The following is a 54,164-nucleotide window of genomic DNA, read 5'->3' on the forward strand; positions in this document are numbered from 1 at the left end:
GGATCGGTGAAGTTGACCTGTCGGCCGCCAGTCACGGCGCCTTGTGTGCCGGTGCCGGTCAGGCTGCTGGCCGGCAGGCCGGCGCCGGTGACCGCGAAGGAGTAGAACTGCGCCTCGAGATACTCGAGATTGAGCGCAAAGTTGAGGATGTCGGCATCCGACACCGTCTGCGCAAACGCCTTGGAGCTAAAGGCCGCGGCGGCAAGGCCTGCGCCTGCCACAGCGTAGGCGCCGAAGTTCTGCACGAACGCGCGCCGATCCTCCCGCCGCTTCGCTCGGGTTTCGAGAACATCGAGCATCAACTCTTGGTCGGCCATCGTCGCCTCCGCATTATGGTGTCGGGGAATGGAAGCTGAATGTCCTGATTTCTAACCACATTGCCAAGGCCAACAATTGTACGGTACGCCACCGTACGTCCGAACGAGTGACTCCGCTGGCTGTCCGATTTGTTGGTCCAGTTCAGTGCGGGTAAGCTTTATTCTTGACGGGCCTGTCTTGGGGAGCTGTCCTTGCTGAAGCGGATCGAACGCGATTGGGTGCGTCCACGCTTAACAAGCATGAACCCGGATTTCCTGGGTCAACTCGCACCCGTCGATCGCGCCACGATCGAGCCTCATCTGGAATCTGTCTTCGTTCTACGGGGGGAACCGCTTTTCAGAGCTGCCGATGCCGGTGAGCATATCTACTTTCCGCGCGGTCCGCTGATCTCCGTCGAGCAGATCAATCGGGTCGAGGTTGCGCTGATCGGTAGCGAAGGACTGGTCGGCTGGCCTGCGCTGGTTGGCTGCAAGTATTCACCTTACCATGCCATTGTCCGCGCGCGCGACGGCATCGTGCTCAAGATCGGAACCAGCGCCCTTGTTGCGATCGCCTCCGCTACGCCATCGCTGGCCTTGGTCCTTAGCCGCTTTGTGAACGTCATCAGCGTGCAGATGGCGGAGACTATCGGCGCCTATGCGTTTCATCGCATCGACATGCGCATCGCGCGCTGGCTGCTGCTTCGGCACGACCGACTGAATGGCGACGACATCTCGGTGAACCACGATGAGATTGCCGACAATCTCGGTACCCGACGGGCCAGCATCACCGACTGCCTCCACGTCATCGAAGGGAACGGTCTGGTTCGCTGTCGTCGGGGGCGGATCACGATACGCGATCGTGCCGGCTTGGAAGCGCTGGCGACAGGTTGCTACGGCGCCGCTGAGTCGTTCTATCGAGAAATCAGCGTTGCTTCCGATGAGACCGCCGCCTTCGTTCGGTGCTAATCCGGCAGGCGCGGAGAACCCAGGCAGCGCCGACGCAAGAACATTAGCAACGCGCTGAGTCAGTCGAAGGATGCTGTCTAGAGAACAGGGCGGCTCCAGCGGAACCGCCCTCTTCTCTGCTTTGCTCGGGAAGGTCCGAATCCGAGAGCGCTATCCGCGCTCGGGGGCCGGTTCCGGCGGTGGCGGCGGCGGCGGCGGAAGCGGGCAGGTATCCGTCGCCAGGATTACCGAACCGTCCGGGCAGGTCTGGGTCTGCGGCGGCGGTGGCGGCGCTTCGACCGGCGGCGGCGGTGGCGGGGGCGGTGGTGCCGGCGGCGCGCCGAAGTTGAAGATCAGACTGGCCAGCAGCGAGTGGCTGCGGAACTTCTGCTCGTAATTGGCGAACAAGTCCGCATTGGTCGTCTGGTTGACGATCGTCGGGTTGGCCGGATCGAGCACGAAGCGATTGGCATTGCCGAGCAAGCTGACGGCGGTGTCGTCCGCCAGGCTGAGCTTGCGGGTGCGGAAGTGGCGGTACTTGAGGCCGAAATCGATGTTGCTGGTGAGCGCATAGCGCGCGCCGGCGATAAGCTGGCCTGCCCAGGCACCTTCCTTCTGACCGGCGAACTTCGCGCGGGCACGGCCAAGGCCGCCACCGGCATAGAAGGACAAGCCGTCCTCGTCGCCAAAGTCTAGCAGGCCGTTGACCATCGCGGACAAAATGCGGACCCGGCCGTCGAGCGTGAAGTCGGTTGCGACCAGCGGCGCCAGGCCCGGGGCTCCCGGATCAGGGGCAACGGACGGACGGTTCAGGGCAACGTTGAGCGCGTCAACGAAACCTCCGTCGATCTCGAAGTCGTTGAGCTTGGCCCGCTTGAAACCGAGCTCGCCCTCAAGCCGGAACGCGCCAAAATCATACCCGATTATTGCATCCGCGTCGATGCCGCGCCGATAATCGATGCCGAGCGCGTTGTTGAAGCTGGTGTCGCCGGGGCCGGCGGGCGCAGCTGGTGTGGCCGGGGTCTGAGTGGTGGTGAAGTCGACGTCGATGTCGGCATCCTGGTCCTTGGGAAGGAGAATGCCGCCTTCAATACCGAAATAGGGCTGACCGTCGCGGGCGGCAGCGGGCGACGCCACCGCCATTGCTGCAGTGGCCGTAAGTAACAATTTTCGCATGATGCCTCCTGTACGAGGTGCAACCCCCGGGTTCGCATACAGTAGCCGGACTGTGGTGGATACCGGCAGTTTGACGCGGCTCCCGCGTACTGTGGCGCTGCGGACACATCTGGTTGATCGAAGCGGTTGCGCGCGCTTCCTCTGCGGACCTTCGTTGCGCACTGCCACCCCCTCGACGAACGCGCAGCCTCCCTTTACCCGTTCCCTGCATATGGAGGAGACGTGATGGACCGGCGTTCGTTCATGGCAAGTGGAAGCGCTGCGGCGCTCGCTGCGACCCTGCCCTCCTGCACCACCCCGCCGGCACCCGGTGCCGCCGCCGCGCCGACGGGCGACAGCGCGGACGCCCGGCTTCGCGCCATGCTCGACCGCATCTTCTACGGCCGGCTCGAGGATAATCCGGAAGGTGCCACCGGTCTCGGCCTGGACGTCGGCGAACGCGCCCACCTGCGCGGACGGCTGGACGATTACAGCAGCGCGGGCCGGGCCAAGGACCTCGGCCGAGCCCGGGCGGACCTGGCCCAGCTGCACACGGTCGACCGCACCCGGCTGTCCCCCGCCGCCGCGCTCGACCTTGAGGTGGTCGAATACGACCTCACCCGCACGCTGGAGGGCGCGCGCATCCCCTACGGCTCCGCGGGCGGCCGCTACTCGCCCTACGTCATCAGCCAGCTGACCGGCCCCTATCGCGGCATCCCCGATTTCCTCGACACCACCCACCCGGTCAAGAACGCGGCGGACGCCGACGCCTACCTGTCGCGCCTCGCGCAGTTCGATACCGCGCTCGACGCCAGCTTGGCGCGGCAGCGGGAGGACGCGGCGCGCGGCGTATTCGCGCCCGACTACGTCCTCGACACGACGTTGCGGCAGCTGCGCTCCCTGCGCGACCAGCCCGCGGCCCAGACCCTGCTGGTGACCTCGCTTGCCCGCCGCGCGCGGGAGGCGGGCCTTGGCGACGCTTATGCCAGCCGGGCCGAGCGGATCGTCGCCGCAGAAGTATTCCCCGCGCTCGACCGGCAGATCGCCCTGGTGACCGAGCTGCGCGGCCGCGCCACGCACGATGCAGGCGTGTGGCGTCTGCCGGAGGGGGAGGCCTATTACGCCGGCGCACTGGAGGCCGCGACCACCACGAGCATGGGCGCGGAAGAGATCCACCAGCTCGGTCTCAGCCAAGTGGCGGAGCTGGAAGCACGGCTGGACCCGATCCTCCGGGCCCACGGCCTGACCCGGGGCAGCGCGGGCCAGCGGCTGGCCGAGCTCAACAAGGACCCGGCCCAGCTCTACCCCAACACCGACGAAGGCCGCGCCGCGCTGCTGGCCCACCTCAACCGCCAGATCGCGGAGATCACCCCCAAGCTGCCGCAGGCTTTCGCGACCCTCCCCAAGGCAGAGGTCGAGGTCCGGCGCGTACCCCCGCTGATCCAGGCGGGCGCGCCCGGCGGCTATTACGACAGCGCTCCGCTCGACGGTTCCAGGCCCGGTATCTACTACATCAACCTGCGCGACACCTTCGACCGGCCGAAGTTCGGCCTCGCCACCCTCACCTACCACGAAGCGGTGCCCGGCCATCACCTGCAGATCAGCCTGGCCCAGGAATCCGAGGAGATCCCGCTGATCCGGCGGCTGGGCGGCTATTCCGCCTACTCGGAAGGCTGGGCGCTCTACTCCGAACAGCTCGCCGACGAGCTCGGCATGTACGAAGGCGATCCGCTCGGCCGGGCGGGCATGCTGCAGAGCTTCCTGTTCCGCGCGACCCGGCTGGTGGTCGACACCGGCCTTCATGCCAAGCGCTGGTCGCGCGAGCAGGCCACCGACTATTTCATCCGTACCACGGGCATCGCCCGCGGCCGCAGCCAGGGCGAGATCGACCGCTACACCGTGTGGCCCGGCCAGGCGACCAGCTACAAGGTCGGGCACATCGTCTGGGACCGGCTGCGCAGCGAGTCCAAGGCGAAGCTCGGTCCCCGCTTCGACCTGCGCGACTTTCACCAGGTGCTGCTGCAGGGCGCGGTGCCGCTCACCGTGCTGGAGCGGCTGGTCGAGCGGCGCACCGCCGAACGGCTCCGCGGCTAACGATGAAAAGGACACCCACGTTGAAGCAGCTTTTGCCCCTGTCCGCCTTCCTCCTCGCGACCGCCTGCGCCGCCGTGCCGCCCGGAGCGCCGCCGGCCCCCGCACCCGCGGCGCCAGTGCAGGCTCCGCCCGTCGACCCGGCCGCCGAGGACCGGCGCTTCACCGCCTTCCTCGATGCCGCCTTTGAGGCGCAGGCGGCGCGCAGCCCGCAATTCCTCACCTCGCTCGGCCGCAAGGAGCAGTACGACCGGCTCGACATCTATACCGACGAATACCGGCAGCAGGGGCTCGCCCTCGCCCAGTCGCAGCTGCAGCAGCTCCGCGCGCAGTTCGATCCCGCCCGCCTGAGCCCCACCGGACGCCTCAGCTATCGCATGTTCGAGGAGGAGATCGAGCAGGACGTCGAGAACTTCCGCTGGCGCTGGCACGGCTTCCCGGCGAGCACCAACGGCAGCCCGCTGGGCGCTGTCCCGGTGTTCCTGATCAATCAGCACCGGGTCGCCACCGTCGCCGACGCGGAAGCCTACATCGCGCGCCTGCGCGAGGTCGAGCGGGTCATGGGCGAGATTTCGGCAAACATGCGCCGCCAGGTCGAGCTCGGCATCGTGCCCCCGCGCTTCAACTTCGCACCCGTCCGCGCCGATGCCCGGCGCGTGCTGGCAGGTGCGCCCTTCTCCGGCGGCAAGGAAACGCCGCTGTTTGCCGACTTCAAGACCAAGGTCGAGAAGCTCAGCGTTCCGCAAGCCGAGAAGAACCGCCTGGTCGCGCAAGCCCGCGAGGCGCTGACCGGCCCCTTCCAGCGCGGCTACCGGACGTTCCTCGACACCTGGGACCTCCTTGAGGCGAAGGCCAGCGCCAGCAACGGTGCATGGAGCCTGCCGCAGGGTGAGGCCTACTATGCCAACCGCCTGAGCAACTCGACGACTACCGAACTCACCGCCGACCAGATCCATCAGACCGGCGTCACCCAGGTCGCGCGCCTCCACCGCGAGATGGAGCGGATCAAGCAGCAGGTCGGCTTCACCGGCACGCTGCAGCAGTTCTTCGCGCACATCAACCAAGGCCGGCAGTACAAATACCCGAACACCGCCGCGGGCCGCGAGCAGTACCTCGCCGACGGCCGCCGCTTCATCGCCCAGGTCATGGCCAAGGCGCCGCAATGGTTCCGCCGGCTGCCCAAGGCGCCGCTGGAGGTCCGCGCGGTCGAGCAGTGGCGGCAGGATACCGCCGCCGTCGCCTTCTACAACCGCCCGTCTGAGGACGGCTCGCGGCCCGGCATCTACTACGTCAACCTTGCCGACATGAACCAGGTGCTGAAGCCCCAGACCGAGGCGATCAGCTACCATGAGGGCGCGCCCGGCCACCACTTCCAGATCGCGCTGGCGCAGGAGCTGCCGGGCGTGCCGAAGTTCCGCCGCTTCGGTGGCTACGGCGTCTATTCGGAAGGCTGGGGCCTGTACGCGGAAGGGCTGGGCAAGGAGATGGGCTTCTACCCCGAACCGATCTCCGATTTCGGCATGTTGTCGACCCAGCTGTGGCGAGCGGTGCGGCTGGTGGTCGACACCGGCATCCACAGCAAGCGCTGGACCCGCGAACAGGCGATCCGCTACTTCCGCGAGAACGCCCTGCTGTCCGAACGCGACGCGACCAAGGAAGTCGAGCGCTACTTCAACAACCCCGGCCAGGCGACCAGCTACATGATCGGGCAGCTCAAGATTTTGGAGCTGCGCGACCGCGCCCGCCAGGCGCTCGGAGATCGCTTCGACATTCGCGACTTCCACGCGGTGGTGCTGGAGAACGGCGCGGTGCCGCTGGACGTGCTGGAAGAGCTGGTGAACGGCTACATCGCGGAGCGGCAGCGGGCCTGAACCCCCGCTCCCGCACGCGCCAACAGAAACCTGCCGCCTCGGACGCGGCGCACCCTGGGGCTGTCTATAACAGCTGAAACGGCAGCGGCTGCGCTGTTCGCTTCACCCGCGTGACGCCACGCGCCCGAGGAGATGAGGATGATGTCGTCCGAGGTCCGGTCCGACGTGCCGGTCGCGTTACCGGCGCAATGCGGCACCGCCGCCGCCGGAGGCCTGCGCGAAGCCTTGCTGCGCGCCGGCGGTGCCGGAGCGGTGCGCGTCGACGCCTCCGCCGTGGCCAGCCTCGGCCAGGCCGTGCTCCAGTTGCTGCTGGCAGCCCGCCGCACCGCCGAGGCCGGCGGCCTGCCCTTCGACATCGGCTCGCCCAGCACCGCCCTCAGCGACACGCTCGCACGCTGCGGCCTGACCAACACGCTTGCTTCGCTGCCCGCCCGGAGCGTCGCGGCATGAGCAAGCTCATCCTCACCGTCGATGATTCCCCGAGCATGCGGATGCTGCTCAAGGCCTCGCTTTCGGCCAAGGGCTTCGCGGTCGAGACCGCCGAAGACGGGGTGCAGGGGCTCGAACGGCTGGGCCAGCTCAACCCCGACCTCCTCATCACCGACATCAACATGCCCCAGATGGACGGGTTCGAGCTGATCGCGCAGGTCCGCGCTCGAAGCGCCTACGGCGGACTCCCCATCCTGGTGCTGTCGACCGAGTTCTCGGCCGAGAAGAAAGCCCGCGCTCGCGAGGCCGGTGCTACCGGTTGGATCACCGCGCAGGTGCAGCTCTCGCTCCGCGACCATGGCGTGCCGCCCTACCGGCTGGAGCTGGAAGTGACCGAAAGCGCGGTCATGGCCAATGCGCAACGCGCGCTGCGGCACCTGCAGATCCTCGACGACGCCGGCGTCAGGGTGGCGATCGACGATTTCGGGACCGGCTACAGCAGCCTGTCCTATCTGCAGCTCGCTGCCCGCGAAGATGGTCAAGATCGACCAGTCGTTCGTCCGCCGGCTGGCCGGGGAAGAGCGCGCCCGGACGCTGGTGTGCTCCATGGTCAGCTTGTCGCACGATCTCGGCTACCGGGTCGTCGCCGAAGGGGTGGAAACCGCCGATGCGCTGCAGCTGCTCGGCGCGATGGGCTGCGACGAGGCGCAGGGTCATTATCTGGCGCGCCCGATGGAGCTGAACGCCTTTGAGCGCTGGCTCGGCGCGTCTCCGTTTGCCATGGACCGCGGGATCGCCGCCGCCTGATCGCTGAGCGCCCGCTAAAGCCCCTTTTCTCCCCGCTCCGCCCGGCGCATGAGACGCTTGATTCAGCGTCTCAGCCGATGGAGCCCAAGTCCCATGATTCGCCCCGCTTTTCTGCTCGCCGCCACTGCCCTGCTGGCCGTCCCCGCCGCCGCGCAGCAACAGCCCGCATTCAGCACCCAGCGCCTGTCCCAGCATGTGCAAACGCTCGGTTCCGACGCCTATGAAGGCCGCGGCGTGGGCGTGCCGGCCGAGGGCCGCACCGTGCAGTACCTCATCCGTGAGTTCGGCCGCGCCGGCCTGCAGCCCGGCGGCGACCTCCAGAACGGCCGTCGCGGCTGGACCCAGCGCGTGCCGCTGCTGCAGTCGGACTGGCAGGGCACGCCCACCCTGGCGATGAACGTCAATGGCCAGCAGCTGCCGCTCACCCAGGGGCAGGAGATCGCCGCTCGCGCGCCGACCAACGGCCAGAGCGCGCTCAACCTCCAGAACCTGCCGCTGGTGTTCGTCGGCTACGGGGTCAAGGCGCCCGAGCGGAACTGGGACGACTTTAAGGGCCAGGACCTCCGCGGCAAGATCATGGTCGTGCTGGTCAACGATCCCGACTTCGAAGGCCCGCTCGCCGATCCCCAGAACGGCGACTTCGGCGGCAAGGCGATGACCTACTATGGCCGCTGGACCTACAAGTATGAGGAGGGAGCGCGGCAGGGCGCAGCCGGCGTGCTGGTGATCCACGAAACCGCGCCCGCCTCCTACGGCTGGGCGACCGTCAAGAACTCCAACACCAACACCATGTTCGACATCGTCCGGCAGAACCCGGCGGCCGAGCACCCGCCGCTCGAAGCGTGGATCCAGCAGGATCTCGCCGGGCGCATCTTCGCCGCGTCGGGCACCAGCCTGGAGCAGATGAAGGCCGCCGCCCGCCGCCGCGACTTCCGGCCGGTGCCGCTCAAGGCGACGCTGACCGCACAGGGCCAGGCCCGCACTCAGGTCATCAACTCCAGCAACGTCGTCGGCATCCTGCCCGGCAAGTCGCGGCCGGACGAGACGGTGATCTATACCGGCCATTGGGACCACCTCGGCATCGGCCAGCCGGACGCGAACGGCGACCGCATCTACAACGGCGCGCTCGATAACGCGTCGGGCATCAGCCACATGATCGAGCAGGCCCGCGCCTTCGCCCGCGGCCCGCGGCCCGACCGCTCCGTCGTGTTCCTGGCGGTCACCGCCGAGGAGAAGGGCCTGCTCGGCTCCGAATATTACGCGGCCAACCCGCTGTACCCGGTCGAGAAGACCGCGGGCGTCCTCAATACCGACTCCATGGGCGTGTTCGGCCGGGCCAACGATTTCTCCATTTCCGGCACCGCGCGGCTGGAGCTGCTCGACATGCTGGTGGAGGAAGGTCGCCGGCTCGGCCGCAAGTTCACGCCCGACCCCAATCCGCAGAGCGGCGGCTTCTACCGCTCCGACCATTTCTCGATGGCCAAGGTCGGGGTTCCGGCCATCTCCTTCCGCTCGGGTCAGGACTTGGTCAGCGGCGGCGTGACCCGGGGCGAGGCGATCGCCCGCGAGTACACTGAGAAACGCTACCACCAGCCCGACGACGAGTATCTGCCGAGCTGGAACTTCGAGGGGATCGCGGCGGATGCGACCTTGCTCCACGCCGTCGGCCGGCGGCTGGCGAACAGCACCGCCTGGCCGAACTGGAGCGCCGACAGCGAGTTCCGCGCCGCGCGCGATGCCAGCGCGGCCGTTCGCGGCGGCGGCGCTCAGCCGGCCGGCGCGGCGCCCGCCCCCGCCGAGCCCGTCCCAACGCCCGCCGACGTCGCTGGAGAGCGTGGTTGACGGAAGCGCTTAGCGCGGCACTCCCCGACGACCTCGACCGCAAGGCCGAGAGCTGATGAAGCAGGTCTGCCGGAAAGAGCTGAAGGTCGCTACCGCCGAAAGCTGCACCGGCGGCTTGCTCGCTTCACTGCTGACCGACATCGACGGCGCGGGCCATGGCTTCGACCGCGGCTTCGTGACTTATTATGACGCCACGGCCAAGCAGGACCTGCTGGGCCTTACGCCCGAGATGACCGGGCGCACCAGGCGGTGACCGGCGCGGTTGCCCGGGCGATGGCCGAAGGCGCGCTCCAGAACAGCCGGGCCGATATCGCGCTGTCGGTCACCGGGTTCGCGGGCCCCGCGGGCGAACAGGAGGAGGAAGGCCTGTGCCACTTCGCCTGCGCCCGCCGCGGCCGGCCGATCAGGCTGCGGGAGGGAGCACTTCGGAGCGCTCGGCCGCGGCCCCATCCGCATCAAGGCGATTGGCGTGCTGCTGGAGATGCTTGAGGAAGCCGTCGAACAGGTGTAGGTTCTTGCTTTGTTCTCACAGGGGAGACGATCATGGCCGACCTCATCTTCTACACGATCCCATGTCGCGCGGGCAGACGGTCCGCTGGATGCTGGAAGAGATCGGCCAGCCGTACGAGACGGAAATCCTGGATTACGGCACCAGCATGAAGGCCGAGCCCTATCTGGCGATCAATCCGATGGGCAAGGTTCCGGCGCTCCGGCACAACGGCAAGGTCGTCACGGAAGTCGCGGCCATCTGCCTTTATCTCGCGGACGCGTTCCCGGAAGCCGGCCTCGCCGCCCGACCCGCGGGACCGGGCCGACTATTACCGCTGGGTGTTCTTCACCGCCGGCCCGGTAGAGGCGGCCTTCACCACCAAGTCCATGGGAGTCGAGGTTCCGCCCGAGCGCCAGGCGATGGCCGGCTTCGGCAGCTACGAAACGGCGATCGACACGCTGGAGAAGGGCCTCACCGGCCGCCAGTTCATCGCCGGCGACCGCTTCACTGCCGCCGACCTGTTTGTGGGCGCGATGGTCAACTTCATGCTGACCTTCAACCTGCTGGAGCCGCGGCCGGTATTCACCGACTACGCCGCGCGCATGACCGATCGCGACGCCCACCGCCGCGCTCAGGAGATTGACGGCAAGCTGATCGCCGAAGCACAAGCGAAGCAATCAGGCTGAGGAGAAGCGGAGCGATGGACGAGCAGCTCAAGCGCGAGGCCATCGCGCTCTACGACCGCTTTACCCACGAAGGCCTGGAGCGGCGCGACTTCATGGCCCGCATGGTGGTGATCGCCGGCAGCGCGGCGGCCGCCGAAGCGCTGATCGGGGCCATCGCCGCCAGCCCGGCCGCCGCCGCGGTGGTGCCCGCCGACGATCGCCGGCTGCGCACCGCGACCCTCACCCCCTATCCGCGCTATTCGGCCTACGCCGCGGTCCCGCGCGCCGTTCCCGGCCGCCTGCCCGCCGTAATGGTCATTCACGAGAACCGCGGGCTCAACGAGCATATCCGCGACGTGACCCGCCGAGTGGCGCTGGCGGGCTATTTCGCCCTAGCGCCCGACTTCCTGTCCCCCGCCGGCGGCACGCCCGCCAACGAGGACCAGGCTCGCGAGCTGATCGGCAAGCTGGACCTCGCTGCTGCCGTCGCTGCCGGCGCAGGCATGATCGACAGCCTAAAGCGTCGCAGCAACAGCAACGGGCACGCTGGCGCGGTCGGCTTCTGCTGGGGCGGCGCCTTCGTCAATCGGCTGGCGCTCGCCGCCGGCAACCGCCTCGACGCGGGCGTGGTCTATTACGGCACCGCGCCCGACCCGGCCGAAGCGGCCAAGGTGCAGACGCCGCTGCTCATCCACCATGCCGGCCTCGACGAGCGGGTCGCCCAAACCCTCCTCCCCTGGGCTGCAGCGCTGCGAACGGCGAATAAGCCGGTGACGCTTTATACCTACAAAGGCGCCAATCACGCCTTCAACAATGACACTTCCGCCGAACGCTACAGCAAGCCAGCCGCCGACCTCGCCTGGCAGCGCACCCTCGCCTTCTTCCGCGAGCAGTTGCGGTGAGCGGGTCGTTGCGCAAGGCCCTCCAGCTCACCTCGCTGCTCGCCGCGTCGTTGGCCCTCGGCGGCTGCGTCGCCAGCCTCGCCGCCAGCGCTCTGGGCGCGGCGGCGCGCAGCGGGCAGAAGCCCTACCAGCATAGCGAAGCGCTCCAGCTTGCGGCGACCCAGGCCTGCCGCGCCCATGCCGCGCAGCACGGCGAGGTCCACATCATCGACTGGGAGCAGCGCGGTTCCGGCAAGGTCGTGGTCTACGGCACCGCCACCAACGGAGCGAACCGCCGCTCGTTCGAATGCACCTACACCAACAAGGTGGTCGGCTTTCGCTTGCGCGCGATCGGGGGTTAGTCCGCTTTCGACGCATCGCGGACACTAGCGGTTAGTCCGCTTTCGACCGTTGCGGACATTACGTTTGCCCTTAGACTGAGATAAGCCTGCTGAACGAGACGAGTTGCCGATCATGATTGCAGCGCGCGCATTCATCATTCTCTTTGGCTGTGTGTCCTGCGCGCCGACATCGTCTCTATATTCTCTCCCGCAGCCGCTTGATGCAATCCTCGACGCTCCTGATCCGCTTGCTGAAGGGCTTGTGAGCGTAACGGGCAAGATATACCCAGCGGCACGCAATTCGATCCTTCTGGGTAGGAAGAGCTATGTACTCGAAGGCGATGACGAAATCCCGCCGCCAACTGAGTGCATTCACCTGCTGGCATCGCAAGATCAATATGAACGCCTCCGCGGTAATGCTGGAAACCTCGTCACGGTTTATGGAGAACTCCGACTCATTGACCAGTCCCCCGATCCGGTGCCATCCTCATGCAAATCGCCGTCCAAGGCAGAAGAACTCACCCCTACTGCCAATACTCCCGCGCAGCGCTTCCCGTCATCGTGCTGCGAAACTGGTCGGTACCTAAGCTGATGTTGCTCAAATAAGCCGCCGATGACACATTTGGACGCAGTCAGGCGCGAGGGGTGGCGGGAGCATTGGTTGGGCAGCATCCAAGAGTTTGCGGACTTGAGAGCTTAGCGTGAGAGTTGGCTAAACCCGCAGAATACCAATCCGCACTTTTCGTTCGTCGAGTTGATGTGCACCTACTTCGATGGTTTAGGATTCTCAGACGAAGGCTACTCTCGATTTCAGGCCGAAGGCCTTTTGAACGCCGAGGAAGCGGCTGTTGTCGCTCGGTTCCATGATTTAGCGGACGCCTACGTCAGTCCTACGGACGATTATGACCATGCCGCTATCCGGAGCGACCCCAAGTGGGGAGCGGTGGTTGAGTCCGCTTGCGCCGCTCAGAAAGCTCTATTGCTCCTCCTTTCTGATGAAAGAGAGCGGGATGCTTTGTTGATGCGTAGCGGCCACACATGGGAGGCGATGCGGCGTAACTAAGTGTCCGCTTTCCCACCCTCAGCGAACCTTTACCGCAGCTTGGCGATCTTCAGCCCGTCCGCTTTTGCCCGTAGCTTGATCGACTCCTCGCTCCGCGTCAGCGCTTTGGCCAGTGCCTTCAGCGCCACGCCCTTGCCTGCCAGCGTGTGCAGCTTGGCGATCTCCTCGGGGGTCCATGGCTGCTTGTGCCGCTCAAAGCGCTCCGCCATCCCCTTGTCTCCCTGCTTCCGCGTGGCGGCGACCGGCCGGCGCGCCGTGGCCTAAAGCTTGCGGATCGTCCCTTCGGACGTGGCCACGCGGATGCCGAACTTCTTCACCGTTGTCCGGCTGTGCGCGATCCGCCCTCCGGGCTGGGGCGTCAGCCATTGATCGACGTCCAGCCCGCCCTTGATCCTAAAGCGGAACTGGTACTTGCCGTCCACCTCCCGCACCGTGACCGGCCCGGCGGCGTCCGACATGGTGCCGGCGAAGCGGCCGTCCGCGACCCGCTTGATCCGCCACCGCCGTTCCAAGGGCGGCTTGCCGTCCTCCTGAACGTGCTGAACGAGCGCGAGGGAGCCGTCGGGGAGAATCTGCCCGCGGCCCAGCGTGCGCGAGCGATAAGGCTTCTTGGCGACGACCTTGATGGTGCTCACCATCTCGGTGCGCCCTTCGAAGAAGCCGAGCGGCTCCGTCCCGCCGCCCTCGCGCGCCGATGCCGCCGGCGCGACGGCCGCCAGCAGTGCGGCGGAGGTCAGGAAAGCACGGCCGGTCAACGGCTTAGGAAGAGCGAGCATGGGGTCATAACGCAGCAATGCGCAAAGCTTTCCGCGCGCCCGGAGCTCCGCTCGCGGCTGTCCCACGCCGGTCCACCGCCCCGTGCATGAAGAAAGGGCCCGGCGGTCGCCCGCCGAGCCCTCTCGTACTTCGCGGTCGCCGATCGACAGCACGCATGAAGCGTGCCGCCGAGCGGCTCAGCTCCGTTACTCGCGGTTGCCCATGAAGTTCAGCAGGAAGGTGAACATGTTGATGAAGTCGAGATAGAGGTTCAGCGCCCCCATGATCACGACCTTGCCCATCATGTCCGTGCCGGCCACGTAGGCGTACATGCTCTTGATCTTCTGCGTGTCGTAGGCGGTCAGGCCCGCGAACAGTAGCACGCCGATCGCGCTGATCGCCAGCTGCATCGCGGTGGACTGCAGGAAGATGTTGATGACCATCGCCACCAGCAGGCCGACCACGCCCATGATCAGGAAGGTGCCCATGCCGGACAGGTCCTTCTTGGTCGTGTAGCCCCACAGCGACAGGCCCAGGAAGGCGGCCGCCACCGCGAAGAAGGTCTGCGCGATGCTCGCCCCGGTGAACACCAGGAAGATCGACGACATCGACAGGCCCATTACGAAGGCGAAGGCCCAGAACAGCCCCTGCAGCGCCCCGGTCGACAGCCGGTTCATGCCGAAGCTCATCACCATCACAAACGCCAAGGGTGCGAACATGATGACCCAGCGCAGCGGGGTCGACAGCACCTGCTCGGCCATGCCGCTCGACGCGAACAGCAGGGCGACGATGCCGGTCAGCAGCACGCCGGAGGCCATGTAGTTGTAAACGGACAGCATGTAGGACCGCAGGCCCGCGTCGCGGGCGGCGCGCGGAACACCGACCGACGGTGCGGCGGTCGGCGCAGCGGTCGTGCGCGGGTCAGACCAGTTCTGCATTTCTAACTCCTTGCCGACGAGCCAACGCGCCCGTCACAAAGACATATATCGTCGGGAGCCCGATTAGTTTCAAGTAAAACCGGACGCGAAACGACCTACTTTCAAGTAAGTAGATGCTCGGCGGCCGACGGCTCGGCAGAAACCGTTTGCGCGGCCCGTTTGGCGCCTTTAACCAACAACGCTTCGAGGGGCCGGGGGGGCAGGTGATGGTGGCGTATTTCACGGGGGCTTTGCCGCACTTTTTCGCCTATTTCGCGTCGGCCCTGGCGCTCGCGGCGGGATTTATGCTGCTGTACGTGTTCGTCACCCCGCACCGCGAGTTCGCGCTGATCCGCGAAGGCAACAGCGCCGCCGCCCTGCAGCTGACCGGCACCTTTCTCGGCTTCGCGATTCCTGTCGCGGTGGTGATCGGCCATTCGGTCAGCATTCCGGACATGCTGCTGTGGGGCGCGGTCGCCGCGCTGGTGCAGCTGGCGGTGTTCGCCCTCATTGCCCGGCTGCTGTTCAAGGGCATTTCGGACCGGATCACCCAGCGCTGCGCCGCGTCGGGTATCTTCGTCGGCGGCATGGGTCTGGGCGTGGGCGTGCTCCAGGCCGCCTGCATGGTCCCCTGAGCGGAGCGTCCGGCCCCATGCGCAAGCCTCTTCCGATCACGGGCGCGGTCGCCGCGGCGCTGCTCGCCCTGCCCGGCTGCTCCACCCGCAACGAGTGGGACGACGACTATGTCGCGACCGGCGACACCGCGGTGTGCGTCGACCGAGACGGCCGCCGCATCGACGACGATCATTGCGATCGCCGCCGCGGCGGAGCCAGCTTCTTCTTCCTGCGGACTGGCGCCCCAATCCCCTACTATGGCGACTCGGTCCGCAATCCCCGCTACGCCCGCTACGGCTCCTACAACGGGACTTGGGGCACCAGCTATGCCCGGGCGCCTCGCGCCACCCAGATGAGTCGTTCGGCCGCCGTGTCGCGCGGCGGGCTCGGCGCGACCGGGCGGGGCTTCGGCGGCCGCGGCGGCTGATGCAGCGTCGGACGATCGCTCCGCGGCCCGGCTGGCAGCGGATCGTCGAAGAACAGGGCCTCATCTGGCACACCGGCGACGACGGTCAGCCCTATTGGGACGAGAGCGGCTGCTACGTCTTCACCCTGGCCGAGATCGAGCAGCTCGAGGCCGCGACCGAAGCGGTCTACGATCTGTTCCTCAAGGCCGGCGACCGCATCGTCAAGGACGCGGCCCTCCTGTCCTCCCTCGGCATCCCCGACTTCTGCCACGCCGCCATCCGCAGCGAATGGAAGGGCGACCGCCCAGCGCTCGACTATGGCCGCTTCGACTTCGGCTGGGACGGCACAGGTGAGCCCAAGCTGTTCGAGTTCAACTGCGACACCCCCACCGCCATGCTGGAGGCCGGCGCGATCCAGTGGGATTGGAAGGAGCAGTGCTTTCCGCAAGCCGACCAGTTCACCAGTCTCCACGACAAGCTGGTCGAACGCTGGCGCTTCATGGCGCCCGACTTGAGCGGGCGGATCTGGTTCGCCCATGCCGACGACGCCAGCGGCGAGGACACGCTCACCACCACCTACATGCGCGACCTCGCCGAGCAGGCCGGACTCGAGACGCGCGGCCTGCTGATCGACGAGATCGGCCTCGACGCCGCCGGCCGTATCGTCGACGGCCAGGACCATCTGATCACCGCCATCTTCAAGCTTTACCCGTGGGAATGGATCGTCGCCGAGGAGTTCGGCCCGGCGATCGTCCGCAACCTGCCGACCACCCTGTGGATCGAGCCCATCTGGAAGATGCTGTGGAGCAACAAGGCGGTGCTGGCGCTGCTCCACGACATGTTCCCGCGCCACCCGAACCTGCTCCCCGCCTCCCTGGAGCCGGGCAAGGTCGGCCCAAGCTACGTCGCCAAGCCGATCCTCGCCCGCGAAGGCGCCAACATCGAGCTGGTCCGCGACGGACAGGTGCTGGCCCAGTCGGAAGGCGGTTACCAGGCGGTGCCCCGCGTCTACCAGCAGCTCTATCCGCTGCGCGACTTCGGCCGCGGCTATCCCGTGCTCGGCTCGTGGGTCGTCGGCGGGGAAGCGGCGGGCCTCGGCATCCGCGAGGACGGGCTGATCACCGGCAACCGCGCCCGCTTCGTTCCGCACATCATCGAAGGCTGACCCATGAAGAAGCTGCAGGCTGCCACCGACACGCTCAAGGAGCTGGCGCTGATCTACTTCGCCATCCTTCTTGCCGCGTCCGTCCTGTTCATGGTGCTGGAAGCGCGGACCTTCGCCGAAAGCTTCTACTGGGCCGCGACCACCGCCACCTCGACCGGCTACGGCGACGTGACTCCCAAGACCGTGGCTGGCCAGCTCCTTGCCGCCGTGCTGATGCACATCTCAATCTTCGGCATCGCGCCGCTGATCATCGTCCGGCTGATCGACCGGCTGAACGAGAACCGCGACGCCTTCACCCACGAGGAACAGGTCCACATCCTGGAGGGCATCGCCCGCATCGAGCAGCGGCTACAGCGGCTGGAGGACGGCAGCGAGCGTGGGCCCGAGGCCCCGCCCGCTTATGCCAGGATCGATCCCTGAGGTCCGCGACCTCCGAGGCCCGGTCCCTCAGGCGGGTGCCGCCAGGTTCGCTCCTCCCGCCAGAACGGTGTCGATCTCGGCGGCGCTCTGCGGCATGCCGTAGAACCACCCTTGCAAGAATTCGCACCCGGCCATGGCCAGGATGGCGGCGTGGTGCTCGGTCTCTACCCCCTCGGCCAGGATCGGGATCTTGAGCGCGCTGCCCAGCGCCACCACCGCCAGCGCGACGTCCGCCGCTTCCGGGCTGCTGACCACCGGCTCGACGAACGAGCGGTCGAGCTTGACCTTGTCGAACTCGAACCGGCGGAGATAGCCGACGCTGGCATAGCCGGTGCCGAAATCGTCCAGCGCGACCTTGATGCCGTGGCGGCGGAGGTCGCGGATCACCTCCTCCGCGGCATCGGGACGGCGCAGCAGGTAGGTTTCGGTGATCTCGAACTCGAGCCGCTCGGGCGGAAAGCCGCACTCGTCGAGCGTCCGCAGCACGTCATGGACCAGCATGCGGTCCCAGAACTGAGCCGGGGACAGGTTCACCGACAACAGGAACGGCCAGTCGCGCGCCCGCAGGCAGGCCTCCCGCAGGACAAAGCGCCCGAGTTCGACGATCGCGCCGCTATCCTCGGCGATGGGGATGAACAAGTCCGGTGAGATGGCGCCGCGGGTCGGGTGGCTCCATCGCGCCAGCGCTTCCACGCCGCTGATCTGGCCGCTGCGCGAGCGCACGATCGGCTGGAACGCCACAGAAATCTCGCCCGCCGCGATCGCCCGGCGGAGATCGCTTTCCAGCTCCCGCCGCTCGCGCCGGCCGTCATTGAGGGTTGGCGAGTAGAGGCACCAATTGTCGCGGCCGCGCGACTTAGCCGCGTACATCGCCACATCGGCGCGGCGAACCACGTCCGCATACTCCAGGCCGGCGCCTCCGGCGATCCCGACGCTGGCTCCGACCAGGATCGGCTCGGCCTGGAACTCGTGCGGCTCCCGCACCGCCTCGATGATCGCGGTGGCGGCCGCCTGATGGTCCATCGCCTCACCCCCATGTTCCCAGGCCACGAAGAACTCGTCTCCGCCGGGGCGGGCCAGATAAGCGTGGGGCGGCAGGGCGCGACGCAGCCGCTCGCTGGTCCGCCGCAGCAGCAGGTCGCCGGTGGCATGGCCGAAGCTGTCGTTGACTTCCTTGAAGCCGTCGAGGTCGATCACCAGCACGCTGTAGACCGCGTCCCGCCCGGCCAGCTTGACCAACCGCTCGTTGAAAGCTCGCCGGTTAGGCAGTCCGGTCAGCGCATCGTGCCGGGCCAGGTGCTGCGCCTTGGCCTCGCTCGCCTGGAGCTCGCGCAGGTCGGTCGAGGCGTTGCGCAGGACGATCGTTCCAAGTCCAAGAAGTACCAGCACGAACCCAGCGAGGATCGGCATGCTGCCGTGTCGCAGCTCTGTCCCAGGGGTGGTCGGCGCCCAGGCATAATAGCCGATGGTCGAACCTGCGTAGGTCCGGACCGGCACAGCTGCCTCGGCTGGATCGGGTCGGCGAATGAGGCGGAGCGCTGCGATCTGGGCGGCCTGTTTGGTGTTCAGCGCCAGCTGCTCGTCCACTTCCTTGGCGACGACCATGTAGCGGCGCGGCGCGCCGCGAGGCAGGGCGCTGCCCGGGCTCCGCAGGATGCGGTGAACCGCGAACAGCAGCGGGCCGTGCGCACCGACCGACAGGCCACCGACCGAAATCTCCTTGCCCGCCGTCTGCGCTGCGGCCGTGCTCAGTGCCTGCCGGTAGTCGCGCCCCAGGTGCCGGTCCGCGGCATCGCCTGTCCGCCTGCCGTGGACTGCGGCGTAGATGGTGCGCCCCTGCTCATCGACGATGAAGTTGGCCTCGTATCCATTGGCCTCATGCAGATAGAGGCCGAACTGCTCGTCCAGCCAGCCGGCGTCGAAGCCGGTGACCGCATGCGCGGCCGCGTCGTCCCACCGGGCATATTCCCGCAGAACCTTCTGCAACCCGTCGATCTGGCCGGCCAGGGCCAGGGCGACCACCCGCTCCTCACGGTGGCGCTCCCGCGCGTCCTGCTGGTGGGTCATCGCGTACAGACCGGCGATGAGCGCCGTACTTGCGCTCAGCAGGATAAGGGTGATCGGGACCAGGAACCGCTTATAGAAACTCACCTGACGCCCCGCCGCACCCGCACTTGCCCTCGAGCCCTAGACCCGACAAAGTTGACGGATTATAACCTTTCGGTTCGCTCCGGACGGTTAACCGTTCGACGACCCGACCTCCCATGCACCGCCTGTTCCTCGCCATCCGCCCGCCCGAGCCCGTCCGCGACCTGCTCCTCGACCTGATGGGCGGCACCGAAGGCATGCGCTGGCAGGATGAGGAGCAGCTCCACTGCACCCTGCGTTTCGTCGGCGAAGTCGACGGCGACGTCGCCGAGGACCTAGCGAGCGCGCTCAGCGCCATCCGCTTCGAAGCGTTCGGGATCCGGGTGCAGGGCGTCGGCCGCTTCGAGCAGCGCCGCGGCGGCGCGCTCTGGGCCGGGCTCGCGCCGCGCGAACCGCTAGCCGCGCTTGCCGCCAAGATCGACCGCACCTGCGTGGCCGCCGGCCTCGAACCCGAGCGCCGGGCCTACCACCCGCACGTCACCCTCGCCCGCTGGAAGTGCGGCGCCGCCCCGGTTCAGCCCTTCCTCGAACGCCACGCGAACCTCGCATCCGAACCGTGGCAGGTCGCCCGCTTCACCCTCTACGAAAGCCACCTCGGCCGCAGCGGCGCGCACCACGAAGCGGTCGCCGACTATGGCTGCGGCGGTCTGCCCTAATAGACTCGCCAGGTCAGGCGGGTGATGAAGGGTGCCTCGACAGCCTTCCCGCTTGCGTCCAGGGCAGGCTCGAACCGGGCTCGCTGTACCAGGATCGCGCAAGTTGTCGCGTCCAGCGCCTGGTGTCGGGCCGATCTGAGGACGCGGCAATCCCTTGCCCGTCCGTCCAGACCGATTGTAGCCATGATTTCGGAGGTACCGCCGGCGCCATCCGGGAGGGCCGCAGAGGGGTAGTCTTCGTCCGTGACGTAGGCCGTCGCCTTCTTGTGGGGCATGGCATAACGCGTGAGCCGGGCCGTGCTTGCCAGGAAGCCCCACTCCTTCAGCAGACCTTCCATGCAGTCCTGCAGGGCGCCCCGCACTGGATGGAGGGCGGGAAGATCCATTGCAGCAACCAGCTTTGAGCTTCGGATGCCCAGGCGTCCCGTGGCCCACAGCCTTTGCAATTCTTCACCTTGCAAGCCTGCCCGCCAGACCCGCTGCTTGCTGGCGGTAAGGCCGGTCGGGTTCATGCCCTTGGCTTCAATCGCGGCGCGCCCGGTCTCGATCCGAGCGCGCGAGCGCCAGCCGCGGATCATCGGTCAGCACCCACAGCTCACCCGAGTCATTGGCAGGCGTAGGAGCGAGTACCACTGTGAGCGACTGACCGTCTCGAACGAAGGTTCGGCTGGCGAGGCATTGCCGGTCGGCATGCTCCACCGTCCACTTGCCTGTGGGCTGCCATTTCACCGCTGGCTCCGCGCGAAGTGCGGTGGAGACCAGAATGCCCGTCATCAGAACAGACCTCATCACGCGCACCCGCAAATCCTTCCTTCCACGCCCGAACGCACTATCTTGTCGGCTTGCTCGGCCGTGGGCCAGCCCTTCCGCTTGTCCTAAGAACAAATCTGGAACAAACTTACTCCATGATGAAGAGCATCACAAAGCAGAGCGGAAGCGAATGCTGAAAACGATAAGCGTCCGCGGCGCACGCGAGCACAACCTTAAAGGCGTTTCCGTCGACATCCCCCGCGACAGCCTGACGGTGATCACCGGCCTGTCCGGCTCGGGCAAATCGAGCCTGGCTTTCGACACCATCTACGCCGAGGGGCAGCGCCGCTACGTCGAAAGCCTGTCCGCCTACGCGCGCCAGTTCCTCGAGATGATGCAGAAGCCGGACGTCGAACATATCGACGGCCTCTCGCCGGCCATCTCGATCGAGCAGAAGACCACCAGCCGCAACCCGCGCTCGACCGTCGCAACTGTGACCGAGATCTACGACTATATGCGCCTCTTATGGGCGCGCGTCGGCATCCCCTACTCGCCCGCCACCGGCGAGCCGATCCAGGCGCAGCAGGTCAGCCAGATGGTCGACCGCGTCATGGCCCTGCCCGAGGGCAGCCGCCACTACCTGCTCGCCCCCGTGGTCCGCGGCCGCAAGGGCGAATACCGCAAGGAGTTGGCCGAATGGCAGAAGGCCGGCTTCACCCGCGTCCGTATCGACGGCGAGTTCTACGCCATCGAGGAAGCGCCCGCGCTCGACAAGAAGTACAAGCACGACCTCGAGGTGGTGGTCGACCGCATCGTCGTCCGCGACGGCATCCAGTCGCGGCTGGCCGATAGCTTCGAGCAGGCGCTTAAGCTCGCGGAAGGGCTCGCCTACCTCGACCCGGCTGACCCGCCCGCCCCGCCGCCCGAAAGCGAGCGCACGGGCGTGGCCGCCGCGCTCGAGCAGGCCCGCGACCGCGCCGTCCTCGCCACCCACGCGCCGCCGGGCCGCATCTGCTTCTCCGAAAAGTTCGCGTGCCCCGTCAGCGGCTTCACAATCGCCGAGATCGAGCCCCGCCTGTTCTCCTTCAACGCCCCCCAGGGCGCCTGCCCGGCCTGCGACGGCCTGGGCGAGAAGATGGAGTTCGACGAGGACCTGGTCGTCCCCAACCACGAACTGAGCCTCAAGAAGGGCGCGGTCGTTCCTTGGGCCAAGAGCCAGCCGCCCTCGCCCTACTACATGCAGGTGCTGGCCTCCCTCGCCCGCGCCTACGACTTCAGCCTCGACACCCCTTGGCGCGACCTCGGGCCCGAGCAGCAGCGCGTCATCCTCCACGGCACCGGCGGCAAGCCCGTCACCCTGCGCTTCATCGACGGGAAGAAATCATACGAGGTCAAGAAGCCGTTCGAAGGCGTCATCGGCAACCTCAACCGCCGAATGCTCCAGACCGAATCCGCCTGGATGCGCGAGGAGCTGAGCCGCTACCAGGCCAGCCACCCGTGCGAGACCTGCGGCGGCGCCCGCCTCAAGGCCGAGCCGCTCGCGGTCAAGATCGCCGGCGAGGACATCAGCCAGTCCACCCGCCGCTCGGTCGCCGACGCGCTCGCCTTCTTCACCACCCTCGAGGCCAAGCTCACCCCGCAGCAGCAGGAGATCGCCCGCGCCATCCTCAAGGAGATCAACGAGCGCCTCGGCTTCCTCCACAACGTCGGCCTCGACTATCTCAACCTTGACCGCACCTCGGGCACCCTGTCCGGCGGCGAAAGCCAGCGCATCCGCCTCGCCTCCCAGATCGGCTCCGGCCTGTCCGGCGTCCTCTACGTCCTCGACGAGCCCAGCATCGGCCTCCACCAGAAGGACAACGACCGCCTCCTGGAAACCCTCAAGCGCCTCAAGTCGCTCGGCAACACCGTGCTGGTGGTCGAGCATGACGAGGATGCCATCCGCCACGCCGACCACGTCATCGACATGGGCCCCGGCGCCGGCGTCCACGGCGGCGAGGTGGTCTTCTCCGGCACCCTCGACCGGCTCCTCCAGCACGAGGGCAGCCTAACCGCCGACTATCTCTCCGGCCGCCGCGCCATCCCCCTGCCCGCCAAGAGACGACGCGGCACCGGCAAGAAGCTCACCGTTCACGGCGCGCGCGAGAACAACCTCCAGAACGTCACCGCCTCGATCCCGCTCGGCACCTTCACCTGCATCACCGGCGTATCCGGCTCGGGCAAGTCGAGCTTCACCATCGACACTCTCTACGCCGCCGCCGCGAGGCACCTCAACGGCGCCCGCATCCTCGCCGGCAAGCACGACCGCGTCACCGGCCTCGAGCATCTCGACAAGGTCATCGACATCGACCAGTCGCCGATCGGCCGCACCCCGCGCTCCAACCCCGCCACCTACACCGGCGCGTTCACCAACATCCGCGACTGGTTCGCCGGCCTGCCCGAGTCCCTGGCCCGCGGCTACAAGGCCGGGCGCTTCTCCTTCAACGTCAAGGGCGGCCGCTGCGAGGCCTGCACCGGCGACGGCCTGCTCAAGATCGAGATGCACTTCCTCCCAGACGTCTACGTCACCTGCGACGTCTGTCACGGCCAGCGTTACAACCGCGAAACCCTGGAAGTGAAGCACAAGGGCCGCAGCATCGCCGAGGTGCTCGACATGACGGTTGAGGACGCGGTGGAGTTCTTCCGCGCCGTCCCCGGCATTCGCGACAAGATGGCGATGCTGGCCGAGGTGGGCCTCGGCTACGTCAAGGTCGGGCAGCAGGCGACCACCCTGTCCGGCGGCGAGGCCCAGCGCGTCAAGCTCGCCAAGGAGCTGTCGCGCCGAGCCACCGGCAACACTCTCTACATCCTCGACGAGCCCACCACCGGCCTCCACTTCGAGGACGTCCGCAAGCTCCTCGAAGTCCTCCACGCCCTGGTCGAGCAGGGCAACACGGTGGTGGTGATCGAGCATAACCTCGACGTCATCAAGACCGCCGACTGGATCCTCGACCTGGGGCCCGAAGGCGGGGTCAAGGGCGGCGAGATCGTGGCCGAGGGCACGCCCGAGCAGGTGGCGGCGGAGGCGCGGAGCTTCACCGGGAGCTACCTGCGGCCGTTGTTGGAGCGGGGTGGCGCCCAGCTACTCCCCCTTGCGGGAGACGCCGACGAAGTCGGCGGAGAGGTCGCGGCTGAGCCGAAGCGGGCGCGGCGGCGGAAGGTGGCTGAGGCGGCGGAGTGAGCTGAAGCTCCGCCCACACTCGTCAGAAAACACGGCTCTATATCTCTTGAAAGTCGCGCGCACCTGTCGGCCGGCGCTTCGCGTCTTCTGGTTAAGCTCCCCGTTGCTGCGCAACGGCTTCCTTAACCGCGGCGCTCCGCGAGGTTGTTTTCGGTTCATGCATCTTGCGGGGCTACTGCCCGTTTACTATCCTAAACTCCCCGGCGCTTTCCGGCGGAGAGCCAAGGAAGTTCGCATGCGTATTCTTCCCCTCATCGCCGTCGCCACGGCGCTCGGCGGCGTCGCCGCGCCGGCCGCGGCGCAATATTATCCGCAGCCGGGCTATCCCCAGCAGCAGGGTTACCCGCCGCAGCAGGCCCCCTACCCCGGTCAGCAGCCCGCGCCCTATCCGGGCCAGCCGGGCTACGAATATTACCAGCGGCAGCAACAGCAGCAAGGCTACGGCTACCCGCAGGGGGGCTACGGCTACCCGCAGCAGCAAGGCGGCATCGGCGGGATCATCGGCCAACTGCTCGGCAACCGCTATGCCGGGAACGACCGCCAGGCGATCACCCAATGCGCCAGCGCGGCCTCGGCCCAGGCGTCACGCCAGTACCGCCCGGGCTATGGGCAGCCCTACGGCAACGCCTACGGCTACGGCCAGCAGTACGGCGGCGGCGCTCGCGTCACCGCCGTCACCAACGTCGAGCGGCGCCGCAACGGCCTCCGCGTCACCGGCCTGATCGACAGCGGCGCCAACCCCTATGGCTACGGCCAGCAGGGCTACGGCCAGCAGGGTTACGGCCAACCGGGTTACGGCCAGCAGGCCTACGCCCAGGGCGACCTCAGCTTCCGCTGCAACGTCGACTACCAGGGCCGGGTCACCAACCTCCGCCTCAACCGCGTAAACCCCCGCCGCGGCTACTAGGCCCTCACGGGCGCGCGGCCGACGAAGCTGCGCGCCCGAACGGCTTCGCGCCTGAAGACCCGACTATCCTCGCCACCGCCAGGCGCAGCTCCGCCGGGGTGTCGTCCGCCATAACCTCGACCAAACCGATCCCCGCCCGCCGCAGCGCTTCCTTCTTGACCGCGTCGCGGGCGGCGGCCGTGCCCTGGTGGTGACCCTGCCCCTGATACTCGATCGCGTGCCGCGGCTTGAGCTCGGCATCGACCAGCAGGAAGTCGACCCGCTTGGCGTTGATCGTGTTGAACGCTTCGGTGCTGTCCGCGTCCAGCACCTCGCCCAAACTCACTTGCGCCATCACCCGCCAGCCGGGCGCCAGTTCCGCGACGATCGGCTCCAGCGCCGCCAGCACCCGGCTCTCGCCCCGGTTCAGCAGCCGCTTGGGCTTGAACTCGGCCCCCATCACCGTCCTGAGCTGGTCGGCCGCATTGGGGATGCGCGAGCCGCCCGGAACTGGATCGTGCCGCGGCTGCCCCCATGGACCCTCCGCAACGTTGGCCTGAGGCGGCCATGGCCCCTCCCATCCCGGAGGTGCATCCTTGCGCCTGCGGCCACGCTCCACCCAGTTGCCCCGCGCCTGCTTGCGGGCCTTCCACGCTTCCCGCCGCTGCTTGGACACGATCTGCTCGAACGTCATCCCGAACAGCGCGCCGACGAACAGCACGGCGACTAGCGACAAGGGCTTGTCGATCAGGGCGAGGATCTCGGGCGGCATCGCGGCAGGATGGCACGGACGGCTTACCGACCGGTTACTCAGACGACCCCTCCGCCGTTTGCTTATGCGCTTGGGCGGACCCAGGGGCGGCGCGGTGAGGACTCCAAGAAACTCTGTCCTACACGCCCCCCAAGGGACTATCAGGCGCCCGCCATGCGCTCCGCCTGCCTCCCTCCTATGCGCCACCTCAACCCTCCGGTGAAGGTGACAAAGATCACAACGGTTCGGCGGCGTAATCCTCCAAACCCCGGAAATCCGGGAAAGCAGAACGCGATCCACAGTCAACCGCAGTCAAGCGCGCCGCCCCGGACCCCCCACCGATGCGGCTGATCTTCATGGGCAGCCCGGGCTTCGCGGTGCCCACCCTCGATGCGCTGGTCGCAGCGAGGCATGAGGTGGCGGCGGTCTACTGCCAGCCGCCCCGCCCCGCCCACCGCGGCAAGAAGCTCCAGCCCACCGCAGTCCAGACCCGGGCGGAAGCGCTCGGCCTGCCCGTCCGCACCCCCGCCCGTCTCCGCGCTCCCGAGGAGCAGCAAGCGTTCGCGGCGCTCGGGGCGGAAATGGCGGTGGTTGCCGCCTATGGCCTGATCCTGCCCCGGCCCATCCTCGACGCCCCCGCCCGCGGCTGCGTAAACGTCCACGCGTCCCTCCTCCCCCGCTGGCGCGGCGCAGCGCCGATCCACCGGGCCATCCTCGCCGGCGACGGGGTGACCGGGGTGACGATCATGCAGATGGAGGCCGGGCTCGACACCGGCCCGATGCTCCTCCGCGGCGAGCTTCCGGTCGGCCCCCGCAACGCCGGCGAGCTGACCGAGGAACTGGCGCTGCTCGGGGCCAGGCTGATCGTCGACTATCTCGCCAACCCCGCCGCCCACCCGCCGGTCCCGCAACCCGGGGCCGGCGTCACCTACGCCGCCAAGATCGACAAGGCCGAAGCACGGATCGACTGGACCGCGCCGGCGGAGCAGATCGAACGCCAGGTCCGCGCCTTCGCCCCCGCTCCCGGCGCTTGGTTCGAAGTGGCGGGCGAGCGGGTGAAGCTGCTGGCGGCTGAGGTGGCCGACGCCACTGGCCAGCCCGGGGAGGTGCTGGACGCGGCGCTGACGATCGCCTGCGGCACCGGAGCGATCAGTCCCACCCTCTTCCAACGCGCCGGCCGCGGACCTATGGCGCCCGCCGACCTGCTCCGCGGCTTCGCGGTCCCGGTCGGCACTGTCGTCCTGTGACCCGCTGGAAGCTAATCCTGGAGTGGGATGGCGGTCCCTTCATGGGCTGGCAGCGGCAGTACCACGGCCCCTCGGTCCAGGCGGCGCTGGAGAGGGCCGCGGCGGCAATGACGGGCGAGGAGGTGACCGCCTATGCCGCCGGCCGCACCGACGCCGGGGTGCACGCCCTCGGCATGGCCGCGCACCTCCAACTGGCGAAGCAACTCACCCCTGACCGCCTGCGCGAGGGGCTGAACGCCCTGCTCCGCCCCGACCCGGTCGCGGTGCTGTCTGCGGAGCCCGTGGCTGACGACTGGCACGCCCGCTTCTCCTGCACCGGGCGCCGCTACCTCTACCGCATCGCCAACCGCCGCGGGCTGCTCACCCTCGACCGCGGCCGGGCCTGGCGGATCGGGCCTGAGCTCGACGTGCCCGCCATGGCAAAAGCCGCGGCGATGCTCGTCGGCCGCCACGACTTCACCACCTTCCGCTCGGTCCATTGCCAATCGGACAGCCCACTCAAGACCCTCGACCGCCTCGACGTCGAGCGCGTTGGCGATGAGGTCCACATCCACGCCGCTGCCCGCAGCTTCCTCCACCACCAGGTCCGCTCCATGATCGGCTGCCTTGCCCTCGTCGGCCGGGGCCAATGGCGGCCGGATCAGATGCGTGACGCACTGGAGGCCCGAGACCGCTCGGCGCTCGGCCTCAACGCCCCGCCCGAGGGGCTTTACTTCGTCGAGGCACTCTATCCATAAGCTCTGCTGCACCTGCGGTTGTGCACTGCAGCACTTGATTGTCGACGGGCGCGTCCTCACCTGATAGTTGCGGCCCTGTACGAGGAGGATAAGCCTTGTTTCGGACCATGCTGAAGTCGAAGATCCACCGCGCGACGGTGACTCAGGCCGACCTCCACTACGTCGGGTCCATCGCCATTGACACGGACCTGATGAACGCCGCGGACCTGCTCGAAGGCGAGCAGGTCACGATCGCCGACATCAACAATGGCGCTCGGCTGCAGACCTACGTCATCCAAGCGCCTGCGGGCAGCGGCATAATCAGCATCAACGGCGCCGCGGCGCACCTGGTGGAGCCGGGCGATCTCGTGATCATCATGGCCTATGGCGTGCTGGAAGATGCCGAAGCGCGCGCGCTGAAGCCGCGGGTGGTGCATGTCGACCGGAACAATCGGGCGGTCGCGCTCGGCGACGATCCGGCCGAACCGGTGCCCGGCGACCCCGACCAGCGCCGCGCTGCTTAAGCGCCGGAGCTACTCCGCCGCGATCGCCTCATACTCGCGGGCAGCAAGATACTTCTCGGCATCGAGCGCCGCCATGCAGCCGGTGCCCGCAGCCGTGACCGCCTGACGATAGATCTTGTCGGTCACGTCACCGCACGCGAACACCCCGTCGACGCTGGTCCGGGTGGAGCCGGTCTCGACCGCGATATAGCCTTCGTCGTCGAGCTTGAGCTTGCCGCGGAACAGCTCAGTCGCCGGCTTGTGGCCGATCGCGACGAACGCTCCATCGACGTCGATCACCTGGGTCGCGCCGGTGAGCCGGTCCTTGAGGCGTAGGCCGACCAGCGTCTCCGGCTGGCCGCCTGCTAGGAACTCGTCGACCTCATGGTTCCAGATCACGCGGATGTGCGGGTTGGCGAACAGCCGGTCCTGCAGGATCCGCTCGGCGCGGAGGCTGTCGCGGCGGTGGATCAGGGTGACGTCCTGGCTGTGGTTGGTGAGGTATAGCGCCTCCTCGACCGCGGTGTTGCCGCCGCCGATCACCGCCACCTTCTTGCCGCGATAGAAGAAGCCGTCACAGGTCGCGCAGGCGGACGCGCCCTTGCCCTTCATGTGCTCCTCGGACGGCAGCCCCAGCCACCGCGCCTGCGCGCCGGTTGCGATCACCAGCGTTTCGGCTTGGTACACGTCGCCGCTGTCCCCGATCAGGCGAAACGGCCGACGGCTAAAGTCGACTTCGCTGATGTGGTCCCAGATAAAGCGCGTGCCGACATGCTCGGCCTGCGCCTGCATCTCCTCCATCAGCCAGGGGCCCTGGACGACGTCGCGGAAGCCGGGGTAATTCTCGACATCGGTGGTAGTGGTCAGCTGCCCGCCCGGCTGGATGCCCTGAATGACGATCGGCTGGAGGCCGGCGCGAGCGGCGTAGATGGCGGCGGTGAGGCCGGCCGGGCCGGAGCCGAGCACCGCCAGGCGGGTGGAAACGACGTTGTTCATGGACAACCATTTGGCGGCTCCCACCCGCGCTGGCAATGGGAGCGCTCAGTCGATCTTGAGCCGCAGGAATGCCATTCCGCCGATTGGGCGGGATGAGCCGTATACGTCCTGCAACCCGCCCGGCACGAAGTTGACCGCAACCAGGCCGCCCAGGCCGAGCTTCACATGATCCGCGAGCTGGAAGTCACGGATGGCCCCAGCCGACACCTTGCCCACGCGGAACGCTCGCCCATGATCCTCTCCCTCGGTTTCGATCAGCTCGTTGTTCTCCGTGATTTCGCCGCGTCCAAACGCCGTCCACAAGCCCTTCTTGAGCAAGGTCTCAGCGACCCAAGCATCATAGCTGTGGCCTTCCGCCTTGCGGCGCCCCCAAGCCAAGGTCGACGCCCATCTTACGCCCTGTCCGATTTCCCGCGCGTACATGGCGCTCGCCGACCAGCGTGTCTGGTCGATCCCCGGCTCAAGCTGCTCCGGCTCCTTGAGGTCGGCCCAGCTCGCCTGCAGCGCCAATTCGTCCGTCGGATTCCAGCTGACGCGTGCGGCGGTGGAATCAAGCGGACCGGTCTCGATGTTCCAGCGCCGCTGGTCGGGCTCGCGCCCGTTGAAGCGGGACAGCTCCAGCTTGAATCGGTCGAGCACCACGCCGCCAGTCAGCACGCCGAAGGTGATGTGCTGGGAGTCGAGCCAATGGTGGCTGATTGGCGCTTCGGGCGAGTCCATGATCGACTCGCGGTGCATGTAGGCGCCCGGCCCGAATGCCGGCTCGCCGGGCAGGCCGCCGTAGAGGAAGACGCTGCTGTTCGGACCGATCGGGTGGGACACGGAGGCGGACAGCTCCATGAAGAAGTCGTGCGGATGCTGCCGGTCGATCAGCCGGTCGCGGCCGTTCGCCGTTTCCCCGCTCGCCAGCAGCAGCGGGTAGCCGCGGCGACCCATCAGCGGGTCGGGGCTGAACCCTGCCCGGAGTTGCAGCGTGCCCTGGCCCAGCGGCCGGCGAGCCATGCCCATTACCATGCCGGACACGAAGGTCTTGTCGTCACCGCGGCGACCACCCTGCCCGCTATGGACCAAGGTTAGGTCGGCGTGACCCATCAGGTGCCAGTCGCCCGCCGACGCCATGACGCCGCGGTGCTCGCTGTTGTCCGGCTGCCATGCCGTGCCCGACGACTCGCGCCCTATCGGGTAGGAACCGAGAGCGCCGGTCATAGCGCCGTGGTCCGCGTGACCCGTGTCGCCAGCACCCGTTTGGGTGTGGCCCATCGTCGAATGATCCATTTGCGAGTGGTCCATCCGCGAGTGGTCCACTTGCTGAGGAGCCGGTGGCGGATGATCCACATGTTGCTGCGCTTGCGGGGCCGGATCTGGCGCGGGTTGCGGAGCATGATGTTCGTGCTCGGCATGCTGGGCAGCAGCGGGGGAAGCGGCGAGCAGGCCCGCAAGGCCTGTCGCCAGCAGAAAGCTGGTTTTCATCGGGTATCTCCCGCGACGCGGGGACGGCTGCCTGACAGAGGCGCCGTCCCCGCGCGCTTAGTGCTTAATGGCCGTGCTGGTGGTTTCCGGCATGAGCCTCGTCCGGCTTGGCCTGACTGGCGCAGCAATCGGCGCTCTTGCCCTTGCAGCAATCTGCGGACCCCGCCTTGTCCTTGCAGCAGGCCATGTCATGGCCGCTGCGCTGGGCGCCCTGATGCCCGGCGTGACCGGCCTGGCCGTGCCCGGCATGATTGGCATGGAGGTTTGCCGGGGCAGCCTGCTGCGCCGGCGCGGCCGCAGCCAGGGCAACGGTGAAGAGGATGGTGAGCATGGTATTGAACTCCTGTGACTGAACGTGAGAGGGCGTTCTTCAGGAGCGGGGTGGAGGGTCCTCGGCCTCGGACTGCAGCCCAGCAAGTTGCAGAACCGTGCTGAAGCTGATTCTCTTCTCTCGGGGCGGAGTAGCGGAGCTTGCCGCTGCCGAGGCGGGCAGCGCGGCCGGTACTGCAACGCAGCACCTCGCATCGTCGGGCTGCGGCTTGATCGGGTGCTGATCGGATTGGCTCCCCATGTCGGCACAGTGGGTCTGCTTGGCGTCGACGGTCATCGCCTGCGCAGGCGCTGTGAACGGCGCAAGCGTCAGCGCAAGAAGCGACAACAGGCGAAGGATGAAGCGCATGCCTTCAAGCACATAGGCCCGCGGCGGCGAACCCGCAATCGGTGCCGACAGCGGCTAGACCAGCCGCGACTGCTTAAGCGCCGCCTCGATGAAGCTGGCGAACAGCGGGTGCGGCGCGAACGGGCGGCTCTTGAGCTCGGGGTGGAACTGGACGCCGATGAACCATGGATGGTCCGGCCGCTCGACGATCTCGGGCAGGCAGCCGTCCGGCGACAATCCGCTGAACACCAGGCCGCCGCGCTCCAGCGGCTCCTTGTAGTGGGCGTTGACCTCGTAGCGGTGGCGGTGGCGCTCGCTGATGCGGGTGGCGCCATAGATCGCCGCGACATGGCTGTTGCCGCCAAGCTCCGCCTCATAGGCCCCGAGCCGCATCGTGCCGCCGAGGTCGCCGTCGGCGGCGCGGGCCTGCAGTCCTTCCCTGCTCATCCACTCGGTAATCAGACCCACCACCGGCTCGGGCGTGTCGCCGAACTCGGTGGTGTTGGCTTGCCCGATGCCGGCGGTGTTCCGCGCCCCTTCGATGCAGGCCATCTGCATGCCGAGGCAGATGCCGAAGAACGGAACCTTGCGCTCCCGGGCGAACCGCACGGATGCGATCTTGCCTTCTGATCCGCGCTCGCCGAAGCCGCCGGGCACCAGGATCGCATGCATCGGCTCGAGTTCGCCTACGATACCGCCGTCCTGCTCAAACAGCTCGGCGTCGAGCCACTTGATGTTGACCTTGACCCGGTTGGCGATGCCGCCGTGCACCAGCGCTTCGCGCAGCGACTTGTAGGCGTCGGGTAGCCCGACATACTTGCCGACCACGCCGATCGTGACCTCCCCTTCCGGATTGTCGAGCCGGTCCATGATCTCGTCCCAGCGCTCGAGTTCGGGTGGCGGCGCGTCGCTGATCCCGAAGGCGCGCAGCACTTCGTCGTCGAGGCCCTCGCGATGGTATTGCAGCGGCACGTCGTAGATCGAGCGGGCATCCAGCCCCTCGATCACCGCGGACTTGGGCACGTTGCAGAACTGCGCGATCTTGGCCTTGTCGCCGTCCGGGATCGGCATCTCGGCGCGGCACAGCAGCACGTCCGGCTGCACGCCAAGGCTCGAGATCTCGCGCACGCTATGCTGGGTCGGCTTCGTCTTCAGTTCGCCCGCGGCCTTGATCCACGGCACCAGCGTAGTGTGCACGCTGACCGTGTTGCCGCGGCCGAGGTCGTTGCGAAGCTGGCGCAGCGCTTCGATGAACGGCAGGCTCTCGATGTCGCCGACGGTGCCGCCGATCTCGCAGATCACGAAGTCGAGGCCCTCGATTTCGGCCAGTGCGAACTCCTTAATCGCATTGGTGACGTGCGGAACGACCTGGACCGTCGCGCCTAGGTAATCGCCGCGCCGCTCGCGGGCGATGATGTCGCGGTAGATGCGGCCGGTGGTGATGTTGTCGGACTGCTTGGCCGACACCCCGCTGAAGCGCTCATAATGGCCGAGGTCGAGGTCGGTCTCCGCACCGTCGTCGGTGACGTAGACCTCGCCATGCTGATAGGGGCTCATGGTCCCCGGATCGACGTTCAGATAGGGGTCGAACTTGCGGATGCGACACTTGTAGCCGCGCGCTTGCAGCAGCGCTGCCAAGCTTGCCGAAAGAAGACCCTTGCCGAGGCTGGAGACCACGCCGCCGGTAACGAAAATGAACCGCGCCATGGGAGTCGAGCTTTAAATCCAGCGCGCGTCGGCAGGCAAGCGGATTATCCGTTTGGCGCCCAAGTTTCCGGAAGGGTGTGGCTTATTGAGCCAGCGGAACCGCGCCGTTATCGGCGGGCTGCTGCGAACCCGGCGCGGCGTTGTTGGGCGGCGCGGTGTTGGGGCCGGCGGGCGGCGCGGACAGCGGATTGCCGCCGGGCTCCAGCGGGCTGATCGGCGTCGCCGGAGCCACCTGGTTGGCGACCGAGGCATCCACCGACTGGGCGTCGCCCCGAGTGCCGGCGATAGCCGCCAGGGCGATGCACAACACCACGAACACCGTTCCAAGAATAGTCGTCGCACGCGTCAGGAAATCAGCCGCGCCGCGTGCCGTCATCAGTCCGGCCGAGCTGCCGCCTACCCCCAGCCCGCCACCTTCCGAGCGCTGCATCAGGATCACGGCGGCAAGCGCCAGCGCGACCAGCGTCTGGACGATCAATAGGAAGGTAAACATCGGTGGCGACCGCTTTCTCGAAAGATCAGGTGCGGCACTTAGCGGCCAGGCGTCCTGAGTTCAACGTGCGGCCGCCTCCACGATCGGCAGGAAGTCCGCCGCCCTGAGGCTCGCCCCGCCGACCAGCGCACCGCCGACATCCGGGATGGCGAAGATCTCGGCCGCGTTGGACGGCTTGACTGAGCCACCGTAGAGAATGCGCACTTGCCCGCCCGCGTCGCCGTACGCCGCGAGCAACCGCTGGCGCAACGCCCGATGCATTTCGGCGATATCTTCGGTGGTCGGGATTTTGCCCGTACCGATCGCCCAGATCGGCTCGTAAGCGATCGCCAGACTGTCAGGCACCGCTCCCGCCGCCGCCTCGCCACCCGGAAGCGAAGCGTCGAGCTGCCCGCAAACGACCTCCACCGCGCGCCCGGATCCCCGCTCGCCATCGCTCTCCCCGACGCACAGGATCACCCGCAAGTCGGAACGCAGCGCCGCCTCCGCCTTGGCGCGGACGCAGCTGTTGTCCTCCCGGTGCGCGTCGCGGCGCTCGCTGTGCCCGACGATGGTCAAGGCCGCACCCGCATCGTGCAGCATGGCCGCGCAGACGTCGCCGGTGTGGGCGCCTTGATCAGCCATGTGGATGTCCTGCGCGCCCACGGGGAAGCCGGGCACGGCTTCGGCCGCGCGATGGATCAGCGTTGCCGGCAAACACAGAGCGACCTCAACCCGGCCGTCCAAAGCGTGGGCCGCGTCAGCGATCGCCTGGACCTCCCGGAGGTCTGCCGAGGTGCCATGCATCTTCCAATTGCCCGCAACCAGCTTCGCGCTCGTCATTGCCGTTCAGTCTTCCATCCCTTGTTCGCCACGCGCCTAGCTGGCGCTCGCCTTGATGGGAAGCCGCGGCATCCCTAAAGCACCCGCTACCCCGTCCCCGCGAGAACCATCTTCCATGCTTTCGTCCGTTCGCCGCCTGTCCAAGTCCAAGGTCGGCACCGTCATCGTCGTCCTGTTCCTGCTGGCGATCCTGGCCAGCTTCGCGCTGGCCGACATCACCAGTCTGCGGCCGGGTGGGTCCTTCTCTCAGGGCGTGCTTGCCCGGGTCGGTTCCGAGCAGGTGACGGAAGCCGAACTGTCGGACATCATGCAGCGGCAGCTTCAGCAGCTGCGCCAACAGAAGCCCGACGCGACCTATGCCGACCTCGCGCCCGAGTTCGATGCCATCGTCAATGGCCTCATTCAGGAGAGGGCCCTGAAGGCCTATGCGGAGGAGCATGGGCTGCTGCCCTCGAAAAAGCTGGTCGATGCGGAGATCGTGAAGATCCCGGGCGTGCGCGGTCTGGACGGCCGGTTCAGCGAGGCAAGCTATCAAGGCTGGCTAGCGCAGAACCGCCTGACGGACGCGCAGGTCCGCTCCGAGCTTACCACCCTGCTGCTGCAGCGGCTGGTCCTGACCCCGTTGGCCGCGAACACCCGAGTGCCGGTCGGGGTGGCCCGCCCCTATGCCTCCATGCTGCTCGAGCAGCGCTCGGGACAGGTCGCGCTGGTGCCCACCACCGCTTACCAAGCCGGCCCCGCGCCGACCGATGCCGAACTCCAGGCCTTCTACAACCAATATCGTGACCTTTATCTGGTCCCCGAACAGCGGGTGGTTCGCATTGCCCGGATCGGCCCGGAGCAACTTGAAAACATCGCCGCGACTGACGCAGAGATCGCCGCATACTACAATGCCAATCGCGCCAGCTACGCGGGCGGCGAAACGCGCGTGCTGAGCCGGGCTTCGGTGGCCGGCCGCAGCGCCGCCGCGCAGATTGCGGCACGGGCGAGGTCCGGGACCTTCGCCGCGGCTGCCGCTCCCGCCGGCTTCAGCGCCGCCGATGTCGCGCTCGGCGCCCAGAGCCGCGAGCAGCTTGCCGGCTTGGCGGGCGCCGAGGTTGCCGCGCAGGTGTTCGCCGCACCTGCGGGAACCGTGATCGGCCCGGTCCAGTCCAGCACGGGCTTCGACGTCATCAAGGTCGAGTCGATCAACCGTACTCCCGGCAAGACGCTCGAGCAGGCGCGAACCGAGATCTCCGGGAGGCTGTCCGCGAATAAGCGCAAGAACGCTCTCACGGACCTGGTCGCCCGGGTCGAGGAACAGCTTGCCGACGGCCGCAACTTCCAGGAGGTCGCCGCCGCCAACCGGCTGCCGGTCCTCAGCACTCCACCCGTGCTCGCCAACGGCACCTCGCCCAGCGATCCAAACTTCCGCTTGCCGGCCGAGTACGCCGCCCTTCCCACCGTCGCCTTCGACCTTGCCCCCGACGACGACCCGATAGTGGAAGAGCTGCCGGGAGAAGCGGGCTACGCGCTGGTCGCGACCGGCGATGTCACTCCGGGGGCGCCAGCGCCGCTCGCCTCCATCCGCGAACGGGTAGCAGCCGACTTCCGGACCAAGCGCGCCTTGGACCGGGCCCGAGCCGTTGCCAACCAGGTGGTCGCCAAGGCTAGCTCGGGTATGCCTCTGGCGCGCGCGTGGAGCGAAGCGGGCGCACCCGCGTCCTCCGCGCCGCGCCCCCTGCAGGTCCGGAGGCTTGAGCTGGCTGAGCTCCAAGGCCAAGTACCGGCACCGCTCCGCATGTTGTTCAGCCTTGCGCCGGGGAAGACCCGCATCGTGGCGGCTCCGAACAACGGCGGTTATTTCGTGGTCCGCTTGGAGCGGATCGTTCCCGGCGACGCCCTCAGCCAGCCCGGGCTGATCTCGCAGGTCCAAGCCGATTTCAATCGTCAGGCCGGAAGCGAGCTGGTCGCACAGTTCCTCTCGGCGGCGCAGCGCGAACTGGGTGTGCGCCGCAACGAGACGGCGATCGCCGCCGCCAAGCGGCGTTTCACCAGCGGCGGTTGAGCGCGGCTCGGGCATGGGCATGCCCTCCATCCTGGTCCTGGACAATCAGGACAGCTTCACCTTCACCCTGGTCGACTATCTCACGACGCTTAGCGCGAAGGTGCGGGTGGTCCGAAGCGACCAAGTGACCCTCGCGGAGGTTCTGAACAGCCCTTTCGACGGCTTCCTGATCTCGCCCGGACCTGGTCGCCCCGACGCCGCCGGCATCTCGGTGGAACTCTCCGCGGCCTGCATCGCTGAGGCGCGTCCGCTACTCGGAGTTTGCCTCGGCCATCAGGCGATCGGGCTCGCAGTCGGCGCGGAGGTCGAGCAAGTGCCTCCGGTGCACGGCAAGACGTGCGCGGTCACCCATGACGAAAGTGGGCTGTTCGCACGTCTGCCTTCGCCGCTTAATGCCACCCGCTACCACTCGCTGGCGGTCACGGCCTACCCCAGCGCGCTGCGTCCGAATGCCTGGGCTGCGGATGGCACCGTGCAAGGCTTTCGCCACGCCCATGCGCCGGTGCATGGGGTGCAATTCCATCCGGAAAGCGTGGCGTCGCAACACGGCCACGCGCTGCTCCGCAACTTCCTCGACCTGTGCAGTTGACAAGCCGCTACAATGTTCTTTACACGTTCTCCGTCTGTTCACCAGGGAGAGTGGCATGCTCACGGCTAAGCAGCGCGAACTCTTGCAATTCATTCACGATCGTCTGGGCAAGAGCGGCGTGTCGCCGAGCTTCGACGAGATGCGGGAAGCGCTCGACCTCAAGAGCAAGTCGGGGGTTCACCGCTTGATCTCCGCTTTGGAGGAGCGTCAGTTCATCCGGCGGCTGCCCAACCGTGCGCGGGCGTTGGAAGTCTTGCGCATGCCCGATGCCGGCGGTGCGGTGGGTGAAGGCAAGTTGCCCGCGGCTGCGCCCCTGCGAACTGTGCGCACTCCGGCCAATGATACGATCGCCATTCCGCTCCATGGCCGCATCGCCGCGGGAACGCCGATCGAGGCGTTGCAGGGGACTGAAGCCTTTTCGGTGCCGGCGGCATTGCTCGGCCCCGGCGAGCACTACGCGTTGGAAGTCGCGGGGGATTCTATGGTCGAAGAAGGCATCCTCGACGGCGACTATGCGCTGATCCGCAAGATCGATGCGGCGCGCGACGGCGAGATCGTGGTCGCGCTGATCGACGATGAAGAAGCGACCCTGAAGACCTTCCGCCGCGAAGGCAGCATGATTCGGCTCGATCCCGCCAACCGCTCCTACAAGCCGCAGCGCTATGCAGAGGACCGGGTCAAGATCCAGGGTCGCCTCGCTGGGCTGATCCGGCGTTACTGAGATGGATGGCGATAGTGGAGCAGGTACGCGGATCGACTATGTCGAGCTGCCTTCGCTTACCGCGCACGAGCTGACCCGCGCCTTTTACGCCAAGGCTTTCGGCTGGAACTTCACCGACTACGGCCCGGATTACGCCGCAACGACCAACGGTGTGGTCGACGTCGGCCTGAACGGCACGCCCGAGGACTCGATCTCCGCACCTTTGCCGGTGGTTCGGGTCGCGGATCTTGAAGCAGCGCTGGCCGCGGTGGTGGAGGCAGGGGGCATTGTCGCCCGGCCGATCTACGCTTTCCCAGGCGGACGACGGTTTCACTTCATTGATCCTTCGGGCAGCGAATTGGCGGTCTGGCAGCCGGCAGAGCACTAAGCGCTCTCGGCGCTGTCGCCCGTAGCGACGGATCAGGCCGGCCGATGCATAAGGCACTCGCGCCTGTGCTCAGGGTGTCCCGTGTTGCTTCAGGCTGACGTGTCGCTTTCGACGCCCGGTATGGGCGTCAGCGGTCTCTCACCCCGACCTCGCATTGCTCAGCAAAAGATCAGGCGGTGCTCATGCCGCTCACGCGATTGCCGTGCAGGGTGGACTCTCCTTATTTCGGAGGGACAACCATGACCAACGACGTAAACAGACAGGCTGCCAGGGTAAACTGGCGTATCATTTGCTGGGGGATAGCAGGCTTGGTTCTGCTTCTGCCACTGGCGGCCATGCAGCTCACGGACGAGGTCCGCTGGAACGGTGCCGACTTCATCTTCGCAGGAGTGCTCATTGGCGCCGTCGGCCTCACCTACGAGCTGGCGGTGAGCAGGACCCGAGACCGGGCGTACCGGGCGGGCGTGGGAGTGGCGCTGGCCGCCACCTTTTTGCTCGTCTGGGCCAATGGCGCGGTCGGGTTGATCGGAAGCGAGGACAACCCGGCCAATCTGCTGTTCGGCTTGGTCCCGCTTACCGCGCTGGTCGGCGCGATGCTGGCCGCCTTCCGGCCGGCCGGGATGGCCCGGGCCTTGCTCGCGGCCGCCATCGTCCAGCTGCTCGTCACCAGCACCGTCCTCGCGATCGGCTGGGGCGCGCGCTCACCGGTCTGGCCGCGTGAATTCGTCTTGGCTGGAGGAGGGTTCTGCGGCCTCTGGCTCGCTTCCGCCTGGTTGTTCGGCAAGGCGGCGCGAACCGCGCCCGCGGCCAGGTAGACCAAGAGATCCGGTAGCCAGCCCCTCAACGCTAATCCCGGTCCGAGGGCTTCTGCCAGCCTCAGGCTACCGTTGCCGCCGCGTCCTGCCGTTGCCCGACCTGCGGCCGGCAGGACCGCACGCCCTCGTCGACATGTTCAGCAAATTGTTCGAAATTGTCGCAGAACAGGTCGACCAGTTTGGCCGCGGTGGTGTCGAACTCTTGCCTGTCGGCCCAGGTCGAACGCGGGTCGAGAATGGCGCTGTCCACGCCCGGCACCGCCACCGGCACCTCGAACCCGAAATACGGGTCCTTGCGGAACTCGGCATCGTTCAACGAGCCATCGAGCGCGGCGTTGAGCAATGCCCGGGTCGCCTTGATCGGCATGCGCTTGCCCGTGCCGTACTTGCCGCCCGTCCAGCCGGTGTTGACCAGCCAGCAACTGACTCCGCCCCGGGCGATCCGCTCCTTCAGCAGGTTGCCGTACACGGAAGGGTGTCGCGGCATGAAGGGCGCGCCGAAGCAGGTGGAGAAGGTCGCTTCCGGCTCGGTGACCCCGATCTCGGTTCCGGCCACCTTGGCGGTGTAGCCCGACAGGAAGTGGAACATCGCCTGATCGGGAGTCAGCCGGGCGATCGGCGGCAGCACCCCGAACGCGTCCGCGGTCAGCATGACGATGTTCTGCGGAACCGGCCCCATGTTCCGCTCCGACGAGTTCGGGATAAACTCGATTGGGTAGGCGCCGCGGCTGTTCTCGGCCAGGCTGTTGTCGTTGAGGTCGAGCTCGCGCGTCTCCGGATCCATGACCACGTTCTCGAGCACGGTGCCGAAGCGCCGGGTCGTCGCGTGGATCTCCGGCTCGGCCTCGGCCGACAGGCGGATCATCTTGGCATAGCAGCCGCCCTCGAAGTTGAAGACCGCCGTGTCCGACCAGCCATGCTCGTCGTCGCCGATCAGGGTCCGGCTGGGATCGGCGGACAGGGTGGTTTTGCCGGTGCCGGACAGGCCGAAGAACACCGCGGTGTCGCCGTTCGGACCGATGTTGGCGGAACAGTGCATCGGCATGATGCCCTGCTCGGGCAGCAGGAAGTTGAGCAGGCCGAACACGCTCTTCTTCATCTCGCCGCCATATTCGGTGCCGCCGATCAGGATCAGCTTCTTGCTCAGATTGATGGCGATCACTGTCTCCGACCGGCAGCCGTGGCGCTCGGGATCGGCCTTGAAGCTCGGCAGGTCGATGATGGTATAGTCGGGCACGAAGTTCGCCAGCTCCGCGGCCTCCGGGCGCACCAGCATCGTGCGGATGAACAGATTTTGCCAGGCCAGCTCGTTGATCACCCGAACCTTGACCCGATGCTCGGGCTGCGAGCCGCCGTGAAGATCCGCCACGAACAAGGTCGGCTTGTCGGCCAGCGCCTCCAGGAAATCCTCGTGCAGCCGGTCGAACGCCCGCTCGTCCATCGGCTTGTTCGACTTGCCCCACCAGACGCTGTTTTCGCTCACCGCGTCGCGAACGATGAACCGATCCTGCGCGCTGCGCCCGGTATGACGGCCGGTCTTCACCACGATGGGGCCATCCTTGGCGAGCAGGCCTTCGCCGCGGCTCACCGCTTGTTCCACCAACGGTGCCATGGTCAGGTTCCAGAACAGTTCGGCGTTCGTCCTGATGCCCTGCGCTTCTAGGCCTTGCTGCGGAACCCGGTTCAACACGCACTTTCCTCCGACATTCAAAAACAAACGGCGGCCTGGCTCCCCGAGCCGGGAACCGCCGCCGCAAACGTATACGTAAAGTGCCTATAGCCTCAAAAAAGTTGCACCGTCAAAACGGGCGGACGGCTTGTCTCCCTCTGGTACGCCCGGTTAAAGGCGCTGAGCCGTGCAGGAGTTGTCATTGAGCCAGGTGATCGCGCTGGTCGACGACGACCGCAATATTCTCACCTCCGTGTCGATCGCGCTCCAGGACGAGGGCTTCATCACCCGCGTCTACACCGACGCCGCCAGTGCCTTGAAGGCGCTGGCCGACAACCCGGCGGAGCTTGCGGTGCTGGACATCAAGATGCCCGGCATGGACGGCATGGAGCTGCTCAGGCGCTTGCGGGAGAGCGACGGGCCCGCGGCCAGGATGCCCGCGATCTTTCTCACCTCCAAGGACGACGAGCTGGACGAAGCGCTAGGGCTGGCGATGGGCGCCGACGACTATATCGCCAAGCCGTTCAGCCAGCGCCTGCTTATTGCGCGCATCCGCGCGATCCTGCGCCGTACGGAGATGACCCGCGGCGGCCCGGACGCCCTACCCGACGACCCGAGCAGTCCGCCGATCGAGCGTGGCCGTCTGCTGATGGACCCGGCGCGCCACCGCGTTACCTGGGACGGCAGGCCCGTCACCCTGACCGTTACCGAGTTCCTGATCCTGGAAGCCCTGGCCCAGCGTCCGGGCGTGGTGAAGAGCCGCAATCAGCTGCTCGACATCGCTTACCAGGACGACGTCTACGTCGACGACCGCACGATCGACAGCCACATCAAGCGCGTCCGGCGCAAGTTCCGCAGCGTCGATCCGGAGTTCGACGCGATCGAAACCCTATATGGCGTCGGCTACCGTTTCGGCGAAGAATGACGCGGGCGACACGATCGAGCGCGATCTGGCGCTCGGCTGGTCGCGCCGCTGGTCGCTGAGGCGACGGATCCTGGCGGTGAATGTCATCACCCTGGTGGTGGTGGCGCTGGCCGTGCTGTTCCTGGACAGCTTCCGCAACCAGCTGCAGGACGAACGGGAACGCCAGGTCCAGCGCGAAGCCCATCTCGCCGCGGCTGCGCTAGGCAGCCTTCCGACCCGGAGTTGGACCGAATATTTCGGCCGCATCGGCGCGGCCAGCAACAGCCGGTACCGCTTGTATGCCCCCAGCGGCAACCTGCTGCTCGACAGCTGGCGGACGAGCGGCCCGACTTATCGGCTGCGCGATCCCAGCGAGCAGCCCTGGACCAAGGCGATCGCCCGCACCCTGGACCGCGGCTTCAACGCGGTCGTGGGCGAACGCTCCCCGCCGGACTATGAGGAACCCCCCGTGGATCGGCTCGGAGCGTGGCCGGAGGCGGTCCAGGCAGCCCGCGGTCGCCGCGCCGTTACCGCAGTGCGCAACGCGCCCGACCTCACGCCCGTGATCTCCACGGCCGTGCCGGCCACCGCGGGAGCGGTGGTGCTCGTCACCTACAACGATCGCAACTTCACCCGCACCGTGCGGGCGGAGCGACGCAAGCTCGGCCTGGGATTGCTGGTCGCGACAGTTCTCTCCGTGCTGCTGTCCCTGTTCCTGGCGCGCACCATCGCTCGGCCGTTGCGGCGCCTGGCGCTCGCCGCTCATCGCGTGCGTCAGGGCCGCGCCCGCGAGGTCAAGGTGCCCCGCCTGCCCTCCCGCCGCGACGAGATCGGCCTGCTTGCCCGCTCGGTCAGTGACATGAGCCAGGCACTGCGCCAGCGCATCGACAACATCGAAGCGTTCGCGGCGGACGTCACCCACGAGCTCAAGAACCCGCTAGCCAGCCTCCGCTCCGCCGTAGACGGGCTTGAGCGGATCGAGGATCCGGGGCTCCGTTCACAGCTGCTCGATGTGGTTCGTCAGGATGTGCTGCGTCTGGACCGGCTAATCGGCGACATCGGCGAGGCGGCAAGAACCGATGCCGAGCTGGCCCGCGCCCGCTTCGAGCCGGTCGATCTTGGCGCCTTGATCGGCCAGTTGACGAGCGGGTGGGAGCAGCAGCGGACCAAGGGTGACGTACGGCTGGCCTTTGCACGTCCGCGCGCTGGAAGTACGGTCGTGCTTGGGGAGCCCGGCCGCCTTGCCCGCGCCATCGACAACCTCGTCGACAATGCCATCAGCTTTTCTCCGCCCAGCGGGCTGGTGGAGGTCGCCGTTGCGCGGGTCGGCGACAAGGTGCGGCTGCGGATTGACGATGAAGGGCCCGGCGTGCCGGCTGAAGCGCGTGAAGCGATCTTTAACCGGTTCCATTCAGTACGGCCCGATAGCGACCAGTTCGGTCGCCATTCTGGCCTCGGCTTGGCGATCGCGCGTGCGATCGTGAAGGGCCACGACGGGGAGATAGACGTGGCCGACCGCGACGATGCGCCCTCCGGAGCGCGCTTCACCATCTGCCTTCCGGCGGCGGGAGCAGCACAAGCATGACCATCCGCCTATCGTCCGAAACCATCCATGCCACCTGCGTAGCGGTTGACGGCCGGGCGGTGCTGATCAGCGGCCCATCGGGCGCGGGCAAGTCGGACCTCGCGCTTCGCCTGATCGATCGCGGCTTTACCCTGGTCAGCGACGACCAGACGCTTGTGCGCAAGTCCGGGGAGCGGCTGCTTGCCGCCGCCCCTGCCGCCATTGCGGGAAAGCTGGAGGTTCGCGGCATCGGCATCGTGGACATGGAAACCGTTAGCGACGTTCCTATCTGCCTGATTGTGGACCTTACCAGCGACATCCGCCGCATGCCCGACGACAGCCGCGAACGCTCCGTGCTCGGCACGCCCCTTCCCTTGATCAGCGTGGACGCGACCACCGCCTCCGCCGCGGCCAAGGTCGCACTGGCGCTGGACAGGTTCGGCCGGCTCAAGTGAACTACGAAGCGCGGCCTCGTTCCGAGCGCTTGCCGCGCCTGCTGCTGGTCACCGGCATGTCGGGCGCGGGTAAGTCGACGGTACTGGACGCGCTGGAGGACATGGGCTGGGACACCGTCGACAACCTGCCATCGGCCCTCCTCCACGATTTCGTGCACGGCGCCGATCGGGCGCGGCGCGATACTCACGTCGCCGTGGGCATGGACGCGCGCAGCCGCGGCTTCGATGCGGCGGCGTTGCCCCGCCTGATTCGCTCCATTGCTGGGGTACGACCCGAGATCCTCTATCTCGACGCTGCCGGCAACGAACTCATCCGCCGCTACAATGAGACGCGCCGGCGCCACCCGCTGGCGCCTGACCGCCCGGCAGAGGACGGCATTGCCAAAGAGCGGAATCTCACCTCCGCCCTCCGCCTCGCCGCCGACTCGATCCTGGATACGACCGATCTCAAGCCCGCCGACCTGCGGGACGAGCTGCGCCGGCGCTACGGAGAGGATCGCGATGAACCGGTGATCACCATCGGCAGCTTCGGCTTCGCCCGCGGGGCCAGCCGAACCGCCGACCTGATCTTCGATCTGCGCTTCGTGCCTAACCCGCACTGGGTTGATGAACTCCGGCCGCTGACGGGCCTTGATCAGCCGGTGCAGCAGTATGTCGCCGCGCAACCGGGATGGCGCGAAACGATGGACCGGGTGGAAGAGCTTCTTGCCGACCTCATCCCGCGCTACTGGAACAGCGGAAAGAGCTACGTTGGGGTGGCCTTCGGCTGTACCGGAGGGAGACATCGCTCGGTCGCCGCTGCGGTCGAGATGGCCGAACGGTTGCGTGTTCGCGGCTTTTCGCCGAATATCCGGCACCGCGATCTTGCAACAAGCCCGAGCGATTCCATCGAGGAACCTGCCGCGCTGAGCCCAAGCGCGAGAACGACATCGGGTGACTGAATGATTGGACTAGTACTGGTGACTCATGGCCGGCTGGCGGCCGAGTTCATCATTGCGATGGAACATGTCGTCGGACCGCAAAAGGCGATCGAAGCCGTGTGCATCGGGCCGGACGACGACATGGAAGCACGCCGCACCGACATCGCGGATGCGGTCGGCCGGGTCGAGGGCGGCCAGGGCGTGATCATCCTCACCGACCTGTTCGGCGGCACCCCGTCCAACCTGGCGATCAGCCTGATGAAGAGCGAGAACGTCGAGGTCATCGCGGGCGTCAACCTGCCGATGCTGATCCGGCTGGAAGGCGCGCGCAAGGTGCTGGGCGTGCGCGCAGCGGTGGCCGCGGCGCGCGAGGCCGGCCGCAAATACATCTCGGTGGCGTCCGAAATACTGGGCGAGGCCGCCGCTTGACCGAAGTCACCCGCGAAGTCCGCATCGAGAACCGCCGCGGGCTCCATGCCCGGGCGAGTGCCAAGTTCGTCGGCCTCGCCAGCGAGCTCCCGGCCGAGATCGAGGTCGCCAAGGACGGGCATGCGGTGTGCGGCACTTCCATCATGGGCCTGATGATGCTGGGCGCCGCGCGGGGCGATACCATTCGGATCAGCGCGCGCGGAGACGGCGCGGAGGAGGCGCTGGCCCGGCTGGTCACGCTGGTCGAGGACCGGTTCGGCGAGGAGTGATGCCCCGCCAGATCACCTCTTTCTCGAACGACACCGTCAAGCAGCTGAGGTCCCTTCGCGACAAGAAGGCCAGGCGCGAACAAGGGCTGTTCCTGGCTGAAGGCCTGCGCATCGTCGCCGAAGCGCGCGACAGCGGGATGCTTCCGGAGGTACTCGCCTTTTCCGCCGTGGGCGGGCTCCATCCGCTCGCCGCCGAGATCGTCTCAGCGACCGAAGCTGCGGGCGGCGATGTGATCCAGACAACGCCCGACATCTTGGCCAAAATGAGCGGCAAGGAGAACCCGCAGGTGCTGCTCGGCGCGTACTGCCAGCCGCAGAACCGCTTGGCCGATCTCAACCGCTCGGCCGCACCCTTATGGATGGTGGCCGAGAAGCTTCGCGATCCGGGCAACATCGGCACCATCCTGCGCACGGGCGACGCCGTCGGCGCGGGCGGGCTCATCTTGATCGACAATAGCGCCGACCCCTATTCGGTCGAGGCGGTTCGCGCTTCCATGGGGGCGATCTTCACCCAGACCGTCGTGCAGGCGCGTTGGGATGAGTTCCTGCCCTGGCTGCGCGCCGGCCCTGGCCAGCTCGTCGGGACCAGCCTCAAGACCGACACGGATTACCTGTCCGCCACTTACGAGCAGCCATGCTTCCTGCTGATCGGGAACGAGCAGGCCGGACTGCCGGTAGACTATGAGGACGAGTGCGACCTGCTGGTAAAAATCCCGATGGCCGGACGCGCCGACAGCCTGAACGCCGCCGTGGCGGCCGCAGTAATGGCCTTTCAGGTCCGGGCAAGCTGGCGCAGCTAAGCTCGCAACAAGCCTGACCTTGCTGCGTTTGTTAAGCGGATGAAACGAGCTGCCCTGATGCTTCTGCTGGTTACCGCGGGCTGCAACGGCGCTCAGGACCGGCTGACCGACGAGCAGGCGATGCAGGAGGCTGCAGCCAGCAACGAAGTGCTTGCCGGCGGAAGCGAGGCATCTGCAGCCGCCGTAGCCGCTGCGGTCACGGAGCCTGGCGAGACCGTCTATAAGGCACTGGGCACCGAGCCGGGCTGGGCACTAACCGTGCGGGCGAATGCCATGCTCTTCCAGGGCAATGATGGCACGACCCGGCTCGTCGAAGCCACGCCGCCCGGCTTCGCCCCGAGGTCCGGGACCTACCGGTCCGGCCGGTTGGCGATCACCATTGCGCCCGGCCCATGCAGGGACGGCATGAGCAACCACGCTTGGCGCGACAAGGTCAGCGTGGCGCTGCCGAGCGGCCAGGCAGCGCGGGGCTGCGGTGGTGGCCTGCTCGCCGTGGACGCGGCCAGGCCGGCGGGCGCTGCGCCGGACCCGGCGGAAGGCAATTGGACGGTAACCGCGATCAACGGCGTTCCGACCGGCGGGGGTGAGAATTTCGTGCTCACCCTGATTGGCGGCGAAATCCAAGCGGCGTTCGGCTGCAACGGCCTGCAAGGCCAGGCGGCTCGGAACGGCGACCATCTTGCCGTCACCCGTCTGCTTGGCACACAGATGGCGTGCGGCGATCCTGCCGACCGCTTCGAGCGCGAGGGCAAGGCGGTGCTGAACGCCAACCCGCGGATCGAACATGCGGACGGCCGGACCCGGCTGGTCGGCGAAGCTGGCACGATCGACCTCGCGCCCCGCCAGGAGGAAGGACCAACGGCATGAAAAAGATTGCACCGCTGCTCGCCGTGCTGCTGGCCGGCTGCATAACGCCGCCGCCCCCGCCACCGCCGCCGCCGACCGGACAGCTCTATGTGGCGCTCGGCACCGAGCCGTTCTGGCGCCTGACCATGAATTCGGCGGAGATCGTTTTCACCGAAGCCAACGTGCCAGGGGTGCAGATCGCCCAGCCGACGCCGCCGCCGATCATCGGCGTCGCCGGCGAAATCTACCGGACGCCGCGGATCAGCCTCAACGTCGTCCACGGATCATGCAGCGACGGCATGAGCGGCCGCGTCTACCCGGACAAAGTGCAGCTCAGCGTCGACGGCCGCGCCTTCCAGGGTTGCGGCGGAGAGCCGACCGGTCAGCCGTAGGCGGCTTCATTCCGCCGCGATGGGTGGCAAGTCCGAGTCGGCGGGCGGAGCGAGCTTGGTCATCGGCCGCGGCAGCGCTTCGACCATCGGCGGAACCGCGATCTCCTTGGCGCTTCCTGCGCCCAGGGTCTCGAAGCGCCGGGCCTGTGTGAAGACTTGGCTCTCGAAGCTGCCGACCATCTGGTTGTAGGCGGCGTTGGCGGTTGCGAGATTCTTGCCCATGCGCGCGACATGCTCGGCCATGGTCGCCAGCCGCAGGTGGAGCTCCTTGCCCAGGCCGGCGATCTCCTCGGCCGCCTTGGCGAGCTTCTCCTGCTTCCACATGCTGGCGACCGTGCGCGCGATCGCCACCAGGTTGGTCGGTGTGGCGAGCAGAACGCGGTCCTTGTGTGCCTTTTCCCATAGGTCGGGATCCTGCTCGAGCGCCGCCGACAGGAAGTGCTCGCCCGGGATGTACATGACGACATAGTCCGCCGAGTCGCCGAACTGCGCCCAGTAATTCTTGCTGCCGAGCTGCTGAGCGTGACGGACGATGGAGGCGAGATGCGCCCGGAAGCAGGCGGTGCGCCGCTCGTCGTCGACCTCGTCGCACCCATCGAGGTAGGCGTTGAGCGAGCATTTGGCATCGACGATCAGCTTGCGCCCATCGGGCAAGTTGACCACCGCGTCCGGCCGCAACCGGCCTTCGTCAGCGTCGACCGAGACCTCCATGTGGAAGTCGATGTTCTTGACCAACCCGGCCTGCGTCAGAACGTTCTCAAGCGACTTCTCGCCCCAACGCCCGCGCTGCTTGGGCGAGGAGGTCAGCGCGGTGACCAGCCGGCGTGCTTCGTCGCGGACCTGGCCCTGTCCCGTGCGGACCAGCTCGACCGCTTCGCGCAGGCCGGCGTAGTGATCGACCCGCTCCTTTTCCACGCGCTGCAGCCCTTCCTCGTATCGCTTCAGGGTTGCCTCGACCGGTTGCAGGAGGTTCTGCAGCTTGGCGCTGCTTTCCTTGTCGGCTTTGGCCAGGCGATCGTCGGCCTTGGTCAGGAAATCCTGGTGCGCCTTCTCCAGCAGCTTGTCGCCGACCTCGCGAAATTGCGCGATCAGCCCGTCACGCGACTTCTGCAGGTCGGTCATGCGTTCGTCGAAGTTGCGCACGTCCGCCTCGAGAGCCGCCTTGCCCCGTAGCGCCTCGTCCCGCTCGGCAGTAACTGCCCGCAGCCGATCGCTCAGCTGATCCACCTGCCCGGCCCGCTCCGTCGCCGCCGCGAGCTGCTGACGAACGGCATCGCGCTCGTCCGTTACCACCCGCAGCGTCTCCTCCGTTTGCGGCAGCCGACGGGCACGCTCGGCGGCGACCGCCAGCTCCTGCTCCGCGGTTCCGCAACGGCCCCGCAGGACCTCAGCCTCCGCCCTTGCCGCGGCGGCGGGGCGTCCGCCCAGAAACCAGCCGAGCGCCAGGCCGACCAGCAGTGCGCCGACCGCCAGAACCGCCACCATCACTGCGTCCATGACTCACCCCCGACCGGAACGAAATGGGAACTTACGGCCATGTGCGGCCTTGCTCAAGCGGAACATTGCGCCCATTCTGCTGCCGCCGTGAACAGGAGAGCCCATGTCCATTCGCAAGATGATCGGCCTGCATCCGGCCAGCCGCGAACACCACAACCACGCGCTGGCCGACGCCGTGCACCACCTGATGTACTGCGCGAAGATGTGCCTGAGCTGCGCCGATGCCTGCATGGCCGAGCAGGGCCACGACATGACCCAATGCATCCGCCTGTGCCTCGACTGCTCCGACATCTGCGAGGCGACCTCCCGGCTCGGGCTGCGACGGACCGGCGACGACCAGCCGACCTTGCGCGAACTGCTCGATGTCTGCGCCCGCATGTGCGACGCCTGCGCCGCCGAGTGCGAGCGCCATGACCATGAGCATTGCCAGCTGTGCGCGCAGATCTGCCGGGAATGCGCCGCCGACTGCCGCAACGCCGCGGCTTCGATCGCCTGAGCGCTAAAGAACCGCGGCCCCGTCCCGCTCCCGGCGGGCCTTGACCACCTTCTTGACGATCATGTCGCGCTTCAGCCGGGACAGATAGTCGATGAACAGCACGCCGTTGAGGTGGTCAACCTCATGCTGCAGGCACACCGACATGAGGCCGGCGAACTCGCCTTCCTGGGCGCGGCCGTCCGCATCGGTCCAACTGAGCCGGATCGTGTCGGGACGCTCGATCTCGGCATACTGCTCGGGGATCGAGAGGCAGCCTTCGTTGTAGCTCTTGCGCGCGTCAGAGCGGTGCAGGACCTCCGGGTTGATGAAGACGTGGGGCCGCTTGACCGGCTCGCCCGGCTCCTCCCCCTCTCCAACCGGCTCGGGCTCCTGCAGGTCGATCACCAGCAGCCGCCGCGGCACCGCAACCTGCACGGCGGCAAGGCCGATGCCCGGCGCCTTGTACATCGTCTCGAACATGTCCGCGATCAGCCGCTGCAGCTCGTCGTCGACGCGTTCCACGGGCGCGGAAGGGGCGCGGAGAATCGGATCGGGAACTTCGATGATCGAAAGCAATGGCATAAGCGCCGGTTAGCTCCCGCCGGTCAGGCGATCAAGCAACCGGACGGCGGGCCCTCAGCGCCTGCGCCAGTGTGCCCTCGTCGAGATAGTCGAGCTCGCCGCCGACCGGCAGGCCGTGCGCCAGCTGGGTCAGCCGCACCGGATGCTTCTCGAGTCGCTCGGCAAGGTAGTGCGCGGTGGTCTGGCCTTCCAGCGTCGCGTTCATCGCCAATACGACCTCGTCGATGCCCCCGGCCGACACTCGGCGCAGCAAGCCGTCGATGTTGAGGTCATCGGGCCGCACGCCCTCAAGCGCCGACAGGCGACCGCCCAGCACATGGTAACGGCCAGGGAATAGCCGCGACCGGTCGAGCGCCCAAAGATCGGCCACCTCCTCAACCACGCACAGGCTGCGCTCGTCGCGACGTGCGTCGCGGCAGATGCTGCAGGGGTCTGCCGTGTCGACGTTGCCGCAGGTCGAGCAGGTGGACAGCTTCTCCGCAACGTTCTGCAGCGCCGCGAGCAGCGGCTGCAGCGCATTCTCCCGCCGTTTCATCAGGTGCAGCACCGCCCGCCGGGCCGAGCGTGGCCCGAGGCCCGGCAGCCTGGCAAGCGCGCCGGCCAGTGCTTCGATCTCCTGGGATGCCATGACAACGGAGATAGTGGGTCCGGCGGAAAACCGCGAGTGCCGGATGTCCGCGGCCGCGCTAAGCTTCGAGCGTGTGCAATCTTTACACCCAGACCAGCGCGCCCGAGGGGCTCCGGCGAATGATCGAGCAGCTTGGCATGCCCCTCGGCTTTCCCGAAGGTATCCCCAACCTCCAGCCGCGGGACGTCGCCATCACCGATCCAGGTCCCATCGTGCGGGCCGCGGGCGCTGGCGGGCGTTACGAGCTGGTCGTGCGCCGCTGGAGCTGGCCGGGTTCGGGCGGCAAGCCAGTCTACAACTTCCGCTCGGACGGACGCGAGTTCGGCTCGGGCCGGTGCCTGATCCTGACCGACGGGTTTTACGAGTTCACCGCGCCGACGGAGCCTGGGGCCAAGCGCAAGAACCGGTGGCTGTTCACCGATCCCGCCGGTGCGCCGCTGGGCATCGCCGGCCTGGTCCGCGCCGTGCCGGAGGGTGGCGAGGCGTTCACCATGCTGACCTGTCCGCCCGGTCCGGACGTTGCGCCTTACCACGGTCGGCAGGTCGCCGTGCTGCCCGCCGCCAAGTGGCAGGCGTGGCTCGATCATGACGCGCCCGCCGCCGAGCTGATCGGACCGCTTCCGCCCGGCACCCTAAGCGTGTCGGCGGCCACCCGCTGACGGGAACGCGGCCATGCCCGTGCCGTTGAGGCGGCACGCAATGGAGGATCGGATGGACTACAAGAAGCTGGGTCTGGGCCTTGGTGTGTTCAGCATCGCGGTGGGTGCGCTGGAGGTCGCGGCGCCGGGCCGGATCGCGCGTGCGCTGGGGCTCGATGAAGATGGTCCCGCCAGGAAGACGATACTTGCCTTCGGGCTGCGCGAGCTGGCGGCGGGCGCGATGCTGCTGCGCGGACCCGCAGTCTCGTTCAATGTCTGGAACCGGGTGTTCGGCGACACGCTCGATACCGGCGCTCTGCTGCTGGCGCTCGGCTCATCGCGCAAGACGGGTGCGGTCGCAGGCGCGCTGGCCTTTGTGGGCGGAGTGACGGCGCTTGACGCCTGGACCGCACGCGGCCTCGACAAGGAGACCGGGCAGGCTTTCCCGCTGACTTACGGGCAGTCGGACATGAGCAAGCGCTAACCGGCAAAGGCGTGCCCACCTGTCCTCGGACCGGTGGGCACGCTCCGCCTTGTACTAGGCCGCGGTCTTCGCGCCCATGGCTTGGGCCAAACCGCGAACCTTTTCCACGATCTTCTCGTCTTCGGCACGCTCGACGGCCTTGGCGGTGCCTTCGCCGATCTTGTCCAGCAGGTCCTTGATCTTCTGCCCGTCCGGCTGGTCGGCGCCGAGCAGCTTCTCAAGCTTCTCCAGCTCGCTGGCCAGACCCTTCGCGCCCGGGAAATCCGCCTTGCGGAGCTCCTCGACCCACTCCCCCGTGAGCTTGGCACCCTGCTTGGCCGAAGTGTTCTCGATGCCCTTCTCGAAGGCATTCTCAGTTGCGGTGAAACGTTGCGGCATGGCAGGCTCCTGTTGGATCAGTAGTGAAGCGCAACGCTTCACCACCAGCCCAATGCCGCATCGCGAAAGAGGAAGCTCGCTTCGTCGCAGAGGCCGATCGCGGCATCGGTCGGCGAACGGTCAGCTCTCCGTGCCTGCCCCACCCGCGCCAAGAACCGCGCAGGCGATCCGATCGCCGCTGTTGCCGCTGGGGTCGGTTCGGTAGTCGTCAGCCTTGGCGTGGATCATCAGCGCCGCTCCGTCCTCGTCGAGCATCGGGGTCATGCCGCCGCGCAAGGCAACGTTGCGGAGGTTTGCAGTCACGCCGCCCGAGCCGGCCTGGCCGACGGTGATGTTCTCAAGGTCGCCCGCGTGCGCGCCCTGCGGATTGGTGGTGCCATGCTGACGGTTCTCCGGGTTCCAGTGCGCCCCGGCGCTCTCGAACTTCGGACTCTCGCACTTGCCGACCGCATGCACGTGCATCCCGTAGGTACCCTGCGGCATGCCCTGCACCGCGACAGTCAGCACGGTCACTCCGCCTTCGTCGCGGGTCGACACAGTTCCGACCTGCCGCCCGTCCGCAGTGCGCAGCTCTGCGGCCTGCATCATGCCGGTGCCGGTCGTGCTCGTCCCCATCGTTTCCGCCGCGCCGTTGACCGGCACCGCCTGCGCATCATTCTCCATGTTCAGGACGTCGCGCGCGTCCTCTTCCTGCTGCGCCTGGCAAGCCGCCAGCGTCGCCGCGCAGGCCGTGATGAGAAGAAGGGGTCGGATCATCGTCAAAGCTCCCGAAGCCACATGTCGGGGGAGCAAACGAAGCGTCGTGCAGTTCGGTTCAAAGCCGGCGCATCACTCCACCGTGACACTCTTGGCGAGGTTGCGCGGCTGGTCGACGTCCGTGCCCTTGAGCACCGCCACATGGTAGGCGAGCAGCTGCACCGGGACGGCATAGACCAGCGGCGCGATCAGCGGGTGCACCTCGGGCATCTCGATGGTTGCCAGGCAGCCCTCGCCGGCCGCGGCGATGCCCTTGGCGTCGCTGATCAGCACGATCTGCCCGCCGCGGGCGCGGACCTCCTGCATGTTGCTGACCGTCTTCTCGAACAGCGGGCCGGACGGCGCCAGCACGATCACCGGCACATCCTTGTCGATCAGCGCGATCGGACCATGCTTCATCTCGCCCGCGGCATAGCCTTCGGCGTGGATGTAACTGATTTCCTTTAGCTTCAGCGCGCCTTCCAGCGCCATCGGATAATCCGGACCGCGGCCCAGATAGAGCACGTCGCGGGCGGGCACGACCAGGTGTGCCATTGCCGCGATGTCCTCGTCATGGTCGAGCGCGCGGGACAAGGCTTCGGGCGCTTCCTGCAGATGCGCCACGATTTCCCGCTCGTCCTCCGCGCTCATGCGCCCCTTGGCGCGGGCGAGGTTGGCGGCAAGCGCGGCGAGCACCGCCAATTGGCAGGTGAAGGCCTTGGTCGACGCGACTCCGATCTCCGGTCCGGCCCGCGTCGGCAACAGCAGGTCGGCTTCCCGCGCCATGGAGCTGGTCGGCACGTTCACCACCACCGCGATGGTCTGCCCTTGGCTCTTGGCGTGACGCAGCGCGGCCAGCGTGTCCGCGGTCTCCCCCGATTGCGAGATGAACAGCGCCAGCCCGCCCGGCTCCAGCACGGGGTCGCGATACCGGAACTCGCTCGCCACATCGAGGTCGACCGGCACCCGCGCGAAGCGCTCGAACCAATATTTGGCGACCATGCCCGCGTAGTAGCTGGTCCCGCAGGCGACCACCGTCACTCGGTCGATGCCGGCCAGGTCGAAGCCGAACGCGGGGATTGCTACTTCGCCCTCGAATGCGCGGACGTAGCTTTGCAGCGTTTGCGCGACCACCAGCGGCTGCTCGAAGATCTCCTTGCGCATGAAGTGCGCGTGGTTGCCCTTGTCGACGTGCTCGGCTGAGGCGCCGCTGTCGACGATCTCGCGCGTGACCGGCTGGTTGGAGCGGTCGTAGATTTGCACCCCGTCGCGGCCTGCCACGACCCAATCGCCTTCGTCGAGGTAGGCGATCCGGCGGGTCCATGGCGCAACTGCGATCGCGTCCGAGCCGAGGTAGTTCTCACCCTCGCCGTAGCCGACGGTCAGCGGCGCTCCCATGCGTGCGCCGATCACCAGATCCGGTCGGTGGCGAAACAGAAAGGCGATGGCGAAGGCCCCGTGCAGCCGCGGCAGCACCGCCGCCACCGCATTCTCGGGCGAGGCGCCGCCCTCGACCTCGCGCGCGACCAGATGTGCCACCACCTCTGTGTCGGTTTCGCTGGTGAACTGCCGGCCTTCGCCGATCAGCTCATCCCGGAGCGGCTTGAAGTTCTCGATAATGCCGTTGTGGACCAGGGCGACCGGCCCGACGATGTGCGGGTGCGCGTTGCCTTCGGTCGGGGCGCCGTGCGTCGCCCAGCGGGTATGGGCGATGCCGATGGTTCCTTCGGGCCGGTCCTCCGCCAGCTTGCCCTTGAGGTTGTCGAGCTTGCCCTCGG

The 54,164-nt window shown here is 67.4% G+C and carries 62 protein-coding genes and 3 pseudogenes (1 of these 65 running past the window's edge); 42 read left to right on the top strand and 23 right to left on the bottom strand.

Annotated features, from left to right (window positions below):
- Positions 1 to 317: ferritin-like domain-containing protein (locus QZX62_RS07910; protein WP_294173486.1), on the bottom strand; the 317-nt coding region annotated here is incomplete at its 3' end.
- Positions 318 to 509: 192 nt separating this feature from the next.
- Between QZX62_RS07910 and QZX62_RS07915 the strand changes: the two genes are divergently transcribed.
- On the top strand, positions 510 to 1,265 hold the full coding sequence (locus QZX62_RS07915; protein WP_294173488.1) for a Crp/Fnr family transcriptional regulator: 756 nt from the start codon (positions 510 to 512) through the stop codon (positions 1,263 to 1,265).
- A gap of 150 nt (positions 1,266 to 1,415) precedes the next feature.
- Here QZX62_RS07915 and QZX62_RS07920 read toward each other — a convergent pair whose 3' ends face one another.
- Positions 1,416 to 2,420, bottom strand: coding sequence for an outer membrane beta-barrel protein (locus QZX62_RS07920; RefSeq protein WP_294173489.1), 1,005 nt, complete (start codon positions 2,418 to 2,420; stop codon positions 1,416 to 1,418).
- Positions 2,421 to 2,645: 225 nt separating this feature from the next.
- Here QZX62_RS07920 and QZX62_RS07925 point away from each other — a divergent pair, with 225 nt between their 5' ends.
- From QZX62_RS07925 to QZX62_RS07975, 13 genes and pseudogenes are all read left to right on the top strand, one after another.
- Positions 2,646 to 4,493 carry a DUF885 family protein gene (locus QZX62_RS07925; RefSeq protein ID WP_294173492.1) on the top strand — a complete coding sequence of 616 codons (1,848 nt, stop codon included), beginning with the start codon at positions 2,646 to 2,648 and terminating at the stop codon, positions 4,491 to 4,493.
- A gap of 20 nt (positions 4,494 to 4,513) precedes the next feature.
- Positions 4,514 to 6,361 (top strand): DUF885 family protein, encoded by a 1,848-nt coding sequence (locus tag QZX62_RS07930; RefSeq protein WP_294173493.1) that lies wholly within the window; start codon positions 4,514 to 4,516, stop codon positions 6,359 to 6,361.
- A 138-nt stretch (positions 6,362 to 6,499) separates the two neighbouring features.
- Positions 6,500 to 6,811: an STAS domain-containing protein gene (locus QZX62_RS07935; RefSeq protein ID WP_294173494.1), complete on the top strand. Its 312-nt coding sequence runs from the start codon at positions 6,500 to 6,502 to the stop codon at positions 6,809 to 6,811.
- Positions 6,808 to 7,119 (top strand): annotated as a pseudogene (locus QZX62_RS07940) (response regulator); the annotation flags it as partial. The gene QZX62_RS07935 and the pseudogene QZX62_RS07940, both read left to right, overlap by 4 nt.
- A gap of 6 nt (positions 7,120 to 7,125) precedes the next feature.
- A pseudogene (locus tag QZX62_RS11865) lies at positions 7,126 to 7,290 on the top strand (EAL domain-containing protein); the annotation flags it as partial.
- Positions 7,291 to 7,324: 34 nt separating this feature from the next.
- Positions 7,325 to 7,597: an EAL domain-containing protein gene (locus QZX62_RS11870; protein ID WP_366926193.1), complete on the top strand. Its 273-nt coding sequence runs from the start codon at positions 7,325 to 7,327 to the stop codon at positions 7,595 to 7,597.
- A 93-nt stretch (positions 7,598 to 7,690) separates the two neighbouring features.
- Positions 7,691 to 9,439 (top strand): M28 family metallopeptidase, encoded by a 1,749-nt coding sequence (locus QZX62_RS07950; RefSeq protein WP_294173495.1) that lies wholly within the window; start codon positions 7,691 to 7,693, stop codon positions 9,437 to 9,439.
- 55 nt (positions 9,440 to 9,494) lie between these two features.
- Entirely contained in the window at positions 9,495 to 9,692 is a 198-nt protein-coding gene (locus tag QZX62_RS07955) for a CinA family protein (protein ID WP_294173496.1), read from the top strand.
- Positions 9,689 to 9,928 (top strand): CinA family protein, encoded by a 240-nt coding sequence (locus QZX62_RS07960; RefSeq protein WP_294173497.1) that lies wholly within the window; start codon positions 9,689 to 9,691, stop codon positions 9,926 to 9,928. Before QZX62_RS07955 ends, QZX62_RS07960 begins: the two co-directional genes overlap by 4 nt.
- Before the next feature lie 110 nt (positions 9,929 to 10,038).
- A pseudogene (locus tag QZX62_RS11875) lies at positions 10,039 to 10,158 on the top strand (glutathione S-transferase N-terminal domain-containing protein); the annotation flags it as partial.
- A 109-nt stretch (positions 10,159 to 10,267) separates the two neighbouring features.
- The gene (locus QZX62_RS11880) at positions 10,268 to 10,615 is read left to right on the top strand and encodes a glutathione S-transferase C-terminal domain-containing protein (protein ID WP_366926194.1); all 348 of its coding nucleotides are present in this window, start codon (positions 10,268 to 10,270) and stop codon (positions 10,613 to 10,615) included.
- A gap of 14 nt (positions 10,616 to 10,629) precedes the next feature.
- Positions 10,630 to 11,496 (top strand): dienelactone hydrolase family protein, encoded by an 867-nt coding sequence (locus QZX62_RS07970; RefSeq protein WP_294173498.1) that lies wholly within the window; start codon positions 10,630 to 10,632, stop codon positions 11,494 to 11,496.
- Positions 11,497 to 11,504: 8 nt separating this feature from the next.
- Positions 11,505 to 11,837 (top strand): hypothetical protein, encoded by a 333-nt coding sequence (locus QZX62_RS07975; RefSeq protein ID WP_294173501.1) that lies wholly within the window; start codon positions 11,505 to 11,507, stop codon positions 11,835 to 11,837.
- A 1,071-nt stretch (positions 11,838 to 12,908) separates the two neighbouring features.
- On the opposite strand, the gene QZX62_RS07980 is transcribed toward QZX62_RS07975, so the two are convergent.
- From QZX62_RS07980 to QZX62_RS07990, 3 genes are all read right to left on the bottom strand, one after another.
- Entirely contained in the window at positions 12,909 to 13,088 is a 180-nt protein-coding gene (locus tag QZX62_RS07980; RefSeq protein WP_294173502.1) for a hypothetical protein, read from the bottom strand.
- A gap of 51 nt (positions 13,089 to 13,139) precedes the next feature.
- On the bottom strand, positions 13,140 to 13,655 hold the full coding sequence (locus tag QZX62_RS07985) for a DUF3833 family protein (protein WP_294173503.1): 516 nt from the start codon (positions 13,653 to 13,655) through the stop codon (positions 13,140 to 13,142).
- A gap of 186 nt (positions 13,656 to 13,841) precedes the next feature.
- Positions 13,842 to 14,573: a Bax inhibitor-1/YccA family protein gene (locus QZX62_RS07990; RefSeq protein ID WP_294173505.1), complete on the bottom strand. Its 732-nt coding sequence runs from the start codon at positions 14,571 to 14,573 to the stop codon at positions 13,842 to 13,844.
- 113 nt (positions 14,574 to 14,686) lie between these two features.
- On the opposite strand from QZX62_RS07990, the gene QZX62_RS07995 reads away from it, so the two are divergent.
- Genes QZX62_RS07995 through QZX62_RS08010 form a run of 4 tightly spaced genes read left to right on the top strand, consistent with a single transcriptional unit; the run spans position 14,687 to position 17,159 of the window.
- Positions 14,687 to 15,187: a DUF350 domain-containing protein gene (locus QZX62_RS07995; protein ID WP_294173507.1), complete on the top strand. Its 501-nt coding sequence runs from the start codon at positions 14,687 to 14,689 to the stop codon at positions 15,185 to 15,187.
- A gap of 17 nt (positions 15,188 to 15,204) precedes the next feature.
- Positions 15,205 to 15,594: a hypothetical protein gene (locus QZX62_RS08000; RefSeq protein ID WP_294173509.1), complete on the top strand. Its 390-nt coding sequence runs from the start codon at positions 15,205 to 15,207 to the stop codon at positions 15,592 to 15,594.
- Entirely contained in the window at positions 15,594 to 16,739 is a 1,146-nt protein-coding gene (locus QZX62_RS08005; RefSeq protein ID WP_294173510.1) for a glutathionylspermidine synthase family protein, read from the top strand. The genes QZX62_RS08000 and QZX62_RS08005 overlap by 1 nt, the downstream gene beginning before the upstream one ends.
- A gap of 3 nt (positions 16,740 to 16,742) precedes the next feature.
- A complete protein-coding gene (locus QZX62_RS08010; RefSeq protein ID WP_294173511.1) occupies positions 16,743 to 17,159 on the top strand; it encodes a potassium channel family protein in 417 nt (138 codons plus the stop codon).
- A gap of 27 nt (positions 17,160 to 17,186) precedes the next feature.
- Here the strand turns inward: QZX62_RS08010 and QZX62_RS08015 are convergent, their stop codons facing one another.
- On the bottom strand, positions 17,187 to 19,310 hold the full coding sequence (locus QZX62_RS08015; protein WP_294173513.1) for an EAL domain-containing protein: 2,124 nt from the start codon (positions 19,308 to 19,310) through the stop codon (positions 17,187 to 17,189).
- Between the two features lie 113 nt (positions 19,311 to 19,423).
- Here QZX62_RS08015 and thpR point away from each other — a divergent pair, with 113 nt between their 5' ends.
- Positions 19,424 to 19,963 carry an RNA 2',3'-cyclic phosphodiesterase gene (gene thpR, locus QZX62_RS08020; protein ID WP_294173514.1) on the top strand — a complete coding sequence of 180 codons (540 nt, stop codon included), beginning with the start codon at positions 19,424 to 19,426 and terminating at the stop codon, positions 19,961 to 19,963.
- Here thpR and QZX62_RS08025 read toward each other — a convergent pair.
- Both QZX62_RS08025 and QZX62_RS08030 read right to left on the bottom strand, forming a co-directional pair.
- Entirely contained in the window at positions 19,960 to 20,541 is a 582-nt protein-coding gene (locus QZX62_RS08025; RefSeq protein WP_294173515.1) for a TonB family protein, read from the bottom strand. The genes thpR and QZX62_RS08025 overlap by 4 nt on opposite strands.
- On the bottom strand, positions 20,486 to 20,752 hold the full coding sequence (locus tag QZX62_RS08030; protein WP_294173517.1) for a hypothetical protein: 267 nt from the start codon (positions 20,750 to 20,752) through the stop codon (positions 20,486 to 20,488). The genes QZX62_RS08025 and QZX62_RS08030 overlap by 56 nt, the downstream gene beginning before the upstream one ends.
- Positions 20,753 to 20,903: 151 nt before the next feature.
- On the opposite strand from QZX62_RS08030, the gene uvrA reads away from it, so the two are divergent.
- Together uvrA and QZX62_RS08040 are read left to right on the top strand one after the other, a co-directional pair.
- Complete coding sequence (gene uvrA, locus QZX62_RS08035; protein ID WP_294173519.1) at positions 20,904 to 23,933, top strand: excinuclease ABC subunit UvrA; 3,030 nt, start codon at positions 20,904 to 20,906, stop codon at positions 23,931 to 23,933.
- Between the two features lie 235 nt (positions 23,934 to 24,168).
- Positions 24,169 to 24,840, top strand: coding sequence for a hypothetical protein (locus QZX62_RS08040; protein WP_294173521.1), 672 nt, complete (start codon positions 24,169 to 24,171; stop codon positions 24,838 to 24,840).
- Positions 24,841 to 24,844: 4 nt separating this feature from the next.
- Here QZX62_RS08040 and QZX62_RS08045 read toward each other — a convergent pair whose 3' ends face one another.
- Entirely contained in the window at positions 24,845 to 25,591 is a 747-nt protein-coding gene (locus QZX62_RS08045) for a DUF2726 domain-containing protein (RefSeq protein WP_294173523.1), read from the bottom strand.
- A 320-nt stretch (positions 25,592 to 25,911) separates the two neighbouring features.
- On the opposite strand from QZX62_RS08045, the gene fmt reads away from it, so the two are divergent.
- The 3 genes from fmt (at position 25,912) to panD (ending at position 28,057) form a co-directional block, all read left to right on the top strand.
- Positions 25,912 to 26,817 (top strand): methionyl-tRNA formyltransferase, encoded by a 906-nt coding sequence (fmt, locus tag QZX62_RS08050; protein ID WP_294173524.1) that lies wholly within the window; start codon positions 25,912 to 25,914, stop codon positions 26,815 to 26,817.
- Complete coding sequence (gene truA, locus QZX62_RS08055) at positions 26,814 to 27,554, top strand: tRNA pseudouridine(38-40) synthase TruA (protein ID WP_294173526.1); 741 nt, start codon at positions 26,814 to 26,816, stop codon at positions 27,552 to 27,554. Before fmt ends, truA begins: the two co-directional genes overlap by 4 nt.
- A 95-nt stretch (positions 27,555 to 27,649) precedes the next feature.
- Positions 27,650 to 28,057, top strand: coding sequence for an aspartate 1-decarboxylase (gene panD / locus QZX62_RS08060; RefSeq protein WP_366926195.1), 408 nt, complete (start codon positions 27,650 to 27,652; stop codon positions 28,055 to 28,057).
- Positions 28,058 to 28,066: 9 nt separating this feature from the next.
- Here panD and trxB read toward each other — a convergent pair whose 3' ends face one another.
- Genes trxB through QZX62_RS08075 form a run of 3 tightly spaced genes read right to left on the bottom strand, consistent with a single transcriptional unit; the run spans position 28,067 to position 30,432 of the window.
- Positions 28,067 to 29,032, bottom strand: coding sequence for a thioredoxin-disulfide reductase (trxB, locus tag QZX62_RS08065; RefSeq protein WP_294173530.1), 966 nt, complete (start codon positions 29,030 to 29,032; stop codon positions 28,067 to 28,069).
- A gap of 45 nt (positions 29,033 to 29,077) precedes the next feature.
- Entirely contained in the window at positions 29,078 to 30,238 is a 1,161-nt protein-coding gene (locus QZX62_RS08070) for a hypothetical protein (protein WP_294173531.1), read from the bottom strand.
- A complete protein-coding gene (locus QZX62_RS08075; protein WP_294173533.1) occupies positions 30,235 to 30,432 on the bottom strand; it encodes a hypothetical protein in 198 nt (65 codons plus the stop codon). Before QZX62_RS08075 ends, QZX62_RS08070 begins: the two co-directional genes overlap by 4 nt.
- A 137-nt stretch (positions 30,433 to 30,569) precedes the next feature.
- On the opposite strand from QZX62_RS08075, the gene QZX62_RS08080 reads away from it, so the two are divergent.
- The gene (locus QZX62_RS08080) at positions 30,570 to 30,851 is read left to right on the top strand and encodes a hypothetical protein (protein WP_294173535.1); all 282 of its coding nucleotides are present in this window, start codon (positions 30,570 to 30,572) and stop codon (positions 30,849 to 30,851) included.
- Between the two features lie 21 nt (positions 30,852 to 30,872).
- Here the strand turns inward: QZX62_RS08080 and QZX62_RS08085 are convergent, their stop codons facing one another.
- The 4 genes from QZX62_RS08085 to tpiA all read right to left on the bottom strand — a co-directional run bounded on the left by QZX62_RS08085 (position 30,873) and on the right by tpiA (position 34,182).
- Positions 30,873 to 31,181, bottom strand: coding sequence for a hypothetical protein (locus QZX62_RS08085; protein WP_294173537.1), 309 nt, complete (start codon positions 31,179 to 31,181; stop codon positions 30,873 to 30,875).
- 54 nt (positions 31,182 to 31,235) lie between these two features.
- The gene (locus QZX62_RS08090) at positions 31,236 to 32,867 is read right to left on the bottom strand and encodes a CTP synthase (protein WP_294173539.1); all 1,632 of its coding nucleotides are present in this window, start codon (positions 32,865 to 32,867) and stop codon (positions 31,236 to 31,238) included.
- An 82-nt stretch (positions 32,868 to 32,949) separates the two neighbouring features.
- A complete protein-coding gene (secG, locus tag QZX62_RS08095) occupies positions 32,950 to 33,360 on the bottom strand; it encodes a preprotein translocase subunit SecG (RefSeq protein ID WP_294173541.1) in 411 nt (136 codons plus the stop codon).
- 60 nt (positions 33,361 to 33,420) lie between these two features.
- On the bottom strand, positions 33,421 to 34,182 hold the full coding sequence (gene tpiA / locus QZX62_RS08100; RefSeq protein WP_294173543.1) for a triose-phosphate isomerase: 762 nt from the start codon (positions 34,180 to 34,182) through the stop codon (positions 33,421 to 33,423).
- Between the two features lie 115 nt (positions 34,183 to 34,297).
- Between tpiA and QZX62_RS08105 the strand changes: the two genes are divergently transcribed.
- From QZX62_RS08105 to QZX62_RS08125, 5 genes are all read left to right on the top strand, one after another.
- Positions 34,298 to 36,229 (top strand): peptidyl-prolyl cis-trans isomerase, encoded by a 1,932-nt coding sequence (locus tag QZX62_RS08105; RefSeq protein ID WP_294173544.1) that lies wholly within the window; start codon positions 34,298 to 34,300, stop codon positions 36,227 to 36,229.
- 19 nt (positions 36,230 to 36,248) lie between these two features.
- Positions 36,249 to 36,818 (top strand): aminodeoxychorismate/anthranilate synthase component II, encoded by a 570-nt coding sequence (locus QZX62_RS08110; protein ID WP_294173632.1) that lies wholly within the window; start codon positions 36,249 to 36,251, stop codon positions 36,816 to 36,818.
- A gap of 55 nt (positions 36,819 to 36,873) precedes the next feature.
- Positions 36,874 to 37,539 carry a transcriptional repressor LexA gene (lexA, locus tag QZX62_RS08115; protein ID WP_294173545.1) on the top strand — a complete coding sequence of 222 codons (666 nt, stop codon included), beginning with the start codon at positions 36,874 to 36,876 and terminating at the stop codon, positions 37,537 to 37,539.
- Between the two features lies 1 nt (position 37,540).
- Positions 37,541 to 37,906, top strand: a complete 366-nt coding sequence (locus tag QZX62_RS08120) for a VOC family protein (RefSeq protein WP_294173546.1) — start codon at positions 37,541 to 37,543, stop codon at positions 37,904 to 37,906.
- Between the two features lie 308 nt (positions 37,907 to 38,214).
- The gene (locus QZX62_RS08125) at positions 38,215 to 38,721 is read left to right on the top strand and encodes a hypothetical protein (RefSeq protein WP_294173548.1); all 507 of its coding nucleotides are present in this window, start codon (positions 38,215 to 38,217) and stop codon (positions 38,719 to 38,721) included.
- A gap of 61 nt (positions 38,722 to 38,782) precedes the next feature.
- Here QZX62_RS08125 and QZX62_RS08130 read toward each other — a convergent pair whose 3' ends face one another.
- A complete protein-coding gene (locus QZX62_RS08130; RefSeq protein WP_294173549.1) occupies positions 38,783 to 40,411 on the bottom strand; it encodes a phosphoenolpyruvate carboxykinase in 1,629 nt (542 codons plus the stop codon).
- A 181-nt stretch (positions 40,412 to 40,592) separates the two neighbouring features.
- Between QZX62_RS08130 and QZX62_RS08135 the strand changes: the two genes are divergently transcribed.
- From QZX62_RS08135 to QZX62_RS08175, 9 genes are read left to right on the top strand one after another with little or no spacing between them, the layout of a single operon-like run.
- On the top strand, positions 40,593 to 41,315 hold the full coding sequence (locus QZX62_RS08135) for a response regulator transcription factor (protein WP_294173550.1): 723 nt from the start codon (positions 40,593 to 40,595) through the stop codon (positions 41,313 to 41,315).
- The gene (locus tag QZX62_RS08140) at positions 41,284 to 42,879 is read left to right on the top strand and encodes an ATP-binding protein (RefSeq protein ID WP_294173552.1); all 1,596 of its coding nucleotides are present in this window, start codon (positions 41,284 to 41,286) and stop codon (positions 42,877 to 42,879) included. Before QZX62_RS08135 ends, QZX62_RS08140 begins: the two co-directional genes overlap by 32 nt.
- Complete coding sequence (locus tag QZX62_RS08145) at positions 42,876 to 43,313, top strand: HPr kinase/phosphorylase (protein ID WP_294173553.1); 438 nt, start codon at positions 42,876 to 42,878, stop codon at positions 43,311 to 43,313. The genes QZX62_RS08140 and QZX62_RS08145 overlap by 4 nt, the downstream gene beginning before the upstream one ends.
- Positions 43,310 to 44,254 carry an RNase adapter RapZ gene (gene rapZ, locus QZX62_RS08150; protein WP_294173554.1) on the top strand — a complete coding sequence of 315 codons (945 nt, stop codon included), beginning with the start codon at positions 43,310 to 43,312 and terminating at the stop codon, positions 44,252 to 44,254. Before QZX62_RS08145 ends, rapZ begins: the two co-directional genes overlap by 4 nt.
- A complete protein-coding gene (locus QZX62_RS08155) occupies positions 44,255 to 44,662 on the top strand; it encodes a PTS sugar transporter subunit IIA (protein WP_294173555.1) in 408 nt (135 codons plus the stop codon). It begins immediately after the preceding gene.
- Positions 44,659 to 44,931, top strand: a complete 273-nt coding sequence (locus QZX62_RS08160; RefSeq protein WP_294173556.1) for an HPr family phosphocarrier protein — start codon at positions 44,659 to 44,661, stop codon at positions 44,929 to 44,931. Before QZX62_RS08155 ends, QZX62_RS08160 begins: the two co-directional genes overlap by 4 nt.
- Entirely contained in the window at positions 44,931 to 45,731 is an 801-nt protein-coding gene (locus QZX62_RS08165) for an RNA methyltransferase (RefSeq protein ID WP_294173557.1), read from the top strand. Before QZX62_RS08160 ends, QZX62_RS08165 begins: the two co-directional genes overlap by 1 nt.
- A gap of 39 nt (positions 45,732 to 45,770) precedes the next feature.
- The gene (locus QZX62_RS08170; protein WP_294173559.1) at positions 45,771 to 46,598 is read left to right on the top strand and encodes an META domain-containing protein; all 828 of its coding nucleotides are present in this window, start codon (positions 45,771 to 45,773) and stop codon (positions 46,596 to 46,598) included.
- A complete protein-coding gene (locus tag QZX62_RS08175; RefSeq protein WP_294173560.1) occupies positions 46,595 to 46,969 on the top strand; it encodes a hypothetical protein in 375 nt (124 codons plus the stop codon). The genes QZX62_RS08170 and QZX62_RS08175 overlap by 4 nt, the downstream gene beginning before the upstream one ends.
- Positions 46,970 to 46,975: 6 nt before the next feature.
- Here QZX62_RS08175 and rmuC read toward each other — a convergent pair whose 3' ends face one another.
- Entirely contained in the window at positions 46,976 to 48,466 is a 1,491-nt protein-coding gene (gene rmuC / locus QZX62_RS08180) for a DNA recombination protein RmuC (protein ID WP_294173562.1), read from the bottom strand.
- 103 nt (positions 48,467 to 48,569) lie between these two features.
- Here rmuC and QZX62_RS08185 point away from each other — a divergent pair, with 103 nt between their 5' ends.
- A complete protein-coding gene (locus QZX62_RS08185; RefSeq protein ID WP_294173563.1) occupies positions 48,570 to 48,962 on the top strand; it encodes a four-helix bundle copper-binding protein in 393 nt (130 codons plus the stop codon).
- Positions 48,963 to 48,965: 3 nt separating this feature from the next.
- Here QZX62_RS08185 and def read toward each other — a convergent pair whose 3' ends face one another.
- Entirely contained in the window at positions 48,966 to 49,523 is a 558-nt protein-coding gene (gene def, locus QZX62_RS08190; protein WP_294173564.1) for a peptide deformylase, read from the bottom strand.
- Positions 49,524 to 49,554: 31 nt separating this feature from the next.
- On the bottom strand, positions 49,555 to 50,151 hold the full coding sequence (gene recR, locus QZX62_RS08195; protein ID WP_294173566.1) for a recombination mediator RecR: 597 nt from the start codon (positions 50,149 to 50,151) through the stop codon (positions 49,555 to 49,557).
- 71 nt (positions 50,152 to 50,222) lie between these two features.
- Here recR and QZX62_RS08200 point away from each other — a divergent pair, with 71 nt between their 5' ends.
- Positions 50,223 to 50,810, top strand: a complete 588-nt coding sequence (locus QZX62_RS08200) for an SOS response-associated peptidase family protein (RefSeq protein WP_294173567.1) — start codon at positions 50,223 to 50,225, stop codon at positions 50,808 to 50,810.
- A 52-nt stretch (positions 50,811 to 50,862) separates the two neighbouring features.
- Positions 50,863 to 51,273 (top strand): hypothetical protein, encoded by a 411-nt coding sequence (locus QZX62_RS08205; protein WP_294173570.1) that lies wholly within the window; start codon positions 50,863 to 50,865, stop codon positions 51,271 to 51,273.
- A gap of 54 nt (positions 51,274 to 51,327) precedes the next feature.
- Here the strand turns inward: QZX62_RS08205 and QZX62_RS08210 are convergent, their stop codons facing one another.
- The 3 genes from QZX62_RS08210 to glmS form a co-directional block, all read right to left on the bottom strand.
- Positions 51,328 to 51,651, bottom strand: coding sequence for a hypothetical protein (locus QZX62_RS08210; RefSeq protein WP_294173572.1), 324 nt, complete (start codon positions 51,649 to 51,651; stop codon positions 51,328 to 51,330).
- Positions 51,652 to 51,771: 120 nt separating this feature from the next.
- A complete protein-coding gene (locus tag QZX62_RS08215; RefSeq protein ID WP_294173574.1) occupies positions 51,772 to 52,407 on the bottom strand; it encodes a superoxide dismutase family protein in 636 nt (211 codons plus the stop codon).
- Positions 52,408 to 52,479: 72 nt separating this feature from the next.
- Positions 52,480 to 54,164, bottom strand: the 3' portion of a protein-coding gene (glmS, locus tag QZX62_RS08220) for a glutamine--fructose-6-phosphate transaminase (isomerizing) (RefSeq protein WP_294173575.1). It continues 139 nt past the right edge of the window; 1,685 of the gene's 1,824 nt are visible here — the last part of the coding sequence; its start codon lies beyond the right edge, outside the window; its stop codon occupies positions 52,480 to 52,482.

It is taken from the genome of uncultured Sphingomonas sp., from assembly GCF_902806265.1.
Classification (GTDB): domain Bacteria; phylum Pseudomonadota; class Alphaproteobacteria; order Sphingomonadales; family Sphingomonadaceae; genus Sphingomicrobium.

Bases quoted from the DNA above. Each gene is read 5' to 3' on its own strand.
- QZX62_RS07985 (WP_294173503.1), bottom strand. From the start codon at position 13,655: ATGCTCGCTCTTCCTAAGCCGTTGACCGGCCGTGCTTTCCTGACCTCC.
- QZX62_RS08105 (WP_294173544.1), top strand. From the start codon at position 34,298: ATGCTTTCGTCCGTTCGCCGCCTGTCCAAGTCCAAGGTCGGCACCGTC.
- secG (WP_294173541.1), bottom strand. From the start codon at position 33,360: ATGTTTACCTTCCTATTGATCGTCCAGACGCTGGTCGCGCTGGCGCTT.
- fmt (WP_294173524.1), top strand. From the start codon at position 25,912: ATGCGGCTGATCTTCATGGGCAGCCCGGGCTTCGCGGTGCCCACCCTC.
- recR (WP_294173566.1), bottom strand. From the start codon at position 50,151: ATGGCATCCCAGGAGATCGAAGCACTGGCCGGCGCGCTTGCCAGGCTG.
- uvrA (WP_294173519.1), top strand. From the start codon at position 20,904: ATGCTGAAAACGATAAGCGTCCGCGGCGCACGCGAGCACAACCTTAAA.
- QZX62_RS08110 (WP_294173632.1), top strand. From the start codon at position 36,249: ATGCCCTCCATCCTGGTCCTGGACAATCAGGACAGCTTCACCTTCACC.
- QZX62_RS08030 (WP_294173517.1), bottom strand. From the start codon at position 20,752: ATGAGGTCTGTTCTGATGACGGGCATTCTGGTCTCCACCGCACTTCGC.
- QZX62_RS07935 (WP_294173494.1), top strand. From the start codon at position 6,500: ATGATGTCGTCCGAGGTCCGGTCCGACGTGCCGGTCGCGTTACCGGCG.
- tpiA (WP_294173543.1), bottom strand. From the start codon at position 34,182: ATGACGAGCGCGAAGCTGGTTGCGGGCAATTGGAAGATGCATGGCACC.
- QZX62_RS08080 (WP_294173535.1), top strand. From the start codon at position 30,570: ATGGCCGTGCTGGTGGTTTCCGGCATGAGCCTCGTCCGGCTTGGCCTG.
- QZX62_RS08090 (WP_294173539.1), bottom strand. From the start codon at position 32,867: ATGGCGCGGTTCATTTTCGTTACCGGCGGCGTGGTCTCCAGCCTCGGC.
- QZX62_RS08185 (WP_294173563.1), top strand. From the start codon at position 48,570: ATGTCCATTCGCAAGATGATCGGCCTGCATCCGGCCAGCCGCGAACAC.
- QZX62_RS07970 (WP_294173498.1), top strand. From the start codon at position 10,630: ATGGACGAGCAGCTCAAGCGCGAGGCCATCGCGCTCTACGACCGCTTT.
- QZX62_RS07955 (WP_294173496.1), top strand. From the start codon at position 9,495: ATGAAGCAGGTCTGCCGGAAAGAGCTGAAGGTCGCTACCGCCGAAAGC.
- QZX62_RS08140 (WP_294173552.1), top strand. From the start codon at position 41,284: ATGGCGTCGGCTACCGTTTCGGCGAAGAATGACGCGGGCGACACGATC.
- def (WP_294173564.1), bottom strand. From the start codon at position 49,523: ATGCCATTGCTTTCGATCATCGAAGTTCCCGATCCGATTCTCCGCGCC.
- QZX62_RS07990 (WP_294173505.1), bottom strand. From the start codon at position 14,573: ATGCAGAACTGGTCTGACCCGCGCACGACCGCTGCGCCGACCGCCGCA.
- rmuC (WP_294173562.1), bottom strand. From the start codon at position 48,466: ATGGACGCAGTGATGGTGGCGGTTCTGGCGGTCGGCGCACTGCTGGTC.
- QZX62_RS08040 (WP_294173521.1), top strand. From the start codon at position 24,169: ATGCGTATTCTTCCCCTCATCGCCGTCGCCACGGCGCTCGGCGGCGTC.
- QZX62_RS11870 (WP_366926193.1), top strand. From the start codon at position 7,325: ATGGTCAAGATCGACCAGTCGTTCGTCCGCCGGCTGGCCGGGGAAGAG.
- QZX62_RS08155 (WP_294173555.1), top strand. From the start codon at position 44,255: ATGATTGGACTAGTACTGGTGACTCATGGCCGGCTGGCGGCCGAGTTC.
- QZX62_RS08010 (WP_294173511.1), top strand. From the start codon at position 16,743: ATGAAGAAGCTGCAGGCTGCCACCGACACGCTCAAGGAGCTGGCGCTG.
- thpR (WP_294173514.1), top strand. From the start codon at position 19,424: ATGCACCGCCTGTTCCTCGCCATCCGCCCGCCCGAGCCCGTCCGCGAC.
- QZX62_RS08005 (WP_294173510.1), top strand. From the start codon at position 15,594: ATGCAGCGTCGGACGATCGCTCCGCGGCCCGGCTGGCAGCGGATCGTC.
- QZX62_RS07920 (WP_294173489.1), bottom strand. From the start codon at position 2,420: ATGCGAAAATTGTTACTTACGGCCACTGCAGCAATGGCGGTGGCGTCG.
- QZX62_RS08165 (WP_294173557.1), top strand. From the start codon at position 44,931: ATGCCCCGCCAGATCACCTCTTTCTCGAACGACACCGTCAAGCAGCTG.
- QZX62_RS08145 (WP_294173553.1), top strand. From the start codon at position 42,876: ATGACCATCCGCCTATCGTCCGAAACCATCCATGCCACCTGCGTAGCG.
- QZX62_RS08120 (WP_294173546.1), top strand. From the start codon at position 37,541: ATGGATGGCGATAGTGGAGCAGGTACGCGGATCGACTATGTCGAGCTG.
- QZX62_RS08000 (WP_294173509.1), top strand. From the start codon at position 15,205: ATGCGCAAGCCTCTTCCGATCACGGGCGCGGTCGCCGCGGCGCTGCTC.
- QZX62_RS08205 (WP_294173570.1), top strand. From the start codon at position 50,863: ATGGACTACAAGAAGCTGGGTCTGGGCCTTGGTGTGTTCAGCATCGCG.
- lexA (WP_294173545.1), top strand. From the start codon at position 36,874: ATGCTCACGGCTAAGCAGCGCGAACTCTTGCAATTCATTCACGATCGT.
- QZX62_RS07950 (WP_294173495.1), top strand. From the start codon at position 7,691: ATGATTCGCCCCGCTTTTCTGCTCGCCGCCACTGCCCTGCTGGCCGTC.
- QZX62_RS08085 (WP_294173537.1), bottom strand. From the start codon at position 31,181: ATGCGCTTCATCCTTCGCCTGTTGTCGCTTCTTGCGCTGACGCTTGCG.
- trxB (WP_294173530.1), bottom strand. From the start codon at position 29,032: ATGAACAACGTCGTTTCCACCCGCCTGGCGGTGCTCGGCTCCGGCCCG.
- QZX62_RS08215 (WP_294173574.1), bottom strand. From the start codon at position 52,407: ATGATCCGACCCCTTCTTCTCATCACGGCCTGCGCGGCGACGCTGGCG.
- QZX62_RS08025 (WP_294173515.1), bottom strand. From the start codon at position 20,541: ATGATCCGCGGCTGGCGCTCGCGCGCTCGGATCGAGACCGGGCGCGCC.
- QZX62_RS08070 (WP_294173531.1), bottom strand. From the start codon at position 30,238: ATGACCGGCGCTCTCGGTTCCTACCCGATAGGGCGCGAGTCGTCGGGC.
- QZX62_RS08170 (WP_294173559.1), top strand. From the start codon at position 45,771: ATGAAACGAGCTGCCCTGATGCTTCTGCTGGTTACCGCGGGCTGCAAC.
- QZX62_RS08210 (WP_294173572.1), bottom strand. From the start codon at position 51,651: ATGCCGCAACGTTTCACCGCAACTGAGAATGCCTTCGAGAAGGGCATC.
- QZX62_RS07925 (WP_294173492.1), top strand. From the start codon at position 2,646: ATGGACCGGCGTTCGTTCATGGCAAGTGGAAGCGCTGCGGCGCTCGCT.
- QZX62_RS08045 (WP_294173523.1), bottom strand. From the start codon at position 25,591: ATGCCGCCCGAGATCCTCGCCCTGATCGACAAGCCCTTGTCGCTAGTC.
- QZX62_RS08175 (WP_294173560.1), top strand. From the start codon at position 46,595: ATGAAAAAGATTGCACCGCTGCTCGCCGTGCTGCTGGCCGGCTGCATA.
- QZX62_RS07995 (WP_294173507.1), top strand. From the start codon at position 14,687: ATGCTCGGCGGCCGACGGCTCGGCAGAAACCGTTTGCGCGGCCCGTTT.
- QZX62_RS07980 (WP_294173502.1), bottom strand. From the start codon at position 13,088: ATGGCGGAGCGCTTTGAGCGGCACAAGCAGCCATGGACCCCCGAGGAG.
- QZX62_RS08075 (WP_294173533.1), bottom strand. From the start codon at position 30,432: ATGCCGAGCACGAACATCATGCTCCGCAACCCGCGCCAGATCCGGCCC.